The organism is Chloroflexus sp., assembly GCF_056331925.1.
In genome coordinates this window covers 9,343-67,013 of sequence record NZ_JBWGQH010000009.1, presented here as the reverse complement: position 1 = coordinate 67,013, position 57,671 = coordinate 9,343, and the positions used below count along the sequence as shown (strand labels likewise).

The 57,671-nt window shown below is 55.6% G+C and carries 46 protein-coding genes (1 of these 46 running past the window's edge); 28 read left to right on the top strand and 18 right to left on the bottom strand.

Annotated features, from left to right (window positions below; all coding sequences use genetic code 11):
- Positions 1-1,375, bottom strand: the 5' portion of a protein-coding gene (locus AC01ZF_RS06620) for a RelA/SpoT family protein (RefSeq protein ID WP_424674862.1). Its footprint begins 995 nt before the window's first position; the window shows 1,375 of its 2,370 coding nt (coding positions 1-1,375); the start codon lies at positions 1,373-1,375; its stop codon lies beyond the left edge, outside the window.
- 462 nt (positions 1,376-1,837) lie between these two features.
- Between AC01ZF_RS06620 and AC01ZF_RS06615 the strand changes: the two genes are divergently transcribed.
- The 5 genes from AC01ZF_RS06615 (at position 1,838) to AC01ZF_RS06595 (ending at position 8,075) form a co-directional block, all read left to right on the top strand.
- Entirely contained in the window at positions 1,838-3,448 is a 1,611-nt protein-coding gene (locus AC01ZF_RS06615) for a gamma-glutamyltransferase family protein (RefSeq protein ID WP_424674863.1), read from the top strand.
- A 32-nt stretch (positions 3,449-3,480) separates the two neighbouring features.
- Entirely contained in the window at positions 3,481-4,995 is a 1,515-nt protein-coding gene (locus tag AC01ZF_RS06610) for an acyl--CoA ligase (RefSeq protein WP_424674864.1), read from the top strand.
- Positions 4,996-5,194: 199 nt separating this feature from the next.
- The gene (coaA, locus tag AC01ZF_RS06605; RefSeq protein ID WP_424674865.1) at positions 5,195-6,151 is read left to right on the top strand and encodes a type I pantothenate kinase; all 957 of its coding nucleotides are present in this window, start codon (positions 5,195-5,197) and stop codon (positions 6,149-6,151) included.
- Positions 6,152-6,175: 24 nt separating this feature from the next.
- The gene (locus AC01ZF_RS06600) at positions 6,176-7,156 is read left to right on the top strand and encodes a 2-dehydropantoate 2-reductase (protein WP_424674866.1); all 981 of its coding nucleotides are present in this window, start codon (positions 6,176-6,178) and stop codon (positions 7,154-7,156) included.
- Positions 7,157-7,205: 49 nt separating this feature from the next.
- The gene (locus AC01ZF_RS06595; protein WP_424674867.1) at positions 7,206-8,075 is read left to right on the top strand and encodes an ABC transporter permease; all 870 of its coding nucleotides are present in this window, start codon (positions 7,206-7,208) and stop codon (positions 8,073-8,075) included.
- 6 nt (positions 8,076-8,081) lie between these two features.
- Here the strand turns inward: AC01ZF_RS06595 and AC01ZF_RS06590 are convergent, their stop codons facing one another.
- From AC01ZF_RS06590 to alr, 4 genes are all read right to left on the bottom strand, one after another.
- Positions 8,082-8,921, bottom strand: coding sequence for an alpha/beta fold hydrolase (locus AC01ZF_RS06590; RefSeq protein ID WP_424674868.1), 840 nt, complete (start codon positions 8,919-8,921; stop codon positions 8,082-8,084).
- Positions 8,922-8,981: 60 nt separating this feature from the next.
- A complete protein-coding gene (gene pnp, locus AC01ZF_RS06585; RefSeq protein WP_428112234.1) occupies positions 8,982-11,249 on the bottom strand; it encodes a polyribonucleotide nucleotidyltransferase in 2,268 nt (755 codons plus the stop codon).
- Between the two features lie 235 nt (positions 11,250-11,484).
- A complete protein-coding gene (gene rpsO, locus AC01ZF_RS06580; protein WP_015941250.1) occupies positions 11,485-11,754 on the bottom strand; it encodes a 30S ribosomal protein S15 in 270 nt (89 codons plus the stop codon).
- Positions 11,755-11,868: 114 nt separating this feature from the next.
- Complete coding sequence (gene alr, locus AC01ZF_RS06575) at positions 11,869-14,304, bottom strand: alanine racemase (protein WP_476575224.1); 2,436 nt, start codon at positions 14,302-14,304, stop codon at positions 11,869-11,871.
- Positions 14,305-14,363: 59 nt separating this feature from the next.
- Between alr and AC01ZF_RS06570 the strand changes: the two genes are divergently transcribed.
- The 4 genes from AC01ZF_RS06570 to AC01ZF_RS06555 all read left to right on the top strand — a co-directional run bounded on the left by AC01ZF_RS06570 (position 14,364) and on the right by AC01ZF_RS06555 (position 18,445).
- The gene (locus tag AC01ZF_RS06570; protein ID WP_428112238.1) at positions 14,364-15,305 is read left to right on the top strand and encodes a DMT family transporter; all 942 of its coding nucleotides are present in this window, start codon (positions 14,364-14,366) and stop codon (positions 15,303-15,305) included.
- Positions 15,306-15,320: 15 nt separating this feature from the next.
- Positions 15,321-16,409, top strand: coding sequence for a dipeptide epimerase (locus tag AC01ZF_RS06565; RefSeq protein WP_424674872.1), 1,089 nt, complete (start codon positions 15,321-15,323; stop codon positions 16,407-16,409).
- Between the two features lie 217 nt (positions 16,410-16,626).
- Complete coding sequence (locus AC01ZF_RS06560) at positions 16,627-17,211, top strand: ANTAR domain-containing response regulator (protein ID WP_424674873.1); 585 nt, start codon at positions 16,627-16,629, stop codon at positions 17,209-17,211.
- 67 nt (positions 17,212-17,278) lie between these two features.
- Positions 17,279-18,445: a sugar phosphate nucleotidyltransferase gene (locus AC01ZF_RS06555; protein ID WP_424674874.1), complete on the top strand. Its 1,167-nt coding sequence runs from the start codon at positions 17,279-17,281 to the stop codon at positions 18,443-18,445.
- Between the two features lie 53 nt (positions 18,446-18,498).
- On the opposite strand, the gene AC01ZF_RS06550 is transcribed toward AC01ZF_RS06555, so the two are convergent.
- The gene (locus AC01ZF_RS06550) at positions 18,499-19,473 is read right to left on the bottom strand and encodes an ABC transporter ATP-binding protein (RefSeq protein WP_424674875.1); all 975 of its coding nucleotides are present in this window, start codon (positions 19,471-19,473) and stop codon (positions 18,499-18,501) included.
- 76 nt (positions 19,474-19,549) lie between these two features.
- Positions 19,550-20,605: a glycosyltransferase family 4 protein gene (locus AC01ZF_RS06545; RefSeq protein WP_428112243.1), complete on the bottom strand. Its 1,056-nt coding sequence runs from the start codon at positions 20,603-20,605 to the stop codon at positions 19,550-19,552.
- 121 nt (positions 20,606-20,726) lie between these two features.
- On the opposite strand from AC01ZF_RS06545, the gene AC01ZF_RS06540 reads away from it, so the two are divergent.
- The 8 genes from AC01ZF_RS06540 to AC01ZF_RS06505 all read left to right on the top strand — a co-directional run bounded on the left by AC01ZF_RS06540 (position 20,727) and on the right by AC01ZF_RS06505 (position 28,622).
- Entirely contained in the window at positions 20,727-21,515 is a 789-nt protein-coding gene (locus AC01ZF_RS06540) for an ABC transporter permease (protein WP_476575223.1), read from the top strand.
- A 528-nt stretch (positions 21,516-22,043) separates the two neighbouring features.
- Entirely contained in the window at positions 22,044-22,592 is a 549-nt protein-coding gene (locus AC01ZF_RS06535) for a hypothetical protein (RefSeq protein ID WP_424674878.1), read from the top strand.
- A gap of 14 nt (positions 22,593-22,606) precedes the next feature.
- Positions 22,607-24,391 carry a threonine--tRNA ligase gene (gene thrS / locus AC01ZF_RS06530; RefSeq protein ID WP_476575222.1) on the top strand — a complete coding sequence of 595 codons (1,785 nt, stop codon included), beginning with the start codon at positions 22,607-22,609 and terminating at the stop codon, positions 24,389-24,391.
- A gap of 11 nt (positions 24,392-24,402) precedes the next feature.
- A complete protein-coding gene (locus tag AC01ZF_RS06525; protein WP_428112246.1) occupies positions 24,403-24,825 on the top strand; it encodes a hypothetical protein in 423 nt (140 codons plus the stop codon).
- A 173-nt stretch (positions 24,826-24,998) separates the two neighbouring features.
- Entirely contained in the window at positions 24,999-26,186 is a 1,188-nt protein-coding gene (locus tag AC01ZF_RS06520; RefSeq protein ID WP_424674881.1) for a competence/damage-inducible protein A, read from the top strand.
- Positions 26,186-26,911 carry a DUF4013 domain-containing protein gene (locus AC01ZF_RS06515; protein WP_424674882.1) on the top strand — a complete coding sequence of 242 codons (726 nt, stop codon included), beginning with the start codon at positions 26,186-26,188 and terminating at the stop codon, positions 26,909-26,911. The genes AC01ZF_RS06520 and AC01ZF_RS06515 overlap by 1 nt, the downstream gene beginning before the upstream one ends.
- Positions 26,912-27,379: 468 nt before the next feature.
- Positions 27,380-28,042, top strand: a complete 663-nt coding sequence (locus AC01ZF_RS06510) for a DUF4013 domain-containing protein (RefSeq protein WP_424674883.1) — start codon at positions 27,380-27,382, stop codon at positions 28,040-28,042.
- A 13-nt stretch (positions 28,043-28,055) separates the two neighbouring features.
- Positions 28,056-28,622, top strand: coding sequence for a CDP-alcohol phosphatidyltransferase family protein (locus AC01ZF_RS06505; protein WP_424674884.1), 567 nt, complete (start codon positions 28,056-28,058; stop codon positions 28,620-28,622).
- Positions 28,623-28,655: 33 nt separating this feature from the next.
- Here AC01ZF_RS06505 and msrA read toward each other — a convergent pair whose 3' ends face one another.
- Positions 28,656-29,192: a peptide-methionine (S)-S-oxide reductase MsrA gene (msrA, locus tag AC01ZF_RS06500; RefSeq protein ID WP_424674885.1), complete on the bottom strand. Its 537-nt coding sequence runs from the start codon at positions 29,190-29,192 to the stop codon at positions 28,656-28,658.
- A gap of 152 nt (positions 29,193-29,344) precedes the next feature.
- Positions 29,345-29,911, bottom strand: a complete 567-nt coding sequence (gene pth / locus AC01ZF_RS06495) for an aminoacyl-tRNA hydrolase (RefSeq protein ID WP_424674886.1) — start codon at positions 29,909-29,911, stop codon at positions 29,345-29,347.
- 172 nt (positions 29,912-30,083) lie between these two features.
- On the opposite strand from pth, the gene AC01ZF_RS06490 reads away from it, so the two are divergent.
- Together AC01ZF_RS06490 and AC01ZF_RS06485 are read left to right on the top strand one after the other, a co-directional pair.
- The gene (locus AC01ZF_RS06490; protein ID WP_476575221.1) at positions 30,084-31,283 is read left to right on the top strand and encodes an aminotransferase class V-fold PLP-dependent enzyme; all 1,200 of its coding nucleotides are present in this window, start codon (positions 30,084-30,086) and stop codon (positions 31,281-31,283) included.
- Positions 31,284-31,294: 11 nt separating this feature from the next.
- Positions 31,295-32,899, top strand: coding sequence for an ABC transporter ATP-binding protein (locus AC01ZF_RS06485; protein ID WP_428112250.1), 1,605 nt, complete (start codon positions 31,295-31,297; stop codon positions 32,897-32,899).
- A 65-nt stretch (positions 32,900-32,964) separates the two neighbouring features.
- Here AC01ZF_RS06485 and AC01ZF_RS06480 read toward each other — a convergent pair whose 3' ends face one another.
- Positions 32,965-34,383, bottom strand: a complete 1,419-nt coding sequence (locus AC01ZF_RS06480; protein ID WP_424674889.1) for an aspartate ammonia-lyase — start codon at positions 34,381-34,383, stop codon at positions 32,965-32,967.
- 714 nt (positions 34,384-35,097) lie between these two features.
- Between AC01ZF_RS06480 and dnaE the strand changes: the two genes are divergently transcribed.
- The gene (gene dnaE / locus AC01ZF_RS06475) at positions 35,098-38,880 is read left to right on the top strand and encodes a DNA polymerase III subunit alpha (RefSeq protein WP_424674890.1); all 3,783 of its coding nucleotides are present in this window, start codon (positions 35,098-35,100) and stop codon (positions 38,878-38,880) included.
- 38 nt (positions 38,881-38,918) lie between these two features.
- Here dnaE and AC01ZF_RS06470 read toward each other — a convergent pair whose 3' ends face one another.
- Entirely contained in the window at positions 38,919-39,317 is a 399-nt protein-coding gene (locus AC01ZF_RS06470) for a hypothetical protein (protein ID WP_424674891.1), read from the bottom strand.
- Complete coding sequence (locus AC01ZF_RS06465) at positions 39,277-40,140, bottom strand: hypothetical protein (protein ID WP_424674892.1); 864 nt, start codon at positions 40,138-40,140, stop codon at positions 39,277-39,279. The genes AC01ZF_RS06470 and AC01ZF_RS06465 overlap by 41 nt, the downstream gene beginning before the upstream one ends.
- Before the next feature lie 312 nt (positions 40,141-40,452).
- On the opposite strand from AC01ZF_RS06465, the gene AC01ZF_RS06460 reads away from it, so the two are divergent.
- The gene (locus tag AC01ZF_RS06460) at positions 40,453-41,700 is read left to right on the top strand and encodes a hypothetical protein (protein WP_476575220.1); all 1,248 of its coding nucleotides are present in this window, start codon (positions 40,453-40,455) and stop codon (positions 41,698-41,700) included.
- 466 nt (positions 41,701-42,166) lie between these two features.
- Here the strand turns inward: AC01ZF_RS06460 and AC01ZF_RS06455 are convergent, their stop codons facing one another.
- The 3 genes from AC01ZF_RS06455 to AC01ZF_RS06445 form a co-directional block, all read right to left on the bottom strand.
- Positions 42,167-43,345 (bottom strand): glycosyltransferase family 4 protein, encoded by a 1,179-nt coding sequence (locus tag AC01ZF_RS06455; RefSeq protein ID WP_476575219.1) that lies wholly within the window; start codon positions 43,343-43,345, stop codon positions 42,167-42,169.
- Positions 43,346-43,686: 341 nt separating this feature from the next.
- Positions 43,687-44,301 (bottom strand): superoxide dismutase, encoded by a 615-nt coding sequence (locus AC01ZF_RS06450; RefSeq protein ID WP_424674894.1) that lies wholly within the window; start codon positions 44,299-44,301, stop codon positions 43,687-43,689.
- A 93-nt stretch (positions 44,302-44,394) separates the two neighbouring features.
- Positions 44,395-45,030 (bottom strand): helix-turn-helix transcriptional regulator, encoded by a 636-nt coding sequence (locus AC01ZF_RS06445; protein ID WP_322490445.1) that lies wholly within the window; start codon positions 45,028-45,030, stop codon positions 44,395-44,397.
- A gap of 178 nt (positions 45,031-45,208) precedes the next feature.
- Between AC01ZF_RS06445 and apbC the strand changes: the two genes are divergently transcribed.
- From apbC to htpG, 3 genes are all read left to right on the top strand, one after another.
- The gene (apbC, locus tag AC01ZF_RS06440) at positions 45,209-46,303 is read left to right on the top strand and encodes an iron-sulfur cluster carrier protein ApbC (RefSeq protein ID WP_424674895.1); all 1,095 of its coding nucleotides are present in this window, start codon (positions 45,209-45,211) and stop codon (positions 46,301-46,303) included.
- 72 nt (positions 46,304-46,375) lie between these two features.
- Positions 46,376-47,437, top strand: coding sequence for a GTP 3',8-cyclase MoaA (moaA, locus tag AC01ZF_RS06435; protein WP_428112257.1), 1,062 nt, complete (start codon positions 46,376-46,378; stop codon positions 47,435-47,437).
- 194 nt (positions 47,438-47,631) lie between these two features.
- Entirely contained in the window at positions 47,632-49,521 is a 1,890-nt protein-coding gene (gene htpG / locus AC01ZF_RS06430) for a molecular chaperone HtpG (RefSeq protein WP_424674897.1), read from the top strand.
- A 259-nt stretch (positions 49,522-49,780) separates the two neighbouring features.
- On the opposite strand, the gene AC01ZF_RS06425 is transcribed toward htpG, so the two are convergent.
- The 3 genes from AC01ZF_RS06425 to AC01ZF_RS06415 all read right to left on the bottom strand — a co-directional run bounded on the left by AC01ZF_RS06425 (position 49,781) and on the right by AC01ZF_RS06415 (position 54,092).
- Positions 49,781-50,404: an alpha-1,6-glucosidase domain-containing protein gene (locus AC01ZF_RS06425; RefSeq protein WP_476575218.1), complete on the bottom strand. Its 624-nt coding sequence runs from the start codon at positions 50,402-50,404 to the stop codon at positions 49,781-49,783.
- A 6-nt stretch (positions 50,405-50,410) separates the two neighbouring features.
- On the bottom strand, positions 50,411-53,311 hold the full coding sequence (gene pulA, locus AC01ZF_RS06420) for a pullulanase-type alpha-1,6-glucosidase (protein ID WP_476575217.1): 2,901 nt from the start codon (positions 53,309-53,311) through the stop codon (positions 50,411-50,413).
- A gap of 202 nt (positions 53,312-53,513) precedes the next feature.
- A complete protein-coding gene (locus AC01ZF_RS06415; protein ID WP_424677200.1) occupies positions 53,514-54,092 on the bottom strand; it encodes a DUF1997 domain-containing protein in 579 nt (192 codons plus the stop codon).
- A gap of 193 nt (positions 54,093-54,285) precedes the next feature.
- On the opposite strand from AC01ZF_RS06415, the gene AC01ZF_RS06410 reads away from it, so the two are divergent.
- The 4 genes from AC01ZF_RS06410 to AC01ZF_RS06395 all read left to right on the top strand — a co-directional run.
- A complete protein-coding gene (locus AC01ZF_RS06410) occupies positions 54,286-54,531 on the top strand; it encodes a hypothetical protein (protein ID WP_015941216.1) in 246 nt (81 codons plus the stop codon).
- A gap of 172 nt (positions 54,532-54,703) precedes the next feature.
- Positions 54,704-56,146 carry a proline--tRNA ligase gene (gene proS, locus AC01ZF_RS06405; RefSeq protein WP_424677199.1) on the top strand — a complete coding sequence of 481 codons (1,443 nt, stop codon included), beginning with the start codon at positions 54,704-54,706 and terminating at the stop codon, positions 56,144-56,146.
- A gap of 18 nt (positions 56,147-56,164) precedes the next feature.
- Positions 56,165-57,010, top strand: coding sequence for an STAS domain-containing protein (locus AC01ZF_RS06400; RefSeq protein WP_476575216.1), 846 nt, complete (start codon positions 56,165-56,167; stop codon positions 57,008-57,010).
- Positions 57,011-57,033: 23 nt separating this feature from the next.
- On the top strand, positions 57,034-57,671 hold a 638-nt coding region (locus tag AC01ZF_RS06395; protein WP_476575215.1), incomplete at its 3' end, for an STAS domain-containing protein.

Genomic DNA, 57,671 nt, shown 5'->3' with positions numbered 1-57,671 from the left:
CTTCAAACTCGGCGCGCAGCATGTCGATAAATTCGCTGTCGGTCGTCTCATTGCGCCACGAGATCAACTCTCGCAACCAGCGAATTTTATTTTCATAATCTTTATCACTACGAGTATTAAAACCCTCTTTGTAGCGCCAGTGTGCAGCGATCCCGTGCTCGGCTTCTTCATGCATTTTGCGCGAGCGGATCTGCACTTCGCAATGTAGCCCCTCCGGCAAAATCACGGTAGTATGGATCGAGCGATACGAACTTTCTTTAGGGGCAGCGATGTAGTCGTCAAATTCTTGCATCACCGGCGTCCAGTTCATCTTACTATGGACAACACCCAGCGCCTGGTAGCAAGCCCCCACGTCGTTGTTGGGATCATCGACAATAATGCGCACGGCCAGTTGGTCGTAGATACGCTCAAGCGGCACCCCTTTGCGCTCCATCTTGCGCCAAATCGAATAGATGTGTTTTGATCGTCCGGTGACTTCAGCCTTGATCCCTTCGCGCGCCAAGGCCTCCTTCAACTGCGCTATCACCCGTTGCACGATCCGATCGCGCGCCTCTTTACGCATGGCTAGCCCACGTGCTATCTCTTGATACCGGTCGGGGTGCAAGACTTTAAACGCGAGATCTTCCAACTCCGACTTCATCTGCCACATACCGAGACGGTGTGCGAGCGGTGCGTAGATGTCGAGCGTCTCACGGGCTACTCGCTGCTGTTTGTTGGGGGGCGTCGCATGGATCGTGCGCATGTTGTGCAGGCGGTCGGCCAATTTGATCAGCACGACCCGCGGATCGTCAGCCGAAGCGATAATTAACTTACGGTAGGTGCCGGCCTGTATCTCCTCTTTCGTTTTATTTTCGTAACCGGAAAGTTTAGTAACGCCGTCAACCAAATTCGCGACTTGTTTGCCGAAAAAGCGCTCGATCACCTCAATCGGAACACCGGTATCTTCGACCACATCGTGCAACAGCGCGGCAGCAATCGATTCGGTATCGAGCCGTAAATCGAGCAAAATGATCGCAACTTCAATTGGATGATCGATGTAGGGCTGGCCCGATTGGCGTCGTTGGCCTTCGTGGGCAACAGCGGCGAGAGCGTAGGCGCGGCGGATGAGATCGAAATCGGCGGAGGGGAGGTATTCGCGGTGGCGATAAATAAGCGCTTCAACCGATGGCGAGTGATAGGCACTGATAAAATCGGCCTGTACCGTTTCGAGCGATGCTTGACACCCCCGACGTTTTTGTTGCTCAACAATGAGGAGCATAACGTTGTGCTGTAACAGGAGATCGGCTGGAGGGGGAAGTTCATCACGCGACGTTGGACGATCCGGTGCGTCTGTAATTGTATCGGGGGATTGATCGGTAGTTATTACATCGTCCATGATAGCCGCTCCTTGATGTAGGCGATTTGCGAGCCATCACCAAGACAAACCCGCACGTTTGGTTGAAGTCCCCGGTATCTATCTGCAATGCTCGCATCGTTGGCTAACAATGGCCTACCACTCGTTACGAGGACGGGTGAGTGTTCCTCGATTATAGTTGCATCGGTTACGACATCTGATCAAAAACGCCCGGCGTGCAACGCCAGGCCGCATCCTTTCACAACGATCATCAGCGATCACAACCAATTGTCTCTCTATGTTAGGATAACACCGGCTAACAGGTATGTCAAGCTGACGCATTGTTTCAAGACGAAAAATATTGCATCTCCCACAAATACTGTCGGTATCATGACTGCTCTGCCGTTCCCCGCCGTATCTGACCAGCTGTCAGACACCTCTGGTATTCGTTGTATAATCAAATATCTCATTCGTGGTGTGTCTTGTGTGCAAAGGAGCCTTGCCATGGATCTTAACCTGCACCACTTTCCCTATCCTGGGCGCCGGGTGCCGGTTATTGCCGAACGCGGTATCGTTGCCAGCAGCCATCCTTTAGCCTCACAAGCTGGGATGCAGATCCTCCAGTCCGGCGGGAACGCGGTTGATGCCGCCATCGCGACCGCCGCCGCCTTGACAGTGCTTGAGCCGACGTCAAACGGACTAGGTGGAGACGGGTTTGCCCTCATTTGGGCCGGTGATACCCTGTACGGTATCAATGGGTCAGGCGCTGCTCCCGCCGGTCTATCGGCAGAGGTGTTAGCGGCAGCCGGTTATCAGGAGATGCCAATGTATGGCTGGTGGCCGGTGACCGTACCAGGAGTGGTGCGGTTGTGGGGCGACATGCACGCACGGTTTGGACGGTTGCCCCTTGCACAGGTATTGGCACCGGCAATCAGCTATGCCGAAGATGGCGCGCCGGTACCACCGATGGTCGCCTATTTCTGGGCACGTGGTGTAGCAGCCGCTCATATCCGTCGTGGCCCTGAGTTTGAGGGTTTTTTACCTACGTTCAGCATTGATGGCCGTGCGCCACGTCCCGGCGAACGCTTTGTCAGTCCCGGCCACGCCCGCACACTGCGGCTCATTGCCCGCCACGGTACTGATGTGTTTTACCAAGGCGAGATTGCTGAATCGATTGACCGCTTCGCGCGCGCAACCGGCGGATTGTTGCGGGCAACCGATCTGGTTAGTCACCGTTCGGAATGGGTGAAACCGATTAGCATCCATTATCGTGGCTATACCGTTCACGAAATTCCACCCAACGGGCAAGGGATCGCGGCGCTGATGGCGCTGGGTATTCTCGATCACGTTGATCTGAACCGCTGGCCGCGGGAGTCGGCAGCCTCATTCCATTGGCAGATTGAAGCAATGAAGCTGGCCTTTGCCGATGCCTTCGCCTATGTTGCCGACCCGGCAAAAGTTGCCATACCGGTCAACGAAATGCTCAATCGTGAGCGATTGGCAGCGCGTCGGCAGTTGATCGGTGAACGCGCCCAAAGCTATGGGCCGGCTGCTTTACCGCAAGGTGGCACCGTCTATTTTGCAACGGCTGACCGCGATGGGATGATGGTGAGCATGATTCAATCGACCTATATGGGTTTTGGTTCAGGCGTGGTTGTACCGGAATACGGCATCGCGCTGCATAATCGTGGCTATGGGTTCGTGCTCGATCCCGATCATCCTAATCGGGTTGCGCCGGGCAAGCGTCCGTTCCATACCATTATTCCCGGCTTTTTGAGTAAAAACGGTTTACCCATCGGTCCCTTTGGCGTTATGGGTGCCCATATGCAGCCCCAAGGTCACGTGCAAGTGATCGTCAACACCCTCGATTACGGCTTGCATCCGCAAGCGGCGCTCGATGCCCCGCGCTGGCGTTGGGAACGCGACGGTACCTTACGGCTCGAATTGGAGACCCCGCGCCACGTGATCGAGGGCCTCACCGCTCGTGGTCATCAGGTGGTGGTTGAGAGTGAATTGGGCGGATTTGGTCGTGGACAGGTCATCTGGCGGCTGGCGAGTGGTAGTTATGTAGCCGGGACGGAGCCACGGTGCGATGGGTTGGCAATCGGTTGGTAGATATGTGTGGACTGGCAGGAGTAAGAGACAAGATGAATACCCGTAGGGCAACCCTCTTTGATCTGATACACGCCGGTGCTCCTGGCGATCCGGCTTTGATTATGCCAGATGGTCCGATATGGACATTTGCCGATCTCCGTTCACAGGTCGAGCAATTGGTCGCCTGGTTGCAACACCATGGCCTCGGACGTGGTGACCGAATCGCGATAGCGCTTGGGAATGGGCCGGCTATGGCGATCACCTTTTTGGCCGCTGCTACCGCAGCAACGGCAGCGCCGCTGAATCCTAAGTATCGTCGTGATGAGTTTGCCTTCTACTACGAAGACACCAATGCCCGCGCCCTCATTGTTCCCCCTGGTGAAGGTGAAGAGGCCCGCGCTGCGTTACGTCCAGGCATGATCTTGATCGAAGCCGCTCTCGATGCCACCGGTCACCTCACCTTCACAACCACCGACACCGCCGGTTCGCCGCGGCGTGATGGTGTTGCTGAACCAGACGATGTTGCCATGATCTTGCATACGAGTGGGACAACCAGCCGACCAAAGCGGGTTCCCATCCGTCACCGTAACCTGGTCGCTTCGACGAATAATATCATCGCGACCTATCAGCTTAGTCCCGCCGACCGTTCGCTGTGTGTGATGCCACTCTTCCATATTCACGGTATCGTTGCATCACTGCTTAGTCAATTGGCTGCCGGTGGTGCCGTGGTCTGCCCCCCTGGGTTCGATGGTCTTAAGTTCTGGAGCTGGGTCGAGCAAACTCGACCCACGTGGTACTCGGCAGTTCCGACAATGCATCAAGTACTGCTGGCCCGGGCCGAACGTAACGCTACACTTATCGCCACGCACCGGTTCCGTTTCATCCGCTCATCGAGTGCGCCGTTGCCGCCGGTGGTGATGGAACGCATGGAAGCGGTCTTTGGCGCGCCGGTCCTCGAAAGCTACGGGATGACCGAAGCCTCTCATCAGATGACCTCCAACCCCTTGCCACCCGGTCGACGTAAACCCGGTTCGGTTGGGATTGGCTTCGGGGTCGACGTGGGAATCATGGACGACAACGGTCAGTTTCTGCCGAACGGGGTTAGGGGTGAAGTGGTAGTGCGTGGGCCAAACGTCGTTGATGGGTACGAAAACAACCCGGAAGCGAATGCCACCGCTTTCGTCAACGGTTGGTTCCGCACCGGCGATCAGGGGTATCTGGATGAAGATGGTTATCTGTGTCTGACCGGTCGGATCAAGGAACTGATCAATCGCGGTGGCGAGAAGATTTCTCCACTCGAAATCGACGATGTGCTACTCCGTCATCCGGCAGTCGCCGAGGCATTAGCTTTTGCCGTACCGCATGTAACCCTTGGAGAAGAGGTGCATGCAGCAGTGGTGCTGCGTGAAGGGATGAGCGCAAGCGAGCGTGAATTGCGCGATCACTGCGCTCGCCTGCTGGCAGATTTCAAGGTACCACGCGCCATCCATATTCTGAGTGCGTTGCCGCGCGGCGCTACCGGTAAGCTGCAACGGATCACTATGGCGAAGACTTTAGGCTTAACATAATGAAAGCACCAACAGCCTATCGGGGTATATTATGTTGACCGCACGTGCAACCCAACATATACAGCGGTAGGCTGTATACGACACCATCATTTGTATCAGAAGTGCGGTATCATACAACAGTTAGCGCTTCGTGAATGCGCCCGTCACAGACAACAACTCTGCCGGCCACCGACTCCGGCGTACCCAAACAGGAAGTGGCATGATCCCCAAGCCTAAACTGGAACAGCGTCTTTCACCATACCTGAGTTTTTCACGCGCAGAATGGTCAGCGTTACGCAACGGCACTCCATTGCCACTTAGTGCCGATGAACTCGACTCTCTCGTGAGCCTGAACGATAGCGTCTCGATCGAGGATGTTGCCGACATTTATCTGCCGTTAGTGCGCCTCCTCCAACTCTACTACGACAATGCCACCCGTTTGTACCAAGCAACCAGCACATTTTTTGGCTCGGCGACAGCCCGCGTGCCTTATGTGATTGGGATAGCCGGCAGTGTTGCCGTAGGTAAGAGCAGCACCGCCCGTATTCTCCAGGCATTACTCTCGCGCAGTCCTTATCACCTTAAGGTCGATCTGATAACCACCGATGGCTTTCTTTATCCCAACCGCGTCTTACAAGAACGGGGAATCATGCACCGAAAGGGCTTCCCGGAGAGCTACGACCGACGACGCTTGTTGAAATTCATGGCCGATATTAAGTCAGGCTACGGCCCCGTCTTCGCGCCGGTCTATTCACACCTGATCTACGATATTGTGCCCGATCAATTCCAAGTAGTCGATCATCCCGATGTGCTGATCGTTGAAGGCTTGAATGTCTTGCAGCGTGGCATGAATACGCGGCGTGAACCACAGCTCTACGTATCGGATTTCTTTGACTTTGCGATCTACGTTGATGCTAATGAACGCGACCTTGAACAATGGTACATTGAACGGTTTTTGCGTTTGCGTCAGACCGCCTTCCGCGATCCGTCGTCTTATTTTCGTCGTTACGCCGATCTGAGCGAGATCGAAGCCATTGCGACCGCACAGCGTATCTGGCGCGAGATTAATTATGTTAACCTCAAGCAAAACATCGAGCCGACGCGCTGGAGCGCTGACCTCATTCTCGTGAAAGGTCCACGCCACGAACTCGAGCGCGTCTATTTGCGTAAGTTGTAAGTGATAGATACAGGTAAGGAGACTATGCGGATTTGTATTGTGGGAGCCGGCGCAATCGGTGGCTGGCTAGGGGCAAAACTGATGCAGGCCGGTGCTGAGGTCACACTCATTGCGCGTGGAGCACATTTGGCCGCTATACAAACGCATGGCGTCACGATCGTGTACGGTGATGGTCGGCGCGAGGTGGTCCGTCCAACACTCGCCACCGATGATATGACCGTCGCCGGCCCACACGATATGGTTATCGTAACGGTCAAGGCCCACTCGTTAACGAAGCTCGTCGCACCGATGCGCGCCCTGTACGGCCCTGATACGGCGGTGGTCTTTGCCCAAAACGGGATTCCGTGGTGGTACTTCTTTCGGCATGGTGGTCCCTACGAAGGGCGCCGAATCGAAGCAGTTGATCCCGGTGGGGTGATTGCTGCCCATACCGAAATCGAACGGGTCATCGGTTGCGTGGTCTATCCGGCAGCCATCATCGAGCAGCCCGGCGTCATTCGGCATATTGAAGGGAATCGATTCACGCTCGGCGAACCCGATGGTAGTCGGAGCGAACGCACACGGCGTCTCAGTCAACTGCTCGCAGCGGCAGGTTTACGCGCCCCGGTCAAAACCGATATTCGCAATGAAATCTGGCTCAAACTGTGGGGTAATCTCTCGCTCAACCCAATTAGTGCCTTGACCCGCGCCACCCTCGACCGGATTATTGCCGATCGAGGCACCCATACCCTCGCCGCAACGATGATGGCTGAGGCTCAGCAAGTGGCGGAAGCACTCGGTGTACGGTTTCTCGTCTCTATCGAGCAACGTCTTCAGATGGCCGCAGAGATCGGAGCACACAAAACTTCGATGTTGCAGGATATTGAGGCCAAGCGCCCGACCGAGATTGATGCCCTGTTGGGTGCAGTGGTCGAATTAGCCGATCTGACCGGTGTTCCTGCCCCGACGATTCGGGCTATCTACGCCGTAACATCGTTACTCGACCGCGTTAATTGTGGTTCGTAACGACCGTGGGATCATGCGATTGCAGAGTCACACCGATCAAGGAACATCCATGAACGATCTGATTGCTAACCCTGTATTAACCCGTGAACTGTTTGGCCGGATTCGCGGACGCAATGCATGGTTGATTCTTACCGCGTATCTGACCATTATCGGTGCGATTACCTTGCTGATCTACGCCGTCTTCGTCACTTCGGCCAGCCTGAACGATCCCAATACGTCAGGAATTATCGGCAAAACTATCTTCTTTACGGTGATGATCGCAGCCTTGATCCAAGTCTGTTTTCTCTCACCATCGCTAACTGCCGGCGCGATTGTCGGCGAAAAAGAGCGCCAGACCTACGATCTGTTGATGACCTCACTCTTATCACCCTGGCAAATTGTGACCGGCAAGTTGATTTCGGCGATTGCCTTTGCGCTCCTTTTGATTATGGCCTCTTTACCGATCGCCGGTTTTGCCCTTATCTTCGGTGGTGTCACGGCCCAAGAATTGCTGATTGGGGTGGTCGGTCTCTTGGTGACGGCGGTGAGTTACGCAGCAATCGGACTCTTTTGGTCAACGGTGATGCACTCGACATTAGGCGCAACGGTGACGGCGCAAGGTACCGTGATAGCCATTCTGTTGCTGGTACCGTTCCTCTTTTTCGTAATTTCTACCTTGGTCGGCGCCTTTAACGGTGCGCCAACCCCACTGTATGTCTACACCATGGGGTTATTTCTCTGCCTGCACCCATTTATCGCGCTCGGTATCACGGCAACCAGTCTCGAAACCGGTTCTGGGATCTGGTTGTGGAGCGTGCCCTCATCGGTGGGTGATTTGACCGTACCGTCGCCATGGCTGGTCTATACAGGGCTGGCCCTGCTCATCACCGGTGTTGCCCTAGCATCGGCGATCCATCGGATCAAACCGAGCGAAGCGTAGTCCAACCTACAACCGCTGCACCCAATCGGCAATAATCGCTGCCACGTCGCCGGGTCGTTCCATCGGCAACATGTGTCCGGCCTCCACTTCGGCCAGCGTGGCGTGGGGAACCACCCGCCGTAGTCGTTTCCAGACCGAATCGGTTATCAACTCAGAACGTGTCCCACGCACAATCAGGAGCGGTCGTTGCAACCGGCGTAAATCACGCCACGCATCGATTGGTGATGAAGCGAAGATGTGTGATTCCCAACGTTTGGGCCACGCGAGCGTGTAGCCATTGCCGTGCGGACGGAGGCCACCATTGAGATAGCCCTCAAGCGCATCGGGGGTAAAATCGGCAAAGACACCACGCCCTTGCCAACGCTGCCGTGCCTCATCGATGCTGGCAAAATGGTCACGACGGCGCAATGCACCTTGAGCGAGGGGAAAACGATACCCTTGCCCACTTTTACGCAACAGCCAGATCAGCACTTGCAGACGGCGACGGAAGAGCACTGGATCAATGAGCACCAATCCCTGGAACAGATCGGGACGCGCGACAGCGGCATAGAGGGTTAAGATTCCGCCCAGTGAATGGCCGATCCCAACGACCGGCTGAGACGCGACCGCCTGCAAATCGGTGACCAGTTCGGCAGCCAAATCGCGCCATGTCCCTCCCGGTTCCGCGTCACCATCGACGCGCAACGGACGTGGCCGGTAGCCGATAATGCGCCCCAAAGGCGCTAAGCCGGCGGCGAGAGGGACATAGGCTTCCGGTGGAAAGCCATTGGCCGGCGCGATATGGATGAGACGGGGGCCATAACCCCCGATCTCACGATAGATTGCTGCAGCGGAGTGTGTGATCATCGCTGTGGTTATGTGGCAAGACGAAGATGACGTAAACCCGATGACCAAATGCTCGTGACGTTACTCATCACGCCGCCGCGGACGCGGGCGTTCACCATCACGGCGTGGCCCACGTAACTCTTCACGCAAACTACGCGGCTCGTCACGACTACCACGCTGTTCCTCGCGAGGACGTGGGCGGGGGGCTGCTCCGGCTGCCTTGCGTGCTTCAGGTGTCTCGCCGGTGAGTACCGCGCGTCGGCTCAGACTGATCTTGCCGGTATTACGGTCAATGTCAATCACCATCACGTTGATCTCATCACCAAGCGAGACCACGTCCTCGACATTCTCTACCCGCTTCTCGTCAAGCTCTGACACGTGTACCATGCCGTCCTTACCCGGTAGAATGTTGACAAAGGCACCGAACGGCTTAATACTCACCACTTTACCGAGGAAAATATCACCAACTTTCGCCTCACGGGTAAGGCCCTCGATCATACTGATTGCCTTCTTAGCGGCCTCACCATCAGGTGCAGTAATAAAGACACGCCCGTCGTCTTCGATATCGATCTGCGCACCAGTTGTATCACAGATGTTGCGGATCGTCTTGCCACCAGGACCGATCAGCGCGCCGATCTTATCCACCGGAATCTGGATCGTCATAATACGTGGCGCATAGATCGACAACTCTGGGCGAGGCGCGCTAATCACCGCGTTCATCTTCTCCAGGATAAACAACCGACCGGCGCGGGCCTGCGCAAACGCCTGCCGCATAATCTCGTAGGTGATCCCGGTCGTCTTAATATCCATCTGCAAACCGGTCACACCGTTGGCCGTCCCGGCTACTTTAAAGTCCATATCGCCGAGTGCATCCTCGATCCCCTGAATATCGGTCAGCACCCGCCAGCGCCCATCTTCGCCGGTAATGAGGCCCATTGCCACACCGGCCACCGGTGCCTTGATCGGCACCCCGGCATCCATCAGGCTGAGCGACGAACCGCAGACCGAGGCCATCGACGATGAACCGTTTGAGGAGAGGACTTCGGAGACGAGCCGGATCGTATACGGGAACTCCTCTTCGCTCGGCAACACCGCGTACAACGAACGTTCGGCGAGCGCGCCGTGGCCAATATCGCGCCGGCGCGGCGTACCGAGGCGGCGGATCTCACCGGTGCTAAACGGCGGAAAGTTGTAGTGGTGAATGTAGCGTTTCGTCGTCTCGATCCCAAGATCATCGACTTTCTGCTCATCACCCGGTGAGCCAAGCGTCGTAATAGTAAGCACCTGGGTTTGACCACGAGTAAAGACGGCTGAGCCGTGAACTCGTGGTACGACCCCAATCTCGATGCTGATCGGGCGAATCTCATCAAGAGCGCGGCCATCAACGCGGATACCTTCATCGAGGATCGCGTTGCGCACCTCATCTTTCAGTAACTTCTCGAACGCCTTGCTCACCTCTTTGATGCGGTTGGGTATCTCTTCTTCCGGCTCATCGGCGGTAAAGTGAGCGATTACCTCCGCCTTTAGCGCTTCGGTCTGAGCCTCACGATCCTGCTTCACCGGGCTGCGCACGGCTTTGCGCAACCGGTCACCCATCCATGCACTGATAGACTCTTCGAGTGAGGTATCAACTACGGGTGGGGTGAAAGGCCGTTTGGGCTTACCGCAGAGCTGCACTAGTTGCTCTTGCAATTCGCAGATTTGCTTGCAGACGGCGTGACCTTCGATGACCGCCTGGAGCATCTCATCTTCGCTCAGCTCATACGCACCGGCTTCGACCATCAGCACCGCATCCTTAGTACCGGCAACCACCAGATCGAGTCGACTCTTTTCGATCTCCCCCATCTTTGGGTTCACCACCAACTTACCGTCGAGATGACCCATCTGCACCGCCCCAACCGGACCGGCGAAGGGAATATCGCTAATCGCCAGTGCTGCCGAAGCGGCAATAATCGCCAGCGGGCCGGGATCATTTTCCATATCGATGGAAAAGGTGGTAATGATCACTTGTACTTCGTTGGAGAAGCCCTTAGGAAAGAGCGGACGAAGCGGGCGGTCGGTTAACCGTGAAATAAGAATTGCGGTCGTAGTCGGTCGGCCTTCACGCTTGAAGAAATTAGCCGGAATCTTGCCCACCGCGTACATCTTCTCTTCGTAATCGACGGTGAGCGGGAAGAAATCGGTACCCTCACGAGCCTCTTTGGCACATACGACGGTGGCCAGTAACATTGTATCACCGTAACGCGCCACCACAGCACCATCTGCTTGCTCGGCAAACCGACCCGCTTCGAGGGTCAGGGTACGGCCGGCAATTTCAGCGCTGACCGTATAAATCTGCCGTTCTGTCATACGTCGTTCTTACTCCTGCCTAGCGGGGCGCACCGATGCGCCCACCTGTTTTCAGATAGCCGCATTGTATCGGCCTTGGCGCGGAGTTCGGCACTGGCGTATACGCACCTATCGTATACGCATACGCCAATCCCGAACCACCGCGCCTCACAACTGACAAGCAAAGAGCGCCGGGCGGCAGATGCCGCTGGCGCCCTCTGTGACCTATCTCATACTGACGGTTGCCTCTATCATACTAGCGGCGCAGACCGAGGCTATTAATCACCTTGCGGTAACGCTCGCGATCCTTAGACTGGAGATAATTGAGCAGCCGTCGTCGTCGCCCGACAAGTTTGAGCAACCCACGCCGTGAATGGTGATCGTGGATGTGGACACGCAGATGCTCGATAAGCTGGTTAATGCGCTCGGTCAAGAGAGCAACCTGTACTTCGGGCGAACCGGTATCTGTCTCGTGCAGTTGATAATTGTTGATGATCTGTGATTTTTCTTCTTTCTCAAGCGCCACGAGCGGTTCCTCCTCGTGTAATCGCGCACGGGCCGGCGCAGCCCGGCGTTCCTTATATAGTCATCGCCATTATAACATAATCGTTGTGTTTTGCCAACTTATGTCGCGCACGTGTTATCCGATTTCGCGCGGTACCCGTGGCAAGATACCGGTCAGCACTTCGTAGCTGATGGTACCAAGCCACCCGGCAATCTCATCAACACCGATCACCTCCTCACCCTGCCGACCGATGATGGTCACCGGATCGCCCCGTTGCACACCGGGAATATCGGTGACATCGACCATGGCGTAGTCCATACAGATCCGTCCGACAATTGGCGCCCGGCGACCGCGAATGAGCACTTCACGCCACGCCGGCGAACGGCGCAGTCCGTCGGCGTAACCGACCGGTATGGTAGCGATGCGCGATGGACGTGAAGTGACGTAGGCGCCACCATACGAGATGGGAGTTCCGGCAGGGTGTTCACGGACCTGCGCTACTTCACTGTAGAAGCTTAATGCCGGGTGCATACCGGATAAAAGCGGCACCACCGGGCTTGGCGCGATCCCATAACACGCCAAACCGGGTCGCACCATGTCGAAGTAGGTCATCGGAAAGCGGAGGGTAGCCGCACTATTGGCGGCATGCACGAGCGGTGGACGCAAACCGGCCGCAGTAATTTCGGCCAGAACGGTTTGCAAGAGACGCAACTGGTGTTTGGTCGGCTCCGGATCGGCTTCGTCGGCGCGGGCAAAGTGGGTGTAGAGACCAACCGGCTCGATACCGGGTAGGTCACGTAGGTAATGGAGGAATGGGCCAACGGCAGCAGGCGGTAATCCTAGCCGAGCCATACCGGTATCTACTTTGATATGCACACGTGCTGAACGACCGAGTTCGAGCGCAGCAGTACTGAGCGCCTGTGCCGTGTCGTCATCGAACAGCGTGACCATCAGATCCAGCCGGATTGCTTCGGCCACTTGCCACGGCGGTGTGTAGCCCAACACCAGGATCGGCGCGCTAATGCCTTGCGCACGTAAGCTACGACCTTCACCAACCGTGGCCACTGCTAACATCTCGGCGCCTGCCGCTAACGCTGCCCGTGCGACCCGAGCAGCCCCGTGACCGTAGCCATCACCTTTTAGCACCACCATGAGCGGTACGCCTGCATGATGCCGTAACGCGCGCACATTATCGGCGATAGCGGTCAGGTCAAGATACACCCACGTCGGACGCCCCGGATCGCCGATCCGTACACTGCGCCACGCCGGTTCTTGCCGTACAAGACAATCCGCCGGTAGTTCGTCATCGGCCAGCAGTGGTGCAATAACTTGTTCAAGACGTTCACCGGCGCCACCACAGACCAAAACCAGATCGCCGGCCCCACGTTCGCTTGGGAGCGACATTTGCGCAGCAGTATTGGTATCAACCACGTGAATGGGGATGGTCGGCTTGACCAAACGTGCCGCGTGTACCATGGTGGCAGCCCCCGTTCCCTTGAGGACGAGATAATCGGCGCTGCGTGCGGCTTGCCCACCAAGCTCACTCAACATCGGTGTCGGGTCGATGGCCGGCAGTTCAGCCGGCGTACCCAAGACGGCAATTCGCCGTTGCGCCGGTAGCGCCGCCAATGTTTGTAAAGCAGCCATCATCGCCGGCAATGTTGCATTAAAACTATCATCAAGGATCATCTCGCCATTTTTGCCCCGCAGTGGGCGCAAGCGTCCGGCAGGCGGTTCGAGCCGGGTCAAGGCATATTGGATAGATTCGGGTGATATATGGTAGTACAAACCGACCGCTATCGCCGCTAGCGCAGCACTCACGCCGGGTGGACCGAACAATGGGGTGAAGACCGGCAATTCAAGCCCCGGTCCACGTGCGATGAAGGTCACGCCATCACGCCGGAAGCTGATGTCGGTTGCACGTATAGCAAACTCATCGGCAAGGATATAGCAATCGTCGGCTGGAGCAGTGAGCACGCTAGCTCCATGTTGTTGCAACAACGCCACTGCCTGCGGATCAGCCCCCGGTGTGATCACAGCAAGATGCGGAGGAAACGCAGCAACCAATGGAGCGAGATGCTCACCGGCAAACTCCAGCACTGCATAACGATCATGAGTGCGTAAACGAGCGAGCGCGATGGGTAAGCCCAACAACGAATTGAAATTGCGCCGACTCTGAAAAGTGGGCGCAAGCTGCGCGAGCACTGCGGCAATGGCTCGCCGGGCGAGTGTCTTGCCGATACCGCCGGTGACGGCAACCACCGTTGGGTGTAATGCGCGGAGCCGATTGCTCGCCCAACGCAAGAGGACAGTCTGTGGATCAGAACAGACGATCACGGTTGCATTATCGGCAGCGTGCGGCGGACGACGACATAACACACCACGGGCGCCGGCAGCCAGCGCCGCCGGAATGTAGTCGTGGCCGTCGGCACGGGCGGTGCGGATGGCAATAAAGCACTCCCCGGGTGCAGTTAAGCGCGAGTCATAACTCCAATCGGTAAAGGTGTCGGTGACGGATGGGCCAACCAGTGTACCACCTGCATCCAACAGTTCGGCGAGTGTGATGGTCATACCCGACTCCTCGCTATGGGTAATCATTCGTCAAGTCAACTTTTGCTATAATACTCGTTATGAGTAATCCATCTGCCGCTACTGCCACCACTCGCACCGGAGTCACTTGGTTCTGGCTCATGGTAGCCCTCTTTGCCCACACCGGCTGGGGTGCCTACCCCGTGCTCGCTCGCTATTTGCAAACGATTAGCCATCTGCCGAGTATGGCCATCTTGACGCTGGGCAATGCCTTAGCACTGCTCGTCTACTTGCCGTTTGCTTACCGCTACATTGACTGTACCGTCTGGCGCACACCCATCATCTGGCTCTTCGCACTGGTGGTCAGTGTGCGCGCCATGACCAATCTGACCTCCGCCCGCTTTACGCTCGCGATCTATGTGCAACTGATCACGCTCCTCACCCCACTGATCGTTGCTCTCCTCAGCAAACTGTTCTTTCACGAGCGATTACCGCCGTTGACCTTACCGGCAATTGGGTTTTCACTCATCGGTTCGGTATTGCTGATGAGTAGCGATCTCCATCGTGGTGCAGTGTTACAATTGACCACTGGTGATCTGATCGGAATTGCGATAGCGTTGGTTTCGGCCTGTGCGCTCGCGCTTTATATGATCCTTGTACCACGAGCGACTGCTGCCGGCCAAGTCCGAGCCGAAGCGATGTTACTCATTCAACTGATCGCGTTGACTATCACGTGCGGTGCGATGAGTATACTGTTGGGCGAACAGTGGCAACAGTTTACCGTCATTGGTTACGTAGACTGGCTGGTTTTTGCGGCATTCGTGATCTTTGTCCTTCTTGGCGCGAACCTTGGTCAGATTGTCGCGTTGCGTCAGCTCGGTGCGCCGCTGGTGAGCAGTACCATGGGTTGGCGCTTGATCAGCGCGCTGGGCTTAGCCGCGCTGCTTCTCGGTGAACAGTTGCAGAATGGGTGGCAAATATTAGGCGCGATGATCGTGGTAGCTACCATTACCGTATATGTGCGTCGGCAGTATCGGGTCTGAGATTGGCAGTGCAGTATGGAGACTACCATCCGTTCGATTACGGTCACCCCACTCAACATCCCGTTGCGCAGTCCCTTTGGCATTGCCGGTGGTGTGCAAGCGATTGCCGACAATTTATTGGTAACTCTCGAATTGCAGGGCGGGATCCGCGGCTATGGCGAAGCCGCGCCGTTTCCGGCGTTTAATGGTGAGACGCAAGCCGATGCACTGGCTGCTATTGAAACGGTGCGCACGGCAATCGAGGGCGCCGATGTACGTGAATGGCGGGCAATTGCCGCACTCTTGCGCGAACGGATCGGCGATTATGGTTCGGCCCGTTGCGCTCTCGAAACTGCCCTCCTCGACGCACTAACCCGCTTCTATCGCATACCACTGTACGTCTTTTTCGGTGGCGCCGGTCAGACGCTCGAAACCGATATGACCATCACGACCGGCACAGTCGAGGCAGCAGCCATCGCAGCCCTTGACATTCTGGCACGGGGCATCCGCCAGATCAAGGTAAAGATCAGTGGCAGTGATCTCCGGCACGATCTTGCCCGGATTACCGCTATTCGTGCTGTGGCTCCTGACGCCCCCCTCATACTCGACGGTAACGGTGGTTTAAGCGCCGAGACAATGCTCGAATTGCTCGGTGCGCTACGCTTGCAACAGATCGTACCGGTCCTCATCGAGCAGCCAGTACCGGCAGATGACTGGGTCGGGATGCGCCAGTTGGTGCAGTGGGGCGGTAGCCCCGTCGCCGCCGATGAGATGGCTACGAGTGCATTGCGTGTGCTGCGCATTGCGCACGAGCGCGCCGCCGATGTTATCAACATTAAACTGATGAAGACCGGTGTAGTCGAGGCGCTCGAGATGGCAGCGATTGCGCGTGCTGCCGGTCTCGGCTTGATGATCGGTGGGATGGTCGAGTCGATCCTCGCAATGACGATGTCGGCCCATTTTGCCGCCGGTTTGGGTGGTTTTCGCTTTGTTGATCTCGACACACCTCTCTTTTTAGCCGAAAATCCATTCCACGGCGGGTTTCAAATGCGTGGCGGTGTGATCGATCTGAGCCACATTACCGCCGGCCACGGCGTCGAACCGATAGTGATGGTCAACGGCTGATAATCCACGCCGATAGCACATCCCCGTGAATGAAGCAACGCTCTTGTACGAGCCGTACCCCACACGCTTGTTCCTCTTGTCCATGACACATTAGGCAATTCAGCTATAGCCCTCGCTACACCTGTACGTTATACTTGCATAAGAATAGCCAGCCGCATTGTTGCCACCTACTCTGCACCGTTGCAGTGATAGGTGCGTATTATTGTTAGGAGCATGCATGACAGCGCGACTCTTGATTGCCGATGATGAAATATCGATCCGGCAAGGCCTGCGTGACGCACTACTCGCGCACGGCTATGTGATTGTCGGTGAAGCGCTGGATGGTCAGCAAGCCGTAGCAATGACCCGCCAACTGCGGCCTGATCTTGTCCTACTTGATGACAAAATGCCGCTCCTCGATGGCCTTGAAGCGGCAACCGTTATCTCTCGCGAAAGCCTGGCGCCGGTCGTCTTGCTAACGAGTTCACCATCGCACGAGGTGATCGATAGGGCACGACGTGCGGGTGTGTTTGGCTACTTGATAAAGCCATTTCGCGATACCGAATTAATGCCGCACATTGAGGTGGTGCTGGCCCGCTGGAACGTCTATCAGAAGCGCCGCAACGAGATGATTGCGCTACGTAACCGTCTCGATACCCGCACAGAGATCGATCGTGCGAAAGCCTTGCTCATTGAACGGCATGGTCTCAGTGAAATCGAAGCCTTTCGCCGGATTCAGCAACTGGCAATGCGTACCCGCAAGACGATGCGTGAAGTGGCTCAGGCCATCTTGTTGACCGACCAACTGGCGGATCATAGCTAAAGACATCGCGCGGCGACATCCCTCATGGTATCCTGAAGAGCGGAGCATTCCGTAGGAGGAGGATGCCATGCCTGCTGCACGCCATGCCGTCATCTTAGTCGCCGGTGCATCAACCCGCACTCGTCCACTCACCGATCACCGTCCTAAACCACTTATTCCGCTCTTAGGCCGACCACTTCTTGCCCACATCCTCGATGAACTGGTCGGCTTGGTTGAACGGGTAACCTTGGTCGTCGGCTATCGAGCCGAACAGCTCATAGCCGCGTTCGGAGATACGTATCGCGGGATGACACTACATTACGTTCACCAAACCGAGATCAACGGTACGGCGGGAGCACTCCTAGCCGCCGCCCCCATCGACGAACCGTTCTACCTGCTTTACGGCGATAATCTGATCGACCGTGCCGATGTCATAGGAGTCGGTCGCTATCGGTATGCCGTGGCCGGCCTCCCGGTGGCCGATCCGCGTTCATTTGGTATCCTCGATGTCCAGGACGGCCTCGTCTATCGGATCATCGAAAAACCGACCGATCCACCACCGGATGCACTCGCCAACCCCGGCATTTACCACTTTGATGAGGAAGTCTTCCCACTCCTTCGCCAGATTGTTCCCTCGCCGCGTGGCGAACTCGAACTGACCGATCTCATCGCATTGTTGTCCGCTCACCACCCGGTAGCTTGCCATGTCTGCACCGGATACTGGATTCCGGTTGGAACACCGTGGGAAGCTCTTTTAGCAGCCCGCTTCTTGCTCGCACGGATGGCCCAGGTCAGATCAGAGCCGTATGTTGCCGTCAATGCGCGAGTTGATGAGCACGCCGAGCTTGAGGGTGCGGTTGTGGTCGGTGAAGGTGCGGTGATTGATGCCCAGGCCCGAATCGTCGGACCGACGGTCATCGGGCAGAACGCCGTCATTGGACCGGGCGCGTTGGTCATTGCGTCGGCCATCGAGAGCGGCGCAACTATTAGCGCCGGCGCAATGATCGGTGGCTCAGTCATCGGAGTAAAGGCCATTGTCGGTGCGTCAGCCGCCATCAGTCATTCGTGGCTCGACGATGAAGCACAGGTTGGTCACCACGCCGTGCTTGAATCGTTTGCGACTGCCACCCAACCGGCTGCTGTAGTCAACAACCTCCTCACGCCCGCCGATTTACGCACGCGCGGAGCCATTATCGCCGCCAGAGCAGTCGTTGCCCCACAGACGGTGATACCACCGGAGAGCATCGTCCGCTAATCACAGGACGGCAACCGGTCATCAGATAACAGAACCTGACCGGTTGTCGAGAGCTACACCGGCTGACCAAACACCTCACCGATAATCTCCTCAATCGGTGGTTCGGCAATATTCACATCGGCCACCGGCAGTTCTGCCAACAGGCGAGCACCGATGCGAGTCGTCTCGTGACGGGCCACCTTTAACTCTACTTCCAACCCATCGATCCGCTGCACCTCACCATACTGAGCCAACATCTCAACCGCAACTGGCTCACTCAAGACCAGGTGAATCATTTTGTGCGGGGCCATCTGCTCTACCATACTCTGGAGATTACCATCGTAGAGCAAACGTCCGTGGTTGATCACAATCACCCGCCGGCAGAGTGCCGTCACATCGGCCATGTAGTGACTGGTCAACAGCACCGTCGCGCCATAGCGCCGGTTATACTCGGCAACAAACTCACGCACGCGCGCCTGCATCGTTACATCAAGGCCAATCGTCGGCTCATCGAGGAAGAGCACTTTTGGGCGATGGAGCAGGGCAGCGGCCAATTCACACTTCATCCGCTCACCCAAACTCAACTTACGTACCTGCTTATTGAGCAAATCACCCAGCTCAAGCAGGTCGATCAACTCGTTCAATGTACGGCGATATTCGGCGAGTGGCACCTCAAAAATGACTCGATTCACTTCAAAGGTCTCGATGGCCGGCAGATCCCACAGCAACTGCTGTTTTTGCCCCATCACCAACGTAATCTGTTTTAGAAACGCCGTCTGCCGGGCAAACGGCGTGAACCCGAGCACACGAACTTCACCGGCCGTCGGATGGAGCAAGCCGGCCAACACTTTGAGCGTCGTTGTCTTACCGGCTCCATTCGGGCCGAGAAAACCGACCATTTCACCGGCAGCAATGGTGAAATCGATCCCATCGACCGCTTTCACCGTCTCGTAGTGACGGCTCACAAATGCACGGAGCGACCCGAGCAGTCCGGCCTCTTTGCGATGGACTTGGTAGTATTTGCGCAGGCCGCGAACTTCAATTGACATACTTCATCCCCTCGCTGCACAGGATGAATCACAGCAAGCACCGGCAAGCGACTTCCCCCACAGGAGTGAAGCAATCTCACCACCCCCGTATCACCGCCAAAAAGCGCTCGGCGACCCGCATCCAGTCAAAGCGAGCAACATATTCTCGCCCAAACGCACCGTAGCGCTGCCGACGCACCGGATCGGCCAGGAGGGTAGCTAACGCATCGACCAGTGCCGCAACATCACCGGGCGATACCAACAGCCCGGCCTCGCCGTGCGGTACGACTTCGGGAATCGCAGCGGCAGTCGTAGCGACTACCGGGAGACCGGCTGCCATCGCTTCCAGAAAGACGATCCCAAAACCCTCTTGCACGCTAGGTAGACAAAAGAGGTCGGCCCGATAGTACCACGCTTTCACTTCATCATCGTTAGGTACTGCACCGAGCAAATGACAGGCCGCACCAAGACCCAACGTAGTGGTCAACGTGCGCAAACGATGATGTTCAGGGCCATCGCCGATAATCACTAGTTCAGCCGCCGGAAAGCGTTGCCGCACTTGCGCAAAGGCTCGGATCAGATCGGCGATGTGTTTGCGTGGGTACTGACGAGCAACGCAGAGAATCGTCTGTCCGGGTGTGCGCATTGGTGGCGCTGGCCACGATGCAAGATCGATCCCTTCCGGCACGAGACGGATCCGCTCGGTCGGTACACCGTAGTGACGGTGGACACTCTGGCGGCAATAATCGCTCGTCGTAATCACTAACGGCGCACGACGCGCATTGATCCGTTCAAGACGTGAAAGGAGCCACAGCAAGCGACGAACATTACCATGCTCATGTTGGAGCTCTTCGGCAATCACGCCTTTGATACTACACACATACGGCGTTGTGGTGCGCCCGGCCACGAGCACACCATCAATATCTACCCCGACAATGAGATCGTATGACAATGTACGCAACAACGCCGGAACGTACAGATTAAACAACAGCCGACGGAGGGTAAGATTAGACGGCCAAGCCACCGGCGGCGCAATCCGAGCCACATGATGACCATGGGCGCGTAAGGCACGACCAAGCCCCCCAATCGCGGCAGCAGTCCCACTACCTTCCGCCACTTGTTGCAACCACGAATCGAGAAATGCAATGCGCATGAGGTCTCCGAGTATACCAGCGACACCATTATCTATCATAATCGAAAGCGATGAAGTTGTTTGATATAATACGACTATCACATCGTCGCAGTAACGCTGCGTGTTGTCAGGTCACAACTCTATGCCAGCTAAATTTGCCGCTCTCATGCGGGCCGCATGGGCCGATGCACTCGCCTATCGCGCCCAACTGTTCATCTGGGTAGTTACCGGTATGCTACCGCTGATTATGTTAGCAGTCTGGCGTACCATAGCCGGTGATGGCGTCATCGGTGGCTACACGAGTGATGATTTCGTCGCCTACTTTGTCAGTGCGCTCTGTATTCGTCAATTGACCGGGGTCTGGATTATTTGGGATATGGAACGCGACATTCGTTTGGGTGAGTTATCGCCCCACCTACTACGACCCATTCATCCGCTGTGGCGATATTTGGCGATGGCGCTAGCCGATAAACCTCTCCGGTTGGCGATGGTAGCACCGATTGCCCTGATCGCATCACTCATTGCACCTGGCGCAATTCCCCAACCTGATTTCCTCAGTTGGGCCATCTTGCCCCTCGCGATTGTACTGGCCTTCGCGGTCTATTTTCTTAACCAGTGCTGCATTGGCGCCCTCAGTTTTTGGTGGACGCAGGTACTGGCACTGCAGGACTTTTGGTTCGGTTTGTATGCGTTTAGCAGCGGTTACCTCGTTCCGCTCGATCTACTACCATCGCCGGTAACGGCCGTGCTGGTATGGCTACCCTTCCGCGCCATGCTGTCGTTTCCACTCGAACTCCTGCTAGGTCGACTCGATCCACCGGCGATTGCAGTAGGTCTGGGGCATCAGATCGGCTGGACCGTGCTATTGGGCCTGCTCTTGCGCTGGTTGTGGACGAATGGGGTATATCGCTACAGCGCGGTAGGCGCATAGATCAGCGTTACACCCACGCTCCCTGACCATGGCGCGAGGGAATGTGATCAGTCAGAAGGATGGAGAGGAACTATTTGACGTACCATACACTTCACGCTACCATGTATGATGCGATATATAAAGCGCTGAAGAGGACGAGTAACCGGCTTCCGGCCACAGGGAGGGCGCGTCGCGACTGAGAGCGCGTCTGGCAATGGGCCCGGTGAAAACCCCCTCTGAGCGGCTCCCAGAACGCCACCCACCGGCCAGTAAGGGAGCACGGGTTCGCCCGTTATCGCGACCAATGAGGCGTCACGCCGTGTATTGGCGTGGCGTGAACACAGGGTGGAACCACGAAGCGGCTCTTCGTCCCGGTGCGGACGGAGAGCTTTTGAGTTAGTGGCCCAGATGACGCTCACGCAAAGGCGCGGAGGGCGCAAGGGCCGCAGAGGAGGTTTCCCCTCGCCCACTGTCGGGAGCGGGGTTGGGGGTGAGGGTAACAACAACCGAGGACGAGGTGTGAAAAGAACGAGAGGGAGAGGCCATCAGTTGCCGGTAAGATACCGCGAATCGAGCGGGTGCTTTGGTCAGTTAGCCCGTCTTAGTATGGGGCTATTGGTCATTGCCGGGCTTACTCTGTTACTGACCCGTCCCCAACTCAGTGCAGCTATCGGCCATCGTATTGCCGATCTGTTGGTACCGTCGCGTGAAACTGCCGTCGCACCGGTACCCGGCCTGATCGCAGCCCTACCCAACGGTACGATCACCGTAAGCGAAGCCGCTATCAACGGCTATCTCAACGAGATCGAGGCAACGTTGCCGGTCGAATCGGTCAATGTCCGACTAATCTCCGACCGCGTGATTGCAAGCATCCATGCGTATGGGGTGACCAGCGTCGTCAGTAGTGGTATCGCGGTTCAGGATGGTAAATTGGTCATGATCAATCCGCAGCTCGAAGGGCCACTGGCGGCTCTGCTCTCGGTGCGAGAGCTGACCGCGGTGCTCAATGAACGACTGAATGCCGAATTTGTTCGACAAGGGCGCCAGATTGTCGCCGTCCACGTTGATAACGGGACGTTAACTATCGTAACCAGATAACAGGAGATGCTTCTATGCCGGTCGATCCAAAAAGTGATCCCTATTACCGTCTCCGCCACTCGTTGGCGCACGTGATGGCGCAAGCCGTTCTTGAAATCTTTCCCGATGCCAAAATCGCCATCGGGCCACCAATTGAAAACGGCTTCTATTACGACTTCGACCTGCCGCGTCCGCTGACCCCTGAAGATCTGACCGAGATCGAAAAGCGGATGAAGCGGATCATTGCCGGTAATCATCCGTTTATCTATCGTGAAGTCACTGCCGAAGAGGCCCGCCAAATCTTTGCCAACCAGCCCTACAAACTCGAATTGATTGAAGGTCTAGCAAAGGGACTTGACGAATACGGTGAGACACATCACGGCGACACCGTCATCTCAACCTACCGTCAAGATACGTTCGAGGATCTGTGTCGCGGTCCACACCTCAACCATACCGGCGAGATCAATCCTGAAGCCTTTAAGCTCATGAGCATCGCCGGGGCATACTGGCGCGGTGATGAGAAAAATCGCCAATTGCAGCGTATTTACGGTACCGGTTGGAATACCAAAGAAGAGCTAGAAGCGTATCTGCATCGTTTGGAAGAGGCCCGCCGACGTGACCATCGCCGTCTCGGGAAAGAGCTGGGGCTGTTCTTCTTCTCAGACGACATTGGTCCCGGATTGCCGATCTTTAGCCCGAAGGGTGAGATTATCCGCTACGAAATGGAACAATTTGTGCGTGAGGTGCAAACACGCTACGGGTATCAGCACGTATGGACAGGGAATGTCGTCAAGGAGCAGCTCTATCGGAAGTCGGGGCACTACGATAACTATCGCGATAGCATGTTCCCACCAATGGTTGAGAGCGAAGACCTCATCTTCCGCCTCAAGCCGATGAACTGTCCGAGCCATATGACGCTCTACAACCAGCTCGGCGTGATCAGTTATCGCGATCTGCCGCTGCGATTTGCCGAGTTTGCGACACTCTACCGCTACGAAGACAGCGGCGCATTGAGCGGGTTGACGCGCGTGCGGGCATTGACCCAAGACGATTGCCACATTTTCTGCCGCCCCGATCAGATTCAAGAGGAGTTTAGCCTTGCCCTGCAAGTGATCCGCGAGGTGCTGGGAACGTACAAGTTTACCGATTATAAGGTGCGCTTGTCGTTGCGCGGCAGGGAGGGCAAGTATGTGCAAGATGATGAGAAGTGGGAACTGGCGACGGCTGCCTTGCGTGCTGCACTTGAAGCTAACGGTGTTGAGTATTTTGAGGCCGAAGGCGAAGCAGCGTTCTATGGCCCCAAAGCCGATTTTCTGGCCCGTGATGTGTTGGGGCGCGAATGGCAGTTGAGCACTATTCAGGTCGACTTCATCCAACCGGCACGCTTGGGCTGCGAATATATCGGCGAGGACGACAAACCACACACACCGGTCGTCTTGCACCGTGCCGTCACCGGGACAACCGAGCGGTTTATGGGTATCCTTATCGAGCATTACGCCGGTGCATTTCCGCTCTGGCTCGCCCCGGTGCAAGCGGTGATCATTCCAATTACCGACAAGCAAATGGAGTATGCGCGCAAGGTACGCCAACGCCTGTTTGCCGCCGGCTTGCGCGTCGAACTCGACGAGAACCGTGATCGGATGCAAGGTAAGATCCGGCGAGCACAGTTGCAGAAGATACCGTATATGCTTATAATCGGCGCCAGAGAGGAATCTGCTAATGCAGTTGCTGTGCGCACCCGCGCCGGTGAAGACCTTGGCGCGATGCCGGTCGAAGCATTTTTGGCGCGCGCCCTTGAAGAAATCCGCACCCGCAGTTGAGGAGTCGCCTGATGACAGTTGAGCAAGATGCTATTGCCGAGATAGCGCGCCGGTTTGCCGAGTCCATCCACGCCGAACGTACTGCAACCATCGAAGCACTGGCTGCTGAGCGTGAAGCTGCCCAACGCCTGTTGGCTGCTCTTCGCCGTGAGCACGAACGCCAAACCGCATCGGCCGCCGGTGCATTCGTCGCCGGATTGCTGCTCGGGGCGGCCTTAGGTGTGGTTGCCGTTGCTTTGCTGAACCCACGTTCAGGCCCTGATCTGCGTCAGACTCTTGCAGCACGGGCTGGATTGACACGCCAGTCGTTTGCCGAACGATTGCGAGCTGCCATTGCCGCCGGTCAGCGCGCGGCTGCCGAACGTGAGCAAGAGTTATGGCGTGAGTATCGTAAACGACTCAGCGAGCCATCGTCACTAGATCAATCTTCATGATGGTTGACAACCATCGTATTGCGTGATCGGATGCGGATGGTGTAGCATGAGCGTATCATGCAGCTATTCCGTTTTTCGTGGGACACACCAGTGCCTGTCTGTGCCCCTTTGCTACACGTGCCTACATTCCACAGACCCACCCAGTACGGTCACGGTCATGATAGAGAAAGCTTATGGACGCCGAAATTATTGCCATCGGTTCCGAACTGCTGCTCGGTGTAACAATTGACACCAACAGCGCTTATATCGCACGTCAATTGGCGGCTGCCGGCGTGAACGTTTATCGCAAGACGGTGGTTGGCGACAATACAGAACGCATTACTGCCGCTATCCGTGAGGCGTTAGGTCGTGCCGATCTCGTGATCTGCACCGGTGGTCTAGGTCCCACCCTTGATGATGTGACGCGCGAAGCAGTCGCTGCCGCGTTCGACCGTCCACTTGAGTTTCATCAAGAATTGCTCGACCAGATAGCTGCTCGCTTCGCAGCGATGAACCGCCCGATGAGTGAAAGTAATCGTCGCCAAGCCTACGTACCGGCCGGTGCCCGTATCATCACCAATCCGCATGGCACCGCTCCAGCGTTCTTAGTTGAAGATGAACGCGGCACCGTCATCGTACTACCCGGCGTCCCGAGTGAGATGCGCTATCTGTTCGAGACGGAGGTGATCCCCTACCTACGTCATGAACGCGGGATCACAACCGTTATCCTCGTCCGTACCCTTCACGCCGTCGGCCTTGGCGAGAGTGTGATCGGCGAGCGGATCGCCGATCTTATGCAACAAGCGAACCCGACCGTTGGCATTTCGGCGAAACGGGCACGGTATGAGTTACGTATTGGTGCTCGTGCCGAAAGTCACGCTGAGGCTGAAGCATTAATTGCTCAAACCGAAGCGATCATCCGCGAGCGCCTCGGTTCGTACCTGCTTGGCGAGGAGGAATTACCGGTTGTCGTGGCCCAATTACTCCGTCAGCGCAAGCTGACCCTGGCGCTCTACGAGGGAATGATCCAAGCGCCGGTATTGCAGGCGCTCTTAGCTACCCCCGACATCGCAGCGCAACTGCGTGGGGTCGAAATTCATCCGCTTGACCGACCGGCTGATGAGCAAGCTGCCTCCGATCTCGCCGCCGCCGGCGCGTCTTCGGTCGCCGATCGTTGGCAAAGCGATCTCGGCCTAGGGGTGCAACCGGCGACATTTCCAAACGAACAAGGCTTTACGGCCGTTGCCTTTGCTTTAATCACGCCAACCGGTGAACGACGGTTGACCCGGCCCTTCGATCTGCGCTCATCTGAAGGCCGTGAGTTTGCCGGGACAGCGGCACTCGATCTCTTACGCCGCTATCTGGCCGAGGAGTCGGAGTAGTGTTCACGCCGCCACCACCTCCGACAACCCTACCCGCTGCAGTAGCCGTAGTGTGCCGTGATCCAACGTGGTGGCAGAAATGTCTGCTCCACGGTGCATTGGCTACCACCATTATCGGTTTGCCGCTGGCAGTAGGCTTCATTATGGAGAGCTATGACAATTCGCGACGTGGCTTTCCCATCCCCCTTCCACCGTGGCGCGATTGGACTCTCCGTGCCCTCACCGGAATTTTTGCTCTCCTCATCGATCTCGCATTCTTTCTTCTTCCTTTGATGATCGGTGGTCTGCTGCTCGCCTGTAGCGGATTAACATTGGTCTTAGCCGGTCAAACCGATCTGCTCGAGGTAGTAATGCGTGGCATCCTCACAGTAATGGCGTTGGTTTGGCTGAGCTTCTTTCTGATCGGAGTAGCACCGATTGGCCGGCTTATCTTTGCCGAGGAGGGACAGATAGAGCGAGCTTTAAGTAGTGAAACGTTACGACGCGCATTTACCCCACCGTACCGGACCTACTTCTGGCATGCCCGCTTAGCCAGCCTCGCTGCGTATGTACCGGCCGCGGCTATGGCCGGACTAACCGGTATCCTGATTGCCAATAACGCCCCCCTCCTTGTGATTGTAGTAGCCATTTGGCTGTTGTGTAGCGTTGGCATCTTTGCCCAACTTGTCGGCGTACAACTCTACGTAGCGGCGGAACAGCAGGCACGTGCCACCCAACATCTCTAGCTGGTTTCGGGTAGAGCCGTTGATGCAGTAATGCTCAGGTAAACCAAATCTCATGCTAACGTCTGTGCTGAGGACTGCCAAGCCGTTCAGGAGCTTCTCAGCTACAGCGATGGCTTCAGAGCGCGATACTTAGCTCGTCACCACTGTCCCCAGTTCTCTTGCATGTATCACCCACTTCTTATGGTACAGTTGATGCAATAACGCTCTTACCCAACCTGTTGTACGACATCTCAGTCTAAACCAAGGCTTCTGCTTACTACACACAACTTGCTCAACCACTTGCAAATTGCAACGTCCTAAAGGGATGTCGCCCGTCGTTATCACCATCGGAGGATTTCATTGTGAACGATACCGCATCATCTCCCACGCTCCTGACCACCCAACCGCCACGCGACGTCTATGTTTGTAGCGATGGTTTTAATCGGCAGCTTATGTCAACCCGCAAGAATCCTACATCGGAGGAGTGATATGAACCTTACCCACGCCTTTAGCTTTGTCTTTGACGACCCCGACTGGTGGAAGCTCATTCTCGTTATCGGTCTCTTGCAATGTATACCGATCATCGGTCAGATCGCATTGCTCGGGTGTATTCTACTCACCGCACGCGCCGTCGCACAAGGTAATCCGCAACCGCTGCCGCGGCTCAACCAACTCGGTGCTGTGCTCAGCGATGGAGTCTACGGTCTACTCATTGCAATTGTCTACTACCTACCCATTTTGGCAATAGTGTGTATCTTAAGCTGTATCCTAGTCGCCACTATTGTCTCATCTGGCAACAACGAGCCTCAGTTTGGTATCATCTTCAGCCTGATGTTCTGCCTAAACCTCCTCCTTATCCCACTTATCCTCATTATCCAGCCACTGCTCATCATCGGCAGTGGTCGCTACATCCAAACCGGATCGGTGACGGCGGCCCTGCAGTTGGGCGAAGTCGTCGCGTTGTTACGGCGCAACCCGGCCGAGTGGCTGGTACTATGGCTGCTCTCGATAGTGTGTAATTTCGTGGGTGGACTAGGCAGTATTATTTTTATCGTTGGATCCCTGTTTACTACCGTCTATGCCGCACTGGTCTTTGGTCATTTACTTGGTCAGACCGTTCGCCAAGTCGCGTCATCACCATCTCAGCAATAACGAGGAGGACATAATGGCACTTCGCAATCTCATTCAGCCACGAGAACTCCTCTACCCTTCAAATCTACTCACCGTTAGCCGCTTACTGCTCTTACCGGCAACGATCTACTACATGCAACGCACCGATCGGCGCAAGCGGGCATTGCTGTTGTTGGCAATCACCATGATCACCGATGCGCTCGATGGCCCGATTGCTCGCCGGCGTGGAGAGGTCTCGAAGCTTGGTCAGATACTCGATCCAATTGCCGACAAGGCCCTGATCGATTCGGCGGCGGTGATGCTCTCGCGCACCCACGGCTTTCCGTGGTGGGCTACCGGCTTGCTAATCTTTCGCGATGTAGGAATTTTACTGGCCGGACTTATCGTTTTGCGGCGCAAGGCACAAATCACGACTGCCGAGAGCAGTGGTAAACTAACGACCCTCGCAATGACAATTGCTGCATTACTCTATCTTGCCGGTGGCCCACGTTGGGGGAAGCCGGCGCTTTATGCAGCGCTCGTTCCGTTCAGCGTATCGTTTGTGCAATATGGCTGGCGGTTTATCCAGATTATGCGCGATGATCACACGGATGCGGCATAGCGCAATCGACGCACTATGCCGGCAGGTCGTCCGTTACTGCGCCACTTTATCGGCAAACAGTTTCCGAAACTTCGCTACCTTGGGCGCAACCACAAACTGACAATAGGGCTGATACGGGTTCCGCGCAAAGTACTCTTGGTGATAGTCCTCGGCGGGGTAGAAAGTCGTAGCCGGTACGATCTCGGTCACTATCGGATCACGAAACACGCGCTGCTCGGTCAATTCACGTACCAGCTGCTCAGCAATCTGACGTTGCTCTTCCGAATGGTAGAAAATTGCCGAACGGTATTGCGTACCAACATCAGCACCTTGCCGATTAAGCGTCGTTGGATCGTGAATGCTAAAGAAGATTTCCAACAGCTCACGGTAACTGATCTGTTCGGGATCAAACTGTATCTGAACCGCCTCGGCGTGACCGGTGTTACCGTCACAAACCCGTTGATAGCTTGGATTGGGCACATGCCCACCGGTATAGCCGGAGACAACATCCTTAACACCGATCACCTGATCGTAGACTGCTTCGAGGCACCAAAAACAACCACCGGCCAGTGTTGCGGTTTCGAGAGGCATGCAATCGCTCCTTCTGAGTCTGTGCGGCACCAATCTTACGGAACATTGCGCCGTTCCTAGTCGATAGTTCACTAGTAGTGTACATCAATTCGTTCAAATACACAGGCTCCACGCACAAAAGTGCAACCACATCGGACATACTACCCACTCTACTACAATGGATTATAGCGATTCATCGCTGCCATCAACCCCTCACTTAGAACCACCTCGACCGCATCGGCCACCCGCGCCAATACCTCAGGCAAAACTTCCTCCTCTTCCGGGGTAAACCGGCTCAACACATAATCGGCTACATCCATCTGACCCGATGGCTGACCAATCCCAATCCGTAGGCGTGGAAACTCAGTGGTGCCAAGCTGTCCGACTATCGACCGCATCCCGTTGTGTGTGCCAGCACTCCCTCGTTCACGCAAGCGGAGTTTGGCAAACGGTAAATCAAGGTCATCATAGATGACCAAAAGTTCACGCGCAGGATCGATCTTATACCATTGACGCAACGCGGTGACCGCTTGCCCACTGAGATTCATATAGGTCTGTGGCTTAACCAACGCCACCCGTTGCCCACGAATAATTCCTTCAGCAATCTCGCTCTTGGCCCTCTGGTTGCGAAACACTAGCCCGTGTCGCTCGGCCAGTGTCTCAACACTGCGGAAGCCAATATTGTGTCGGGTACGCGCGTAACGCTCACCCGGATTACCTAAGCCGACTATTAACCACATTGTGTCGTCCTTGTATGGGTATTACATCATTTGCTACTTTGCGTTACCTCTCCGCGCCTTTGCGTTATTGCTGCGCCATGGTAGAAGCGCCTACGTCGCCCGTCAAGCAGCTTGACGAAATACCGTTTCCGGCCAACATGTCTACAATAATCTTGAGCGACAAGGACACCCTATGACCGGCACAACCCTCTCACTACCGTTGCCCACGCTTGCCGAGCAATTTTTACTCCGCCGCGACATAACCTTCCTCAACCATGGCAGCTTTGGTGCTTGTCCACGCCCGGTATTTACCGTCTATCAAGCATGGCAACGCCAGCTCGAAGCCCAACCGGTCGCGTTTCTCGGTCGTGAATTATCGGCACGGCTCCACAACGCCCGCACCCGCCTGGCTGCCTTCGTCGGCGCATCGGCAGATGAACTCGTCTTCGTCCCCAACGTGACATATGCCTTGAACATTGTTGCCCGCTCGATTGACCTGCAACCGGGTGATGAAGTCTTGGGCACGACCCACGAGTACGGCGCGATTGAGCGCACCTGGCGGTATGTATGCCGCCAACGAGGCGCAACCTATGTCAACCAACCGCTTAAGCTACCGGTAGCGACACCTACCGAGATCATCGACCAGCTTTGGAGCGGGGTTACCCCTCGCACCCGCGTCATCTTGCTCAGCCACATCACATCGCCAACCGCACTAATCATGCCGGTGGCCGAGATTTGCCGGCGTGCCCGCGCTGCCGGGATCATCACGGTGATTGATGGCGCCCATGCACCCGGCCAGATCGATCTAAATCTTACTGAGTTGGGGGCTGATTTTTACGGTGCGAATTGCCACAAGTGGCTGTGTGCACCCAAAGGAGCCGGTTTTCTCTATGTCCGTCCCGAACACCAAACCCGCTTAGAACCGTTGGTCGTTAGCTGGGGCTGGCAACCACCAGAACCACTGCAAGGCAGCTTTCTCGCCTACCCGACAGGCCGCTCATTACAAGCCTACTACGAATGGATGGGCACCGACGATCCATCGGCTTTTCTCAGCGTCCCTGCTGCCATTGATTTTCAACAGACACATCAATGGCCGGCAATCCGCAGCGCTTGTCACGCCTTGTTACGCGAGGCATCAGCACAGATCCTGGAACTCAGCGGTCTACCGCCACTTTCTCCCGCCGATGAACAATGGTGGGGACAGATGCGGGCACTACCGTTGCCACCGTGCGATCCGGCACAGGTACAGGCTCGGCTCTGGCACGAATGGCGGGTAGAAGTACCATGTTTCATGTGGGAAGGACAACCGCTCATTCGTGTCTCGGTACAGGCGTACAATTCACCGACAGATATTGACCGGCTCCTCAGCGGGCTACGAGCGATTATAGCATAACGAGCGAACATATGATCGAACTCGACCGTGTCAGCTATACTTACCCCGGTGCTCCTACTCCCGTTTTTCGCCAACTGAGCCTCCAGATTGCGCCGGGCGAGTTTCTCCTGATCTGCGGACCGAGCGGAGCCGGTAAAAGTACGTTGCTCCGTCTCTTCAACGGTCTCATCCCACACTTCTACGGCGGTACATTCGGGGGGAGTGTCCGAGTGTGGGGCCGCGACACGTTAACCTACCAACCCCGCGATCTAGCCGACGTAATCGGCTTTGTCGTCCAAGACCCCGAAAGTCAGTTTGTCGTCGAGCGGGTAGAAGACGAAATCGTTTTCGCCATGGAAAACTTGGGCATCCCCGCGCCGGTTATGCGCCGGCGAGTCGAAGAGGTACTCGATCAACTAGCGATAGCCCACTTACGGCATCGTCACGTGGCAACCCTAAGCGGCGGCGAACAGCAGCGCGTCGCCATTGCCGCAGCACTAGCCGCCCAGCCGCGAACATTGGTCCTCGACGAACCAACCAGCCAACTCGATCCACATGGAGCAGAAGAGGTCCTAAGCGCGTTGCAAAAACTGAACGCCGATCTCGGCATTACCATCATTTTATGCGAGCATCGGCTGGAACGAGTCGTACAATACGCCGACCGCATTCTCTATCTTACACCGAATGGTCAATACGAAGTAGGCACACCGCGTGAGGTACTATCCCGCATTGAACTACGTCCACCGCTACAACATCTCGGCACAGCATTAGGCTGGGAACCACTCCCATTAACGATTAAAGAAGGGCGAAGATTTGTTCCCACCAATCTACCGGCGCCACCACCTACCCCTCCCGTACCGCCACCTGCTCCACCGCTTGCCCGCCTACGCAACGTCACCGTCCAATATGGTCAGCACGAAGCGCTCTATCGCATAAACCTCGATCTGCCATACGGTACACTTATCGCGCTCATGGGACGGAACGGCAGTGGCAAAAGCACCTTACTCAAAACCCTCATCGGGCTAGTCCGTCCAACCGAAGGCAAAATCGAGCTAGAAGGGCGTGACATTGCTCCGATTGCCGTTGAGGAACTCGCCCGCACGGTCGCATACGTTCCGCAAGATCCGCATAGCATCCTCTTCCACGACACCCTCCACGAGGAGCTAGCGTTTAGCCTCCGCGGTCGCGGCTTACCACCTTCACCAACGCTGATCGACACCACACTGCGCAAATTCGGCATTGCCCATCTCGCCACCCACTATCCGCGCAATCTCAGCGGTGGCGAAGCGCAGCGTGCCGCCTTAGCGACGGCGCTAGTCGGGGAACCACGTTTGATCTTGCTCGATGAACCGACCCGCGGTTTGGATTATCAAGCCAAAACCACCCTCATAACCCTATTGCGCCGGTTATGTAGCGAGGGTCGCACCGTCGTGATAGCAACTCACGATGTTGAGATGGCTGCCGCCTGCGCCGACCGGGTTATCTTGCTCGGTGAAGGTGAGGTAGTAGTCGAAGGGCCGGCTACCGAATTGCTCGGCAACAGCCTGATCTTCTCATCACAGGTTGCCAAGCTCTTTCCCGGCTACGGCTGGCTAACAGTAGCCCAAGCCTTGGCCGGCCTCGGCAAAACAGGTTAACCTCCCCATGCCCTTCTCCTGCGTGCAGGAGAAGGGCTGGAGACAAAGTTACTCCGCTGTCTGCATTATCCGGCGGCAGCAATGCCCTGAATCCCGCCTTCAGTCATCTTATGCACATCGAGCAGTTGATCAACCTGTTCGGCGGTGAGCAACCCCTTCTCAACGACTACCTCTTTAATCGTCTTACCGGTAGCCATCGCCTCTTTCGCCACCGCCGCGCCGTTCAGGTAGCCGATCACCGGATTGAGTGCCGTCACCAGGATCGCATTCTTGGCCAACCAGCCCGCCGCCTTCTCACGGTTGGCGGTGATACCGACCACACACTTAGTCGTAAAGGCATTGATCGCACCGATAAGCACATGCATCATTTCAAACAGATTGTGGGCAATAATCGGCATCATCACATTCAGCTCAAGCTGACCGGCTTGCGCAGCCAACGCCACCGTCAAATCACAACCTTGCACGTGGTAGCAAGCCATATTCAGCATCTCGGCCAACACCGGGTTAACCTTCCCCGGCATAATCGACGAACCCGGCTGCACAGCGGGCAAGCGGATCTCATCGAGGCCGGTGGCCGGGCCAGAGGAGAGCAGGCGGATATCATTAGCAATCCGACCCAGGGTAATACAAAGTGTACGCAGGCTCGCCGAGAAATCGGCAGGATCAGCCATACTCTGCATCGACTCAAACAAATTCCCTGACGACCGCAACTCTTGACCGGTCAGCTCACTCAGTTTTGCCACCATCCGCGCATGGTATTCCGGGTGAGCATTCAGCCCAGTACCGGTCGCCGTCCCACCGATACCAATCCGACGCAACCGGTCGGCTGCCGTCGCGATCCGCTCCATATCGTTGCGCACTGCCTTCGCATACGCACCAAACTCTTGACCAAGCCGCACCGGTACTGCATCTTGCAAGTGGGTCCGTCCCGATTTCACCACATCATCGAACTCAACTGCCTTCTGTTCAAGCGCAGTAGCCAGATTATCGATGGCAGTCAGCAATTCGTTCAGCCGCCACAAACAACCAAGCCGGATCGCCGTCGGAATAGTATCGTTGGTCGATTGCGCCATATTCACATGGTCGTTCGGGCTAACCGGCTTCTTCGGATCGTCGAGACTATAACCCAAAATCTGGTTAGCCCGGTTGGCCAACACCTCATTGACGTTCATGTTGTGTGAGGTACCAGCGCCGGCCTGAAACGGATCAACCACAAACTGATCGGCGTGCTGACCAGCCAACACCTCTTCGGCAGCTTGGATAATGGCGTTCGCGATCTGCGGATCGAGTAAACCAAGATCGCGGTTAACCTCGGCAGCAGCCCGTTTGATCATCGTTTGCGCCCAAACAAAGGCGGGATAGGGCCGCATCCCACTCACCGGGAAGTTCAACACAGCCCGTTGCGTCTGCGCGCCATACAGAGCCTCAGCCGGCACCTGCATCTCGCCCAACGAATCACGTTCAATGCGGTAGCGCTCTGTCATGTATTTCGCTCCTTTCAACCCACCAAAGACTCTCATCATCCCCACGATGCATGATGATAGAGTGTGTTACATTCGCGATTGTATCATAGCCACACCAAACCCAAAGCGTATTCCCTCACACGGGGGCGCACCGTTGTGCGTCCCTACGCTGTACGCTCTTTGCGTCCTCTCCGGCCTCTGCGCCTTTGCGTTAAAAAACACCTTACAACCCAACACTCCCTGCTTCGCACCGATCAAGCAGTATGCTATAATCAAACCAAACCACGGCCCTGCTTGATGCGATTTATGTCTATATAACAATAAAAAACAACACTTCAGATCAACCCACCAAAGACACTCATCCCCCCACGATGCATGATGATAGAGTGTGTTACATTCGCGATTGTATCATAGCCACACCAAACCCAAAGCGTATTCCCTCACACGGGGGCGCACCGTTGTGCGTCCCTACGCTGTACGCTCTTTGCGTCCTCTCCGGCCTCTGCGCCTTTGCGTTAAAAAACACCTTACAACCCAACACTCCCTGCTTCGCACCGATCAAGCAGTATGCTATAATCAAACCAAACCACGGCCCTGCTTGATGCGATTTATGTCTATATAACAATAAAAAACAACACTTCAGATACTCTCTCGGACAAATGTTTCAGATTTAGATCGTCTTTTCGCCCTTGACAACACTCGTTCAGTGTAAATAATTTCTATCGCGAGCCTACCATGCACGACTTTGTTCACCTGCATGTCCACTCCGAATACAGCCTCCTCGACGGCTACGCCACGACCAAAGGCATTGCCCAACGCGCTGCCGATTTGGGCATGGACAGTATCGCCCTTACCGATCACGGTGTTCTCTACGGCGCAATGGAGTTTTACGAGGCAGCCAAAAAAGCCGGTATCCGCCCGATCATCGGCGTCGAAGCGTACATGGCACCTGGCTCATTGTCCGACCCGATGACGAAAGGGGCGAAGAATTACTTTCACCTCCTCCTGTTGGCGCAAAACGAGACCGGCTACCGCAATCTGGTCAAACTCACTACCCGCGCCCATCTCGATGGTATGGGGAAAGGGGTGTTTGCCCGCCCCCGCATCGACCGCAATCTGCTTGAAGCGCACCACGAGGGCCTGATCGTCACCTCGGCCTGTCTGGCCGGCGAGGTGTTGCACTATCTCAAGAGCGGCGATCGCCGCACCGCTGTCGAGACAGCAGCCTATTACCGCGATCTGCTCGGTCCCGACCGCTACTACATCGAGTTACAACTCCACGACAATACCCCCGAACTCGAGCCACTCAACGATGAATTGGTGCGCATCGCCCGTGAACTCGGCATTCCCCTCGTCGCTACCAGTGATGCCCACTTCATTCGCCCTGAGGATAAAGAAACCCAGCATAAGGTGATGGCAATGGGCATGAACATGACCTACGCCGAGTTCTGTGCCCGCGAATATGCGATGGATGAAAGCTATCACATTATGTCAGGCGAAGAGATGTGGGCGCGGTTTAAACGCTATGGCACCGAGCCGCTCGAACATACCCGCCGGATTTCCGATATGTGTCGGCTCAAGCTCGAGTTTGGACGGGTGCAATTGCCGGTATTCGAGCTGCCTGAAGGTCATGATGCCGCGTCATACCTACGCCTCGTCTGCGAAGAAGGCCTGATGCGCCGCTTCAACGGTCAGCCGCCCGAAGAATATATGCGCCGATTGGAGTATGAGCTCGATGTGATCAATAAGACCGGCTTCCCCGACTATATGTTGATCGTCTGGGACTACGTGAAATTCGCCCGCTCGCGCGGTATTCCCTGCCTACCGCGCGGTTCAGCCGGTGCATCGCTCGTCCTCTACGCCCTCGGCATTACCGATGTCGATCCGGTCAAGAATAAACTGCTCTTCGAGCGCTTCCTCTCCCCCGAACGACTGGAGATGCCCGACATCGACACCGACTTTGCCGACTCACGTCGCCAAGAGATTCTCGATTACATTGCTAATAAATACGGGCGCGAGAATGTAGCCCAAATCATCACCTACGGTACCCTCGGTGCAAAGGCCGCCATCCGCGATATGGGTCGCGTCCTCGGCCTCGACCCCGGTGAAGTGGATCGCGTCGCCAAGCTGATCCCTGCGCTCCCGGTCGGCACAACGATTGCCCAAGCCCTTGAACGGGTGCCCGAACTCAAACAACTCTACGAGACTCAGCCTCATCTGCGCACATTGATCGACGAAGCCCGTAAGGTCGAGGGGCGGATGCGTTCGGTCGGTACCCACGCGTGTGGCGTTGTGGTCAGCCGTACCCCGCTCGAAGAAATTGTGCCGCTGCAACGCACCACCAAAGACGAGCATGCGCTGATGGCGGCGTTTGAGGGGCCGACGCTGGCCAAGATGGGTCTGCTCAAGATGGATATTCTCGGTCTCACCAATTTGTCGGTGGTGGCCGAGGCGCTGAAGTATATCGAGCAGACCACCGGGCAAAAAATGTGGCTCGATGAGATTCCGCTCGATGATCCGAAGGTGTTTGAGGCATTGGGCCGCGGCGAGACCAAGAATGTGTTCCAGCTTGAATCGGCGGGGATGACTCGCTACCTGATGCAGTTGAAACCAACCCGCGTCGAAGACCTCTACGCGATGGTGGCACTCTATCGACCCGGTCCCCTCGAACAGATTCCGGTGTATATTCAAAACAAGAACAATCCGTCTCAGATTCGCTATCTGCATCCGGTGCTGGAGCCGATCTTGGCCGATACCTACGGCGTAATCGTCTACCAAGAGCAGATTATGCAATTGCTCCAGACGGTCGCCGATTATACGCTCGGTCAAGCCTATATCGTGATTAAGGCCATTAGCAAGAAGAACAAGGAACTGATGGCCGAGAACGAAGCGATCTTTAAGCAGGGCTGCCAGCGGAAGGGAATCAGTAAAGAGATTGCCGATCAACTGTGGGAGCTGATCTTACCTTTCGCCGGCTATTCGTTCAACCGGCCCCACGCCACTCTCTACGGCTTGCTTAGCTATCAGACGGCGTGGCTCAAGGTGAATTATCCGGTTGAGTATATGACCGCAGTGCTCACCGGTGCCGGTGGGGTAATTGAAGACGTGACCAAGGCTGCCCTTGAGGCGCGCCGGCTGGGCGTAGCAGTCTTACCACCTGATGTCAACCGCTCGAACAAGGGCTTTACCATTGAGCAGTTATCGCCACCACTCCCCCAAGGAGTGAAGTACGACCGCGGGATTCGCTTCGGCCTGATGGCGATTAAGAATGTTGGCGAAGGGCCGGTCGAGGCGATTATCGCTGCCCGTGAGTCCGGTGGCCCGTTCCAGTCACTGGAAGACCTCTGCGCCCGCGTCGATCGCCACGCACTCAACAAGCGAACACTTGAGAGTCTGATTAAGGCCGGTGCGCTCGATTCACTGCCCGGTAGCCGTCGCCAAAAGCTTGCCATTCTCGATCAGGCAGTACAGGTCGGTTCCGAAGCACAAAAAGCGCGCGAAATCGGCCAGAGCAGTCTGTTCGATATCTTCGGTGAAAGTAGTACCGGCAGCCCGAATGTCGCTCGTATCCCTATGCCACTCATCACCGAGACACCTGCCGAGCAGAAAGAGATGCTCCTGTGGGAGAAAGAACTACTCGGTCTGAACCTCTCGGATGACCCTATTGCGAAGGCGCTTGAAGGGATCGACTTCACCGGCGTTACCGAACTGGGATCACTTGAAGAGGAGCATATCGGCGAGACGCTGACCTTCGTCGGTGTCCTGAGCGGTGTGCGCCGGATTGCCACCAAGAAGGGCGATTCGATGTTGGTGGCAACCCTCGAAGATATGACCGGGAGTATCGAGATCGTGGTGTTTCCGAAGGTGTTGGCAAAAGCCGCCGATCTGCTCCAGAATGATGCAGTAGTACGGGTGACGGCGAAAGTTGATAACCGGCGCGATACTCCGCAACTCGTCGTAGAGAGCGTTGAAGCGCCATCTCCCATCGACCAAACGACCAGCTCTCAACCGGTTGAGATGGATCTCGAAGGGATGAGTGATGAGCTGAGCGGAGCATTAGTGACCGATATACCCATCTCCCTCCCAGAACCATCATCTCAACCAACATCGGTTACCACGGTGTCATCACCCCCAGCTCCATCAGCGACCACCACCCCAGCAGCGGCCAAACCACCAACTGTGCGCCCGCGCCAGCCGGTCAAACTTGCCAACGGGAATGGTCAGGGAAACGGCAATGGACACAGCAAGAGCGGCGAACCAACCCGTACCGACGGGCCACCGGCACGTAATTTGCGGATCTACCTGCCGCGTACTAATAACTTCGACGCCGATGTCGCCTTGATGCAGAATATTCACCGTGTGCTCAGCGCCAGCCAAGGGAATGATCACGTGACACTGTACCTACCCAATGGGGTAGGGATGGTCGTCTTGCAATCACAACACACGGTTGAATTGTCCGATCAATTGGTCGCCGAATTACAGCAACTCCTCGGCCCAGAGCGGGTTCTCCCGGTATGACACGGGTACATTGCCCCATGCCCGTGGGTGCCCCGCCGTTAGGGAATTGCAAATTCACCGACAAACGTCTGCTGCGAGTGATGGCTGTACAACACCAATGTATGCGCACCCACCGGCAAACCGCTCAAGACCAATACACCGCTCACCCGTCCATCACCATCGGCGCGCACCGTTGTCACTGTGACCGGTGGCGCACCATTCGGTGGGTTATACCAAATCCCCACCGGCTCACCGGGGGCAAACCCTTCGGCGGCATAGGTTAACGTTTGTCCAGCTATCGTGATCTCAGGTGTGCGCCGGTAGGTCAACTCTGGGCCGAGACCGATCACGGTACGCGGTAGATTACTCCGTCCACGCCCAAACTCGGTCACCCCATCACGGTACCACAACTGAGCCTCACGGCCAATTGCCCGCCCAACCGGTGCCTCTGCGCGCACCTGGAATTCGGATCGTCATCGTTACCAGATCACGCTCAGCAGCTAACGGACCGGTGCGGATCGTGATCAAACCCGACATCACATCACTGACCCACACATCAGCCCGACTCGTCTGCACATCGAGCAAGGCCAAGGTGGTCTCATCAAAAGGTAATTCGATCGTCGCCGCCATCATCGGCCCGCGGCCATAATTTTCTAACACCAGATCGAGCGTCAACAACTCACCAGACCGCGCCACATCAACTATCCGTTGTGCCAACGTCACCCGTGCCGGGCGCACTGCGGTCGGCATTACGACATACTCCACATCGTCAATCAGCCAAGTATCGCGCAAACCACTGATTTCAATCGTTTTTATCGCGCGATTCGTCGGTGCAGTGAGATTTACCCGGTCGAGTCGACCGGTGAAGGTATTAGCACCGACACTGGCCGTAGCGATCACCGTACCGTCGGCAGCTAACGCCGTCACTGCGACGAGATCAGAAGTAGAGACTGCAACCCCAAACGAAACAACACCGGATGGTAAGATGATCCGTCCGCTACCGCTGCCACTCACCCGCGCAAAACCATTGCCGTTCAGCGTAAACGCGCACATTCCACCAAAATCAGGGCACGCACCGGGATACGGTGCATTGTAGCGTCCGCTGCGTACATCACCGAAGCGCCAGCCGTCACCAAACGCCAAACTCCCATACGTACTAATAGCGAGATTATCGGCAAAACCTTCAAAGTCGAGGATAAAAGTTGGTAAAGACTGTGCCGCCGCTATCGGTACCGAACATGATAACCAAACCATTAATAAGATGATAAGATAACGGTACATCATTTCTTCCCTCGCAGTGACGACAGTGATACTTATCATTATAGGTATACATTGGTGCAACCGAGATGGAAAATATGTTAAAAAAACCACTGCACTTGAACATCTTGTCAGGTAATAACGCAGTCCGTTTGCTTCACTGGTAATACACACAGCAGCGAAGGTCTTGAGTGCAACAACCTACCTTCAGATGATGAAACCTCTTTGCCAATCGCACGTATATGTATGTAACCATCATACCTCGCTCGAACTCGTGGTCTGGTGGGCTACTAACCCACATCTCTCATGCCGACTACACCTGTTGCAGGAGTTCTTATGCACTCGTATCATCGGTTCTGGCTCGTCTCCTTCATCGGTCTTCTGACGCTCGTGCTCGCTGCTTGTGGTGGCGGTAATGCTACACCAGAGCCTACCGCTGCTCCATCGCCTATCGCAGAACAACCCACCCGTACCCCTCGCCCAACCCTTGCTCCACGTCCAACGGCAACCCCGCTCCCCGAACCCACTGCAACCACTGTTTTGGATAGCCAAATATCCTTGGTCGATATTGGTCCACTCGAGACCTATCGCCACCCAAGTGGTGTCTTCCAAATCGATGTTCCCAACAACTGGACGCTGCAAGACAATAGCTCTGATACCGAATTACAGTTGGTCTGGGTTGACCCTACCGGTAACGGTGCAATCATCGTTGTTCTGGCCGAGAGCAGCCGAACACTCAGCGATACGGAATTAGCCGATCTCCTTACCAGCTATCTGAACGACCGCTTCGGAAGTCAACCCGATTTCAGTACTGAGGATCCCCAACCACAAAGGGACGGCAGCCAACTAATAGTCTGGTCGTATACCGCAACTGCTGACAATAACGTGCGTGCAACACTGCTTGGCAACAGTTTTGTCGAACAACGCGGCAACAAAATCTCGATCCTAACGACAATGATTCCCCAGGAGCAGTTTGAAGTACTGTCTACCTATACCGATCGGATTATCAACACCTATCGGATCAACGAAAGCGTCGCACTGAGCGGCGGAACGGCGCCTGGGAGCGGCAACACCACGAGTACTGGTAGTTTGGCGCCGGTTGAAATTGGTGAGTTGCGCACCTATACGCACCCATCAGGCGTCTTCCGCATCGATCGTCCAGTCAATTGGACTCTCACCGACAATAGCCGGCCCGGCGAGCTGATTCTGGTCTGGACCGATCCGACGAATAATGCCGCGATTGTCGTCGATGTACTCGAAGATAGCACAGTATACAGTGATGATCAGTTAATCGAGAAGCTCGTCGCCTTTCTCAAAAACTCGTTCGGCGACCAGCCCGACTTCTTCTACGATGACCCGCGCCCACAAAACGACGGCAGTATTCTGATCGTCTGGGGCTACACCTCAACCGCTTCCAACAATGTCCAAGCCTCAATGCTGGGGAATAGCTTCATCGAACAGCGTGGCGATAAGGTTTCAGTGTTAACCACCCTGGTGCCTGAAGAACAGTTCGATAAGCTCAAGAGCAAAACGGATGAGATTATCAACACCTATCGTCTTGACCCGAATGTACCGGTGCCGTAGGATTAGAATGTAGTCATCTACACTCTGTTATAGCCTGGTCAGGTGACAATGAAGGGGGACGGGTTTTTTACCCGCCCCCCGTTTTTTGATGGAGTCGTATGCGACAAGAAACAGTTGCCACTAGTTAACGAAGCAGAGACACGCTAGATCGTATTACCCAATGCCAAGAGGTGTAAGGATAGATTAACGCCTTTGATGCGTGATCGACTAGACCAGTCGATTGCTAAAGGATGATCTTTTAGGAACCAATAACTGATCGCATTCACCGGACAAACACCGGGCACATCAAGAATAGGGAGGAATCTTACCTTTTTCCACAATAGCTACTCCTCAAGCCAAACCACTTGATCTCGGTCACTTTAGTACAACAAAACAGATTGAAAGCACAGCAATATCAATAGGAAATAACGACACATAATAATTTCTACATAGTCACTGTTCGATTTTTGAATATCGAATTACATCTTTAGCCCTTTATCACCGAATTATAAATCTCCATAAGAGTGTTATAGTGTGCTAAAGCAGTATAGCGTCGCTCAACAACGCTCCGAGCGTAAAGACCCATTGCTAATGCCTGTTGGGGACGAGCGAGTAGCCACTCTAATTTTTGTCGCAGGTCCTGACTATCACCTGGCCGAAATAGCACTCCACTCTTGCCATCTTCCACTATGAATGGTAGGGAGCCTATATTTGAAGCCAAAACCGGAGTTCCAGATGCCATACTTTCTAGGGTAGCTATCGGGAAAGCCTCATACCATACCGAAGGAACGATCACTACCATAGCCTGGCGCAGTAGTTCCAACTTTTTTTCTCCAGTTACATACCCAAGGAAATCTGCTTGAACACCTTGTTTCTGAGCTTTCATTTGCAGAGTTGTTTTTTGAGGCCCATCACCGATAATCTTTAATCTTATCTTAGGTAAACCCGCGAGTGCATCTAACAAGACATCCACTCCTTTTTCTGGTGATAACCGTCCAAGATAAGCAACGTAAGGTTCACGGTACTCAAACGATCCCGGTACAGGGAGTGGATCAGATAAAAAGTTCCCCAGAACATTAATTTTATCTGCAGAGGTTAAACCACTTTCTATCAGTTTTTGACCGACGAATTGAGTTAGAACAATAAAACGATCAATCATTTTAAATGTCCCCCAACGCCGATGCAAATAAATGGTCAAGGCATACAACGCACTGAGCGTATAACTTCTACGGTAACATCGCCAGCGAACGGCATGGAGGGTATTGCCATCCTTACAGCGCTCACAAATCTGTCCGTGGGTATAGAAGAGAGCATTTGGACACAGAAATCGATAGTTATGGACGGTTTGTACAATCGGAATACCGGCTTTTCGTAATGCTCGGTACACAGAGGGTGAAATCAAGGGAAAGACATTGTGAACATGCGCTATATCAGGACGTTTGTCAAGGACGAAAGACTGCAGGTCGTGGTATGTTTGCCGATTATATATGGTATTTATCAGAAAAACAGATTTTCGGCGCAGATCGTAAGTGAAGATCTCAGAATTATCACGCTGCCATGTAAACACCTCATGACCATACTGTTGCAGTAGAGCCACTTCAGCACGGTATACAGCAGTTTCTCCACCTGGTTCTCGGTAATCGTTGTGAATAATCAGAATTCGCATGGCCTGGTCAAATCTATCATGAGCAATTTGTCTTGGAACAATTGCTATCTTTCACACAATCGGTTTGAAGTTCGGTAGTATGATAGCATACAAATAAACGCCTTACAAGGCAATCACCGAAATCCTGATTCAGACCTTGCTCTTCACGATATACAAAACAGTTCTGCATAACTGACGTCCAAGAAATCTTCCTCACTTAACCCTCACCCCCTACATAATCACATTCACGCAATCGAAAACTGATCTAACACCTTCAACCTGCCAACAGACCGTCTAAACTAATCGGAATATATCACACTTCAGCAACAGGGGCGGAGGGTTGCTCCGCCCCTGCACATTATTTACCCTTTCGCTGCTGTATAATGCTCGGCGACCTTCTTCCAGTTCACCACGTTCCACCAGGCATCGACGTAGGCGGCCCGCTTATACTGGTACTTCAGATAGTAGGCATGCTCCCAAACATCAATACCGAGAATAGCCGTCTTCCCCTCCATCAACGGGTTGTCTTGGTTGGGCGTACTCATAATGCTCAGGTTACCGTCTTTATCGGTGATCAGCCAAGCCCAGCCTGAACCAAACCGACCAAGCGCTGCTGCCTTGAACTTCTCTTTGAAGGCGTCGAAGCTGCCAAAGGTGGCATCGATTGCAGCCGCCAGATCACCTTCCGGCGCACCACCGGCATTCGGCGCCATAATCTCCCAGAAGAACGTATGGTTCCAGTGCCCACCGCCGTTGTTGCGCACCGCGGTTCGGATCGCCTCCGGAATCGCCTCAAGGTTGCTCAGAAGCTCTTCAATCGACTTGCTCTGTAGGTCGGGGTAATTGGCTAACGCATTGTTCAGGTTGGTTACGTAGGTCTGGTGATGGTTATCGTGATGGTAATGCATCGTCGCTTCGTCAATGTACGGCTCTAGTGCGTTGTAGTCGTAGGGAAGCGGTGGAACTTCAAACGCCATGAGAAACCTCCGTGGCACTTTCAAACAACGACGGCCACCCTTGGCCGTCTTAACTTAAGCACTTCTATTGTACCGCGAATTATGGATGTAATGCTACTGCGGAATACGATACCGACAACAATGCCCACCTTCAGCTATCGTCATATCACGCTCGATCGGTGTGGCAAGCAGGTCTTCGTAGAGGCGTAGTTCTTGATCACAAATCTGTGGGAAACGACGAGCAACACAATCAAAGGGGCAGTTGTACTGAGTCATCAAAAGATCACCGTTCTCAAGCTGCTCGCATTCGCACATATACCCCTGTTCGGCCAGCCGCTCGGCCAGTATGGCAACCTGCGTCGCCCGCACCTTACCGGCAAGTTGTGGGGCAAGAGTGGCGTGTAAGGCGTTTCGTCGTTGTTCCAGCACCTCTTGCACCGCAACCTCGCCGCCCATCGCGGCTACACTCTCGAACAGCTCACAGACTAAACGTTCGTAGTGTTTAGGAAAAAAATGTTCGGCGCGCTCGGTGAGCGCATAGAGATGCGCCGGACGGCCTACGTTTCGGCGCAGACCACAAATGTAGACGAGACCCTCACGCTCGAGTGCGGCAAGGTGTTGGCGGATCCCAACCGCACCGATGTCAAGTGCAGCGCTCAGTTCTACCGCACTCATCTGCCCATGCCGGCGCAGGAGCTGCAAGATGCTGCGCCGTGTCGCTCCCTGTTCTCTGCGCTCAACCTTGTGCATGGTCGATGTCACCACTTTACGAATATGATTCTATCGAATAATCTTATGGTGAGTATATCAATCGCGCTACACCCTGTCAAGCAAGATAATTGCTGTCTGTGACTTTAGTAACATCAACCTTTTGTAATTCTCTGGTATAATGCTCAGAGACGCGGAGTCAACCAAACGGAGCAGAGCAATGGGTCTCTTTTCAAGTAACCAACCGGTACAGGTGACCGAAGAGCAGATTTTGGCCGCATTGCGGCAGGTGCAAGAGCCGGAGTTGGGCGGTGATCTGGTCTCACGCCAGATGGTGAAGCATATCGCGATTTGCGACGGTATTGTGCGCTGTACTATCGAACTGACGACACCGGCTTGTCCGCTGAAAGATCAGATTCGCAACGATATTGTCACAGCGGTCAGTGCCGTTCCCGGCGTGAAAGAGGTGAATGTTGATTTCACCGCCAATGTCCGCCGTCCGGCCGGTATTCCTGAACAAGCAGCTATTCCCGGTGTTGCGAATGTGCTCGCAGTGGCCGCCGGCAAGGGTGGGGTCGGCAAGAGCACGGTGGCAGCTAACCTGGCCGTGGCACTCGCCCAGATGGGGGCACAGGTTGGGTTGCTCGACGCCGATGTCTTCGGGCCGAGCTTACCACTGATGTTGGGGATACACGGTCAACCGGCTGCCGTCAGTGATGCCAATGGCCAACCGATGATGCTTCCACTGACCAACCACGGCATTAAGGTGATGTCGGTCGGCTTTTTGATTGATGAGTCGCAACCGGTGATTTGGCGCGGGCCGATGGTTAGCCAGTTGCTCCGTCAATTCCTCTATCAGGTGGCGTGGGCGCCGCTCGATTATCTGATTATCGATATGCCACCCGGTACCGGTGATGTGGCCCTCACGCTCGCGCAGAGTTTGCCATTGACCGGCGCCCTGATCGTGACCACGCCGCAGCAAGTGGCGACCATCGATGTTGTGAAGGCGATGGAGATGTTCCGCAAGGTGAATGTACCATTGCTCGGTATCGTTGAAAATATGGCCTATTTTGTTGCCCCCGATACCGGCAAACGCTACGATATCTTCGGTAGTGGTGGCGCCGAACGGCTAGCCCGCCGGTTGGGAGTACCGTTACTTGGTCAGATACCGCTTGGGATGAGTGTGCGTGAGGGCGGTGATACCGGCCAACCGGCTGTGATTAGCGACGCTCCCGATGCTTACGCCAATATCTTTCGTGAACTGGCCCGTCAAGTCGCTGCCCGGATTTCGGTGTTGCAGTACACAACAGTGTAGTTGTCGTTTGTTCACAAAGGTGCATGGCAATACGGTTTGCCGCCTTTACGATTTTCACAATGAGGTGTATGCATGGCCGCCAACCCGCTCTCCGGTACGACCCCGATCATATTTTACGAGCCTGCCCGTCATCCACGTTATCCAACCGATACGCCGGCGCTTGATCAGTATGGCCGCCGGATTGATTACCTGCGCGTCTCGCTTACCGACCGCTGTAATATGCGCTGTGTCTACTGTATGCCGGCAGTTGGTGTGCAGTTCGCTCCCCGCTCAGAGTTGCTGACCAACGATGAGTTGTTGCTCGTGATCCGCGCTGCTGCCCGTGCCGGCTTCCGTAAGCTGCGCCTTACCGGTGGTGAACCGACCCTACGCCACGATCTGGTGAACCTGGTGCGCGAACTGAAGCGCATTCCCGGGATTGAGCATATCGCAATGACGACAAATGCGCTTCGTCTACGCAAACTGGCGCAACCACTCCGCGCGGCCGGTCTCGACCGAGTGAATATCAGTATTGATACGCTCGACCCGGTGAAGTTTCGCATAATGACCCGCGGCGGTAATCTTGATGAGGTTTGGGCCGGGATCGAGGCGGCCGATGCTGCCGGTCTCCACCCAATCAAGCTGAACGCCGTGGTGGTGCGCGGGATGAATGATGAAGAGGTGGTACGGCTCGCCGGCCTGACCCTCGACCGACCATGGGAGTTTCGCTTTATCGAGGTGATGCCCCTTACCGGTGTGGCGGGTTTAGCTGAAGAGGGGATTGTGACTAGCGCTGAGCTGCTTGCTCGCCTCGAACAGTGTTACGGTCCACTTGAGGAGATAGGCCATGCACCAAGTGATCCGGCCCGCACGTACCGTTTGCCCGGCGCTAAGGGAGTGATCGGCTTTATTTCCAGTGTGAGCGATCCCTTCTGCGCAACCTGTAACCGCATGCGCCTAACTGCCGATGGTCGGTTGCACCTGTGCCTCCTCCGCGACGATGAGGTCGATCTGCGCGCGGCAGTCCGTAGCGGGGCCACTGTTGACGAGATTGAGCAAATTATTCGCCACGCCGTTTATATCAAGCCATGGGGCCACGGCCTCCCCGAAGGGATAAAACCAACCTTGCGTGGTATGTCTGAATTGGGTGGCTAATTTTCCAACATCTCTCTAATGATCAAATACCGTCCGAATGATTACCATGCATGGTAGCGGAGTGTCTGCCATACCCGTAGCTACACACCGCGTTGTGCAGTGTTGTCTGCGTCGTCGTGTGGTAGACTGACGATTTGCTTTACGGCCACTCGAATGGCCGTTCGGCAGAGCAATCACGTGAACGAGGGAGGCATATGACAACCGAACCGTTGACCGAAACCGGCCGACAGTCGCACACCTTTAAAGCAGAAGTACAACAAGTTCTGTATATTTTGGCCCATTCACTCTATACCGACCGTGAAATCTTTCTGCGCGAATTGATCTCGAACGCCTCCGATGCAATCAATCGGGTGCAGTTCGAGATGCTGACCAATCGCGATGTCCGTGACCCCGATCTCGAACCGCAGATTACGATTGAAGTGAATAAAGAGGCTCGTACCCTCACGATCAGTGATACCGGTATCGGAATGACCGCCGACGAGATGGTTGAACATCTCGGTACGATTGCACAGTCGGCAGCTCGTGCATTTGTCAAGCAGGCGGGTGAAAATGCCAAGCAAACTGCTAGCGAGATCATTGGTCAATTCGGTGTTGGTTTTTATTCCGTGTTCATGGTCGCAGATAAGGTAACGGTCGTCTCGCAGTCGTATCGGCCTGACGCACCAGCCGCTATGTGGGAATCGAGCGGTGGCGATAGCTTTGTCGTTGGCCCTGCCGAGCGTGAACGACGCGGGACCACAATTACCCTCCATTTGAAAGAAGATGCGACCGAGTTCGCCGATCCTTGGCGGATCGAGCAGATTGTGCGGCGCCACTCCAACTACGTGGCTTTCCCGATTATGCTCGATGGCCGTCAGATCAATGCGCGCACTGCGATTTGGCGCAAAGTACCACGTGACGTTACCGCCGACGAGTATAACGACTACTATCGTCAACTGACCCTCGATAGCCAGCCTCCGCTCAGCTATATCCATATCTCAACCGACGCGCCGGTTGATCTGCATGCGATTCTCTACATCCCATCCCGCCGCGAGCGTGGCATTCTCGAACGCCGGATCGAAGGCCAGATCAAGCTCTATTCGCGTAAGGTACTGATCCTCGAAGAGGCCAAAGACCTATTGCCGGCCCACTTCCGCTTTATCGAGGGCGTGGTCGATAGCGAAGACCTACCACTCAACGTATCGCGCGAAAGCGTGCAGAGCGGTACCGCCGGCGGTTCACCGGTGATGCAGCGTCTGCGCAAGACGCTTACCGGTCGTCTGCATAAAGAGTTGAACGACCTGGCCGAACGCGATCCGGAGAAATATCGCACGTTCTGGAAGGAGTTTGGCCCCTTTATCAAAGAGGGTATTGCTACCGATTACGAGCATCGCAATGAATTGCTGAAGCTGCTCCGCGTGCAGACGACTAAGAGTGGCGAAGAGTGGATTACGCTCGCAACCTATAAAGAGCGCATGGTTCCCGGTCAGAAGGAGATTTATTACCTGATGGCGGCCAGCCGCGAGGCGGCACTCAATAGCCCACATCTCGATCCGTTACGTGCGCGCGATATTGAGGTCATCCTCTTCACCGACTTGATGGACGGCTTCATGCTGTCGGGTTTGCGAGAGTACGAAGGGTTGCGCCTACGCAATATCGATGAGGGCAATCTGGAATTGCCCGGTGAGGTCACCCAACCGACACCGGTCATTGATGACGCGCAATTTACCGCGCTGGCCGAGCGAATCGCAGCCACATTGGGCGAACGGCTGAAGGAGGTACGCGCCTCGAAGGTGCTGCGCGATAGCCCGGCACGTTTGGTCGCTGATGAAGCAGCTTTTGGTCGTGAAATGCAGCGGATCCAGCAGATTCTTGGTCAAGAAGTCCAGAGTGGTCCGCGAATTATGGAACTGAACCCGGCGCACCCATTGATCGCCGCGCTGGCCCGTCGTGCCGCCGCCGATCCCAACGATCCGCTGATCCCGCTAGCCGCCGAGCAGCTCTACGACAACGCGCTGCTGATCGAGGGCTTGCACCGCGATCCAGCGGTAATGGTGCCGCGCATCTTGCGGCTGCTTGAACTCGCTGCCAACGCCGAGCGGTAGCCGCGAAAACGCAAAGGCGCTGAGAACGCAAAGGTCGCCAAGGTAGGTGAACGTTACGGCAGTGCAGGATGCATCTTCGTGGCGTGAAGGCCGGCGCTGAGAACGCAAAGGTCGCCAAGGTAGGTGAAAGGGGGGGGCTTTAGTACAGCTATACGCTAACCCCTACAACAAAAACCTTGGCAATCTTTGCGCCCTTTGCGTCTTTGCGTCTTTGCGTCTTTGCGTTGAGAGTCTCTGTGCCTTTGCCCCCTCTGCGCCTTTACCTTCTGCGCCAGGCAACAACCAAGCCCACGCCGCCCAACACAACCACTGCGAACCCAATCCACACCCACCACGGTACACCACCGTTCCCGGCAGTCGGCGCCGGTTCGGGGGTAGCAGTAGGTATTGCCGTCGTCGGTATCGGTGCAGTGGTGGCCGTTGGCGTGGGTGCCGGCGCTGCCACCAGGGGGCGTGGGCCGACGAAGACCGCTGTCGTGCGGGCCGGTACGCTAAACGTACCATCAACCTGGTAGCGCGATTGCGTCACTCGCTCGTCACTCGATGCGACCTGCACATCGTGCAAGCGCAGATCACCGTTCGCCAATTCGGGGATAGTGATGGTAACCGTATCGGGTCGGGCATTAAACAGCACCACAACCTGCCCGATATTCGGATCAACCCGCGTCACGCCGTTATCGCTAATGCTCATGACGATCAGTCCGGGAATCTGATCAGGACCGTTATTGAAGAACGACACCATCCGCTCGACCTCTTCGCCAGTGCGCAACCGAAAGAGCGGTGTACTGCGGCGAATACGCAACATCTCGCGGAAGTGGTCGTAAGTGGCGCGCATCAACGCCTCATCCGGCTTGAGATCAGGGTTTGCCAGCAGCGGAGCCATGATCGGCTAGTTACTCTGGTTATCCCATGCCGGCGGCAAGCCCGATCCGAACGTATTCTCTTGACCACGCCAATCGATCCGGTTGAACCAATCCGACGAATTGTAGCTGTTGCGGTCGAGCGACTTCGAGCGCAACAGTTCATCGCCGGCATGGAAGAAGGGAATACCTTGCGCCAACGCGGTCAACGATAGGCCGAGCTGAGCCATACGTGCGCGCTCGACTATGGGCGTATTGGCCGCTGCTTTCAGTTGGATGGCATCAAACAGGGTCTCGTTATCGTGCGCCGATACATACACGATCTGCTCTTGCGGGTCAAGCGTATAGCCGCCGGCGGCGCCGCGGTACTTGATCTGTTCGCCGGGCACGGTGCGGCCTTCGTAGTTAACCATGCGGTACGTCTTGAGATTACCGGCCAACCCCAGCTTGATCAGATCAGTCTCGGCCAGCAATTTGACCCGCTGCGCATCGGGGGTACCCTGCGGGAAGTCGCTCGGATCAGTGGCGAGGCCGGAAATGAAGCCTTGCAAGCGCGGATCGTCGAAGGGGCCGCCACCACGCGCTGCATCGCGCAGCCGATCAGAGAAGGTGCCGATACCGGTGCCGGCCATATTGAATTGAGTGGCATTGATACCGCGCGCGTTATTGGCTACCTCACCAAAATTCCATCCTTCACCATAGATGATAATCGATTTGCCATCCACACCGTCGTGTTCGAGGGTCAGTGCATCGAGGGCTGCCCGTACCGCCAGCATATTGTCTTTCATATGATGGCCCATCAGATCGAACCGAAAGCCATCGACCTTGTAGTACTTCGCCCACAACACCACCGAATCGATCATCAACTTCTCCATCATACGATGCTCGGTCGCAGTATTGGCGCAGCAAGTCGACGTCGTCACATTCCCATCGCCATCAAGGCGGTGATAATAACCGGGCACAATCCGGTCGAGCACCGAACGCGGGTTTTGACCGCTCGCGTTGGTATGGTTGTACACGACATCCATCACCACCCGTAAACCGATTTGGTTGAGCGACTGCACCATCTCGCGGAACTCAAGTATGCGCTGTGGGCCATCAGGATTGGTGCTATAACTCCCTTCTGGTACCGAGTAATGGTACGGATCGTACCCCCAATTGAAGCCATCGAGGTCGCGGATCGGTTCGATCAAGGCTTGCTGTTCCGGTGAATCGGGTGGCAGCGCACGCAATTGCTCGTAGGGTAACGGCACTTGTCGCTCACGAATCTCCTCAATGGTCGCAATGTCGAACACCGGCAAGAGATGGACGTGCGTCACGCCGGCTTTGGCCAGCTCGGCCAGATGACGCATACCCACACTCTCACGCACAGTGAAGGCACGAAACGTCCCCCGCAGATCGGCAGGCACCGTCTCATCGAGAATGCTAAAGTCGCGCACGTGCAGCTCGTAGAGCACCACGTCTTCGGGCGCCGCTAGTGGTGGCTTTTGCAGCATCGCCCAACCGGGCGGTTGTAACGCTGGATCGTTCAGATCGATGATCTGACTACGGGTACTATTGGCGCTCAACGCAACTGAGTAGGGATCGGTCACGAGGTTTGTCACCACCCGACCCTCACTCGGCACATAGACATCAACCTCGAACAGATAGTACTGACCGATCCAGCTCGCCTCGCCGCGAATACTCCAGACGCCGGTTGCAGCATCGAGCGTCATCGGCAAGACCACCGCGCGCGTATCGGGGTTAGCATCGGCAAAACGGTGCAACCGCACTTGGCGCGCCGTCGGCGCCCAGACCCGGATCATCGGCACCCCATTCTCGATTGCCACACCGAGCGGGCCATCGTAGGGAAAGAGCGCATCGAGGGCGCCGGGAATCTGGACTCGCGTCGCATCGAGCGGCTGACCATTCTCATCATACATTGCCACCACCAACTGACCACGGGTCAGACCGATCAGACGCGCTCGGTCGAGCGGTGGTAATTTAAAGGCACTAAACCCGGCCAGATGAGGAAACTTAGCCAACGCCGCACCGGGACCGGCAGGCGTAAAGGTCAGATCAATCCGCTGCCCACCACTCACCCCTTGAGGAGTAAGTTTGATCGTACCGTTCGGATCACTAAAGAGTGCATATCGATACCGTGGCGTCCCAATGACATTCCAAACAATCGTCTCGGCATCAACCCAGTAAGCACGCGCCCGCGAAATATCGCCTTTCGGCGCACCAGCAGTCGAGATGGTCACTTCACCACTCCCCGCGTTATAGCCGATATATACCTCACCACCTTCATCAACCTTTATCACAAACGGCGGACCATTCGGGCCGCCCTCGCCAATCGCACCCTCCAGCGTCTCGCCAATCGCCAACCGCAAGCGGTACTCGCCGGCGGGGATGCGATTGGTGGTGAAGGTATACAACCCGTCACCATCAGGATCTTGCAGCCACGAACCGAGACAAGTAGGATCATCGGCGGCGGCGCAGCCAAGGGCGGGTTGGAAATCGCCCACCGCAACGATCAACGGCGTATTGATGCTATCCGTCACCCAGTGGGTCTTGTGGTCGTAGACAAACCGAACCGACGTTGACGCCGGCACCTGCAATGGAATGTTTGGCCCATCACGGCGGGCATTGAGACCATAATTCTCGGCCCAGCTATCATTCAGCGCAACCTTGTACTCGTAATAGCCCGCCGGCAAGTCAAATCGCGCGCTCCACACATCCACCGCCGGGTCATACGTGAGATAGGTAATGCTGCACGACGGCTGCCAATCACCGGGGCAGCCGAGCACACTTTGGATGGTACCGGGAATCGTAACCGTCTTTGGATTGGGGGGCGTTTGGGCCGCAACCGGCAGCACGATCACCAACCACACCAACACCAACCAGAACGAAAGCGCTGTCAGCGCCCGCTGTTGCCAAGCCAGCCGCATAGCCTTCACCTTCGATAGTTAGCAACGAAACTATTTGCGCGTAGTATAGCAGGAAATGCCGAAATCACGCAACCGACATCGTCACGATACGCGCTGCACGGTCTGCGACCCGGCAATTGGTTGATCCATCCAGATAAAAAAAGCCCCTTTGGGGCAATAACACCAAACTGACTCAGCAAGCACTCGCTCGGAGCGAGGCGGGCTATTCACGCACTGTACTGAGCCAAGCGTGAAAATCGGTATCAATGGCCCGTGAGAACCCGCCGATCATATGGTTCATCTTATGTTCCATTGCCCGTTCACCGATTGCTTGCAACACATGCCCAGGCATAAACCACAAGACCTTCGGTACCGGAATAGTCATCGCCAGCTCAACATTGTACTCAACATCGGTACCGTGGGCGTGAGGGTAAAAGATCGCTTCGGCGAAGAGTTGACCGGGGAAGACAAAGCCGGTCAAATCAATCAGTGGGCCATCATCGACAGGAGTAATCCGAATCGCGCGGAATGGTTCAAATACAGCGGCAATATCGAAATACCCGGCCATAGCGTGGCCGTGGCCGTCGGTGGCTCCAACGATCAAGCGATAGCGGTTAGGGCCGTAAGCAAGAATCTCGATCACATCGGGCAGGAGGCTAAATACTGCCGGAATATCACAGAAATACTCGTAGGCCAGCTCCAGTGGACCGTTAAAGCGGAAGAGGTGAACTGCCGCACCACTGAGATCGACGGCTCGACGATGATCGTCACTGGCGACAGAGGATGTGTAGGGCGCCGGCATAGACGCTCCTCGGCGCAACCCGCGAAAGCGTGCGCATATTTCATATATGACATCAATCACGGCTAGTATAGCATCTCTATCCGCATTGTGCAAGTAGCAGGCCGATTGACGTTTTGCTTTTTGCGTAATAGAATGTTCTCCAGGAGCATGAGAATAGCGCCGCAGCCAAGCTAGCGGCGGGAAGGAGCGATCAATGGCTGTCAAAGAGAGCGACGGCATTTTCAGCATGATGTTCCGCGAGATCGGCTTCTTCTGGGAACAAGCGTGGAAATGGGCGGAAGAGCAAACCAAAGCCGATCGCGAACAAGAGAAGGTTGATCAGCAACGCCGGCTCGCTGAGGCACAAGCTCGCCTACTCGAACAGATCCGCCTCGCCAAAGAGGCCGGTCTGGATGTTGATCGGATAATGGCCACGATCCAACAAGAGCTGAAAAAGTAGGATGTAGTCAGTCGGTTTGCGATTTCCACCGCACCAACGCAGGTTGCAAGCGGGGTCAGTATTCACCCCGCTTTTTCTGTGTTGTAGGCGCACAACCAAACGTTCATGTGGGATATAATAGGCGAAGCGTTAATACATATGTAAGGATTGATCATCAACCTGAGGAAGCGGCATGCCAAAAGAGGTTATTACCCAACGCAGCGTTGATTACAACCAGTGGTATCTCGATATTGTGCGCGAAGCCGATCTGGCCGAAGTCGCCGAAGTCGTGCGTGGGTGTATTGTGGTCAAGGCCCATGGTTGGGCCATCTGGGAATTGATGCAGCGCGCCCTCGATGACCGAATCAAAGCCACCGGCCACTCTAACGTCCAGTTCCCGCTGCTTATTCCCAAGAGCTTCATTATGAAAGAGGCCGAGCACGTTGAGGGCTTCGCTCCCGAAGTGGCCGAAGTCACCCGCGCTGGCGGCGAAGAATTGGCCGAACCGTATGTGATTCGCCCGACCAGCGAAACGATCATTGGTTATTTCTATAGCAAGTGGATCCGCTCGTACCGCGATCTACCCCTCCTCTACAATCAGTGGGCCAATGTCATGCGCTGGGAAATGCGTACCCGCCCATTCCTCCGTACCGCCGAGTTCTGGTGGCAAGAGGGCCATACCGCTCACGCTACCGAGGCCGAGGCCGAAGAAGAGACGCTGCGGATTCTCCACGAGGTCTATGCCGATTTCGTAGAAAAAGAGATGGCGGTACCGGTCATCCGCGGTCTCAAGACTGAGAAAGAGAAGTTTCCCGGTGCACTCCGTTCCTATTGCATCGAAGCAATGATGCAAGATGGTCGCGCCCTCCAAGCCGGTACCTCGCATAACCTCGGTCAGAATTTCGCCCGCGCATTTGACATCACCTTTACCGATCAAAATAACACCATCCAGTATGCGTGGACAACGAGCTGGGGCGTAAGCACGCGCCTGATCGGTGCGCTAATCATGACTCACTCGGATGATGAAGGCTTGGTGCTACCACCGCGTCTTGCACCTATTCAGGTGGTCGTGGTGCCGATTTACAAGAATGATGAAGAGCGCAGCGCAGTGATGGAAGCCGTCAACCGTATGACCGCCGCGTGGAAGGGCCGGCTGCGGTTTAAGGTTGATGACCGCGACAACTATAGCCCCGGCTACAAGTTTAACGAGTGGGAACTGAAGGGGGTGCCGGTGCGGATCGAGATCGGGCCGAAAGATGTCGCCAAAGAGACGGTCGCCCTCGCTCGCCGCGATATGCCAGGCAAAGTCGGCAAGAGTTTTGTGCCTCAAGCCGGACTAACCGAACGGATCGAGGCCCTGCTGAGCGAAATGCAGACCGGTCTCTTCCAGCGCGCCCTTGCCTTCCGCGAGGCCCGTACCGCCGATGTCGCAACCTACGACGAGCTTAAAGAACAGATCGAACGTGGCTTCGCCCGTGCCTATTGGGCCGGCAGTACCGCCGACGAAAAGCGCATTCAAGAGGAGACGCGAGCGACCATCCGCTGTATTCCGCTCGAACAACCGGGGACGGTGGGCCGCTGTGTCTATACCGGTCGTGAAACCGACCGCCAAGTGATCTTCGCCCGCGCGTATTAGCCGATCAAACAGAATGCTATGAGCACCACTCTAACCGACCTCGCTACGTTCATTCGCGAGCGCTTACCGCAAACACGAGAGCGCTTGCGCCAAGCTGTCCAAGCCGATAGCAGCGGCTATGCTGCTATTCCTGCTCACGAATTAAGCCCGGCCCTGCAACGCTCGGTTGAGACGATCTGCGCGCTTTTCGGTGAGAATGATAGTGTGCCGGTCAACGAATGGGCACCGCAGATTGGCGAACGTCGTGCCCGGATGGGACTCTCACTCGACGACATGATGATCGTTGTGAACCGCATCCGTGAGTTTTGCTGGCAGGAACTTGAAGCTTTCGGCAGCGATCAATTGGCGATTGGTGAGGTGCGCCGGTTCGAGGATGCTATTCACGAGTTCAATCGCCTTTTACTGCTCGGTTATAGTCAGGCGATGTTGTCGCTTCAGCAGGAGTTGCGCGATCAGGCAGAGCAGATTGAAGCCCAACAACAGACGATCCGCGAGCTGAGTACGCCTATCTTGCCGCTGTACGAAGGTATTCTGGTCTTACCGCTGGTCGGCGCTATCGATAGCTTTCGCGCTGGCCAGATCATGGAACGCTTACTAACCGCCATCGCCGAACGCCAATCGGATATCGTTATCATCGATATTACCGGCGTACCCGTGATCGATACCGCCGTCGCCAATTATCTCTTGCAAACCGCACGCGCCGCCCAATTGATCGGCGTACAGGTCATTTTGGTCGGGATCGGCCCGGAAATTGCCCAAACGATTGTCCAGCTCGGCGTCGACCTGCGTGGGATTCGGATTGGTGCTAACTTGCAAGCCGGGATCGAGTTGGCGTTACAGCAATTAGGATATGCGATTCGCTGACTCGACACGCCGACAACACTACCATGCCAACCGTTCTTGCCGACATTGCTGACTTCTGTGAAGCACAGCTCACTACTACCGCCGAAGTGTTCACCGACTATCTGCGCGCTCAACAGGCAAACTATGCTGCTATGGATCGGGTGACCCTGTTGCAGGCGGTGACAACATCATTGCAGACCCTATGGTATGCCATCGCCACCGGCGATATACAGCCCTTGCTTTCCCACGCTCGTGCAGTAGGAGAAGCGCGAGCAGCCAGTGGTTTTATTGCCGGTGATTTGTTTACCGCCCTGAATGAACTGCGGCATGTTGCTTGGGATATGGTAGAAGCGTATGACCGCGATCACAAGGTTGTTACCGTCTCGCACATTCGGCAGATAGAAGATGTATTGCAAGCCTTTGGTCAGACCTTGCTCACCAGTTTTAGCCGGGTCTACCGTGAAATGCAAGCACAAATCTACGATCAAGCCACACAGATTGCAGTGCAACAACAGACCATCCGCGAGCTGAGTACGCCTATTTTACCGCTGTACGAAGGCATTTTGGTCGTACCGCTGGTCGGCGTTATCGATAGCTTCCGCGCCGGCCAGATCATGGAACGCTTACTAACCGCCATCGCCGAACGCCAATCGGATATCGTTATCATCGATATTACCGGCGT

Coding starts and splice junctions, on each gene's coding strand:
- AC01ZF_RS06480 (WP_424674889.1), bottom strand. CDS start 34,383: ATGACAGAGCGCTACCGCATTGAACGTGATTCGTTGGGCGAGATGCAG.
- apbC (WP_424674895.1), top strand. CDS start 45,209: ATGGGTCTCTTTTCAAGTAACCAACCGGTACAGGTGACCGAAGAGCAG.
- pulA (WP_476575217.1), bottom strand. CDS start 53,311: ATGCGGCTGGCTTGGCAACAGCGGGCGCTGACAGCGCTTTCGTTCTGG.
- AC01ZF_RS06510 (WP_424674883.1), top strand. CDS start 27,380: ATGAACCTTACCCACGCCTTTAGCTTTGTCTTTGACGACCCCGACTGG.
- moaA (WP_428112257.1), top strand. CDS start 46,376: ATGGCCGCCAACCCGCTCTCCGGTACGACCCCGATCATATTTTACGAG.
- AC01ZF_RS06415 (WP_424677200.1), bottom strand. CDS start 54,092: ATGCCGGCGCCCTACACATCCTCTGTCGCCAGTGACGATCATCGTCGA.
- AC01ZF_RS06410 (WP_015941216.1), top strand. CDS start 54,286: ATGGCTGTCAAAGAGAGCGACGGCATTTTCAGCATGATGTTCCGCGAG.
- coaA (WP_424674865.1), top strand. CDS start 5,195: ATGATCCCCAAGCCTAAACTGGAACAGCGTCTTTCACCATACCTGAGT.
- proS (WP_424677199.1), top strand. CDS start 54,704: ATGCCAAAAGAGGTTATTACCCAACGCAGCGTTGATTACAACCAGTGG.
- thrS (WP_476575222.1), top strand. CDS start 22,607: ATGCCGGTCGATCCAAAAAGTGATCCCTATTACCGTCTCCGCCACTCG.
- htpG (WP_424674897.1), top strand. CDS start 47,632: ATGACAACCGAACCGTTGACCGAAACCGGCCGACAGTCGCACACCTTT.
- AC01ZF_RS06445 (WP_322490445.1), bottom strand. CDS start 45,030: ATGCACAAGGTTGAGCGCAGAGAACAGGGAGCGACACGGCGCAGCATC.
- AC01ZF_RS06400 (WP_476575216.1), top strand. CDS start 56,165: ATGAGCACCACTCTAACCGACCTCGCTACGTTCATTCGCGAGCGCTTA.
- AC01ZF_RS06555 (WP_424674874.1), top strand. CDS start 17,279: ATGCCTGCTGCACGCCATGCCGTCATCTTAGTCGCCGGTGCATCAACC.
- AC01ZF_RS06460 (WP_476575220.1), top strand. CDS start 40,453: ATGCACTCGTATCATCGGTTCTGGCTCGTCTCCTTCATCGGTCTTCTG.
- AC01ZF_RS06600 (WP_424674866.1), top strand. CDS start 6,176: ATGCGGATTTGTATTGTGGGAGCCGGCGCAATCGGTGGCTGGCTAGGG.
- AC01ZF_RS06455 (WP_476575219.1), bottom strand. CDS start 43,345: ATGCGAATTCTGATTATTCACAACGATTACCGAGAACCAGGTGGAGAA.
- AC01ZF_RS06505 (WP_424674884.1), top strand. CDS start 28,056: ATGGCACTTCGCAATCTCATTCAGCCACGAGAACTCCTCTACCCTTCA.
- AC01ZF_RS06610 (WP_424674864.1), top strand. CDS start 3,481: ATGAATACCCGTAGGGCAACCCTCTTTGATCTGATACACGCCGGTGCT.
- AC01ZF_RS06570 (WP_428112238.1), top strand. CDS start 14,364: ATGAGTAATCCATCTGCCGCTACTGCCACCACTCGCACCGGAGTCACT.
- alr (WP_476575224.1), bottom strand. CDS start 14,304: ATGACCATCACACTCGCCGAACTGTTGGATGCAGGTGGTACACTGGTT.
- pth (WP_424674886.1), bottom strand. CDS start 29,911: ATGTGGTTAATAGTCGGCTTAGGTAATCCGGGTGAGCGTTACGCGCGT.
- AC01ZF_RS06550 (WP_424674875.1), bottom strand. CDS start 19,473: ATGTCAATTGAAGTTCGCGGCCTGCGCAAATACTACCAAGTCCATCGC.
- AC01ZF_RS06525 (WP_428112246.1), top strand. CDS start 24,403: ATGACAGTTGAGCAAGATGCTATTGCCGAGATAGCGCGCCGGTTTGCC.
- AC01ZF_RS06425 (WP_476575218.1), bottom strand. CDS start 50,404: ATGGCTCCGCTGCTGGCAAACCCTGATCTCAAGCCGGATGAGGCGTTG.
- AC01ZF_RS06490 (WP_476575221.1), top strand. CDS start 30,084: ATGACCGGCACAACCCTCTCACTACCGTTGCCCACGCTTGCCGAGCAA.
- AC01ZF_RS06565 (WP_424674872.1), top strand. CDS start 15,321: ATGGAGACTACCATCCGTTCGATTACGGTCACCCCACTCAACATCCCG.
- AC01ZF_RS06615 (WP_424674863.1), top strand. CDS start 1,838: ATGGATCTTAACCTGCACCACTTTCCCTATCCTGGGCGCCGGGTGCCG.
- AC01ZF_RS06520 (WP_424674881.1), top strand. CDS start 24,999: ATGGACGCCGAAATTATTGCCATCGGTTCCGAACTGCTGCTCGGTGTA.
- AC01ZF_RS06545 (WP_428112243.1), bottom strand. CDS start 20,605: ATGCGCATTGCATTTCTCGATTCGTGGTTGCAACAAGTGGCGGAAGGT.
- AC01ZF_RS06595 (WP_424674867.1), top strand. CDS start 7,206: ATGAACGATCTGATTGCTAACCCTGTATTAACCCGTGAACTGTTTGGC.
- msrA (WP_424674885.1), bottom strand. CDS start 29,192: ATGCCTCTCGAAACCGCAACACTGGCCGGTGGTTGTTTTTGGTGCCTC.
- AC01ZF_RS06540 (WP_476575223.1), top strand. CDS start 20,727: ATGCCAGCTAAATTTGCCGCTCTCATGCGGGCCGCATGGGCCGATGCA.
- AC01ZF_RS06590 (WP_424674868.1), bottom strand. CDS start 8,921: ATGATCACACACTCCGCTGCAGCAATCTATCGTGAGATCGGGGGTTAT.
- AC01ZF_RS06450 (WP_424674894.1), bottom strand. CDS start 44,301: ATGGCGTTTGAAGTTCCACCGCTTCCCTACGACTACAACGCACTAGAG.
- AC01ZF_RS06465 (WP_424674892.1), bottom strand. CDS start 40,140: ATGTACCGTTATCTTATCATCTTATTAATGGTTTGGTTATCATGTTCG.
- pnp (WP_428112234.1), bottom strand. CDS start 11,249: ATGACAGAACGGCAGATTTATACGGTCAGCGCTGAAATTGCCGGCCGT.
- AC01ZF_RS06560 (WP_424674873.1), top strand. CDS start 16,627: ATGACAGCGCGACTCTTGATTGCCGATGATGAAATATCGATCCGGCAA.
- dnaE (WP_424674890.1), top strand. CDS start 35,098: ATGCACGACTTTGTTCACCTGCATGTCCACTCCGAATACAGCCTCCTC.
- AC01ZF_RS06485 (WP_428112250.1), top strand. CDS start 31,295: ATGATCGAACTCGACCGTGTCAGCTATACTTACCCCGGTGCTCCTACT.